This window comes from Bordetella genomosp. 10 (genome assembly GCF_002261225.1).
In the GTDB taxonomy this organism is placed as follows: domain Bacteria; phylum Pseudomonadota; class Gammaproteobacteria; order Burkholderiales; family Burkholderiaceae_B; genus Bordetella_C.
Genome location: NZ_NEVM01000005.1, coordinates 2,283,354 through 2,339,448 on the forward strand (window position 1 = coordinate 2,283,354; position 56,095 = coordinate 2,339,448).

The following is a 56,095-nucleotide window of genomic DNA, read 5'->3' on the forward strand; positions in this document are numbered from 1 at the left end:
CCACGCTGGCCGGCGCCGTCCTGCTGTGCCTGGCCGTCTGGGGCTGGAACGCGTTCGCGCCAGAAGCCTGGGTTATCCAGCCGTGGATGCTGCTGACCGTGGCCTTCGTCGCCAGCCTGGTCATGGGCGTGCCCATCGCCTTCGTGCTCGCGCTGTCCTCGCTGGTCTACTTCCTGGCCGAACCCAGCCTGCCCATGATCATCTATTCGCAGCAGGTGATGGCCGGCATGGACCACTTCGTGCTGCTGGCCATTCCCTTCTTCGTGCTGGCCGGCCTGATCATGGAAGCCAACGGCATGTCGTCGCGGCTGATCGAACTGCTGGTGCGCATGTTCGGCCGCGTGCGCGGCTCCATGAACCTGATCTCCATCCTCGCCACCGCCTTCTTCTCCGGCGTGTCCGGCTCCAAGCTGGCCGACATCGCCGCGGTCGGCGGCATCGTGGTGCCGGCCGTGCTCCGCACCAAGCAGGACGCCAACGAAACCGCCGCCGTGCTGGCCGCCTCGGCGGTGATGGCCGAAACCATACCGCCCTGCGTCAACCTCATCATCATGGGATTCGTCGCCAACATTTCCATCGGCGGCCTGTTCCTGGCCGGCCTGGTGCCGGCGGCCGTGCTCGCCACCGGGCTGTGCGCGATGGCCATCTGCTTCGGGCGCAAGATCGATCCGCGGCTGGCCTTCCCGCAGCGCATGGCGCTGCCCAAGCTGCTGGGCGGCGCGCTGATCGCGTTGGTCATGGTGGGGATGATAGGCAAGGGGGTGACCTCGGGCATCGCCACCTCCACCGAGGTCTCCGCCTTCGCCGTGGTCTACGCCCTGCTGGCCGGCGGCATCGCCTTCCGCGAATTGAACGCGCGCGCCATCGTCGCCCTGTTCGTCCGCGCCGCCTCGATGGCCGGCGGCATCCTGTTCATCATCGCCGCGGCGTCCAGCGTGGCCTTCGCCCTGACGGTGCAGCAACTGCCGACCTTTCTTTCCGGCACCCTGACCACCCTGGCCCACGACCACGGCAGCGTGGCCTTCGTGCTGGTGTCCGCCTTGCTGATGGTGATCTTCGGCGCCATCCTGGAAGGCGCGCCGGCCCTGATCATCTTCGGCCCGCTGCTCACGCCCATCGCCCAGCAGGTCGGCGTCAACCCGCTGCATTTCGGCACGGTGGTGGTGATCGCGATGGGCCTGGGGCTGTTCGCGCCGCCCTTCGGCCTGGGCCTGTTCGCCACCTGCGCCATGACCGGCACGCGGGTCGAACAGGTCGCCCGTCCCATGATCAAATACCTGGTGCTGCTGGCGATCATGCTGGTGGTGCTGATCTTCGTTCCAGCCATTTCGCTGTGGCTGCCGCGCCTGTTCAACATGGCGTAGGCGACGCCATCCTCCCATGAATCGACGCGGCGACCGCGATCTGAACCCGACGACCCTATGACGACTATCCAGGATGTGGCCGCGCTGGCCGGCGTTTCGGTGAGTTCGGTGTCCAACGTGCTCAACGGCCGCACCGAGCGGCTGGGACGCGAAACCTACCGGCGTGTCGAAGAGGCCATCCGCCAGCTCAACTACCGGCCCAACCTGGTGGCGCGCCAGCTCAAGACCGGCAACGCGCCGCTGCTCGGCCTGCTGGTGCCCTCCACCGCCAACCCGATGTTCGGCGAATTGGCGGTGCACGTGGAAAAGGCCGCCAGCGAGCGGCACGGCTATCGCGTCCTGCTGGGAAATACCCACCGCGACCCCGAACAGGAAGCGCGCATGTTCGACGACCTGCTGTCGCAGGGCGTGCGCGGCGTCATCCTGGCCTCGTCGCGCACCGACGAAGGCCACTTGAACAACGCCATCGGACGCGGGCTGGCGGTGGTCAGCTACGACCGCGGCGGCAACGGCGAGCCGGACTCGCGCATCGACCACGTCTCGCCCGACAACATGAAGGCGGCCCGCCTGGCGGTGGAGCACCTGGCCGAACAGGGCCACCGGCGGCTGGCCCTGGCGACGCCGGACGTCAAGACGATCAGCCGGACGCTCAAGCGCGCCGGCTTTCTCGACGCGGCCGCGGCGGCCGGGCTGGAGGACGAGGCGCAGGTCATCGAAGGCGCGACCAGCCCCGATTTCGGCGACTCCAGCCTGGCCGACGTCGGCTACCGCCTGGCCGGGCGCATCGCCGGCATGGCGCGGCGGCCCACCGCCATCATCACCATCAACGACATGATGGCGCTGGGCCTGATGGCCGGCCTCCAGGCGGCGGGCCTGTCGGTGCCGCGCGATATTTCCGTCGTCGGCATGGACAATCTGGTCCTGTGCGCCTACGTGAATCCGCCGCTGACCTCGGTCGACATGCCCAGCGGCGACATGGCGCGCTGCATGGTCGACATGCTGATGCAACGCCTGGCGCAACCGGATGCCCCGGCGCGCGAGGTCTTGTTCCAACCCTCGCTGGTGAAGCGCGCCTCGGTCGCGCCGCCACCGGCTGGCGCCCTGGGCGCCATCCCCCGTATCACCAGGAAGAAGAAGGCATGACCACCATTTTGCTGACCCATTCGCCGCTGGCGCGCGAGAACTACTACGGCGACGCCGCGCTACAGGCGCTGCGCGGCCTGGGCGAGGTGCGGCTGAACCCGGGCGCCGATCCCACCGATCCCGCCGATCTCGTGCGCCTGGCGCGGGGCTGCCGGATCATCGTTTCCAGCCGCGCCGCCGCCGCGCCGGCCCAGGTCTTCGAGGCCTTGCCCGACCTGGTGGCGTTCTGTCGCGTGGCGGTGGACATCCGCAATATCGACGTCGACGCCGCCAGCCGCCACGGCGTGCTGGTGACCCACGCCACGCCGGGCTTCGGCGCGTCGGTGTCGGAATGGATCGTCGGCGTCATGATCGACGCGGCGCGCGGCATCAGCCGGTCGGCCGCGGCCTACTGGCGCGGCGAGGCGCCCGCCATCGTCATGGGCCGCGAACTGCGCGGCGCCACGCTGGGCATCATCGGCCATGGCCATATCGGCGGCTACCTGGCGCCGCTGGCGCGCGCGCTCGGCATGCGCGTGACCGTCTCCGACCCCGCGCCGGCGCAGGACCCGGGCGACCTGCCGCGCCTGCCGCTGGAACAATTGCTGGCCGAGTCCGACTATGTGGTCTGCCTGGCGCCGGCCAATGCCCACACCGCCAATCTCATCGACGCGGCCGCGCTGCGCCGCATGAAGCGCGGCGCCTTCTTCATCAATGCCTCGCGCGGCGAACTGGTCGACGAGGACGCCCTGCGCCTGGCGCTGGACGAGGGCTGGATCGCCGGCTGCGCCATGGACGTGGGCCGCGCGCAGGACCAGATGCCCACGCCCGCGCTGGCCGGCCATCCGCGCGTCATCGCCACGCCGCACATCGGCGGCCTGACGCCGGCGGCCTCGGCGCACCAGGCCATGGACAGCGTGAACCAGGTCCGAGCCATCCTGCGCGGCGAAGCGCCGCCGCAGGCCGTCAATCTGGACAGCGCGACGCGCTTGCGTAGCCTGGCCGAGGAATCCCGATGAAGCAACCCGACATGAAGCAGCCCCGGCTCCAGCCGCCCGCCGGCGCCTGCGATTGCCACATCCACATCTACGAACTGCAGCGCTATCCGCTGGCGCCGACCGCCACCTTCGGGCCGCCGCAGGCCTCGTGGGACGACTATCTGCAAGTCCGCCGCGCGCTGGGCCTGGATCGCGCCGTCATCGTGCAGGCCACCGGCTACGGCTTCGACAACCGCTGCGCGCTGGAGGCGCTGCGCCTGTCGCAAGGCACGGCGCGCATGATCGCCACCCTGCGCGCCGACACGCCGATGGCGGAGCTGCGCGCGTTGCACGAAGCGGGCGTGCGCGGCGTGCGCTTCATGATGATTCCCGACAGCGGCGGCGTGATGCGCTGGGAAGATCTCGAACCCATGGCCCAGCGCATCGCCGAATTGGGCTGGGTCATCAATCTTCAACTGGATGGCCGCGAACTGCCCGTGTACGAGAAGCGGCTGGCCGCCCTGCCTTGCCAGCTCAGCCTGGACCACAACGGCAAGTACCTGACGCCGGTCGCGCCGTCGGATCCCAGCTTCCTTACGCTGTTGAGGCTGCTCGACCGCGGCCACGTCTGGGTCAAGCTGTCGGCGCCCTATGAGACCTCGCGTTCCGGGCCGCCGCGCTACGACGACGTGAGCGCGCTGGCCGGCGCCCTGGCCGCCGCGAATCCGGACCGCTGCCTGTGGGCGAGCAATTACCCGCATCCCGGCCGCGCGGACCGGCCGGACAACGCGGACATGCTGGACCTGCTGGCGCACTGGGCGCCGGCGGAGGCGGACCGGCGCAAGATCCTCGTCGACAACCCGGCGCGGCTGTACGGGTTCTGAGGGGGCGGGACATCACTGGCGGCAGGGGCGACACGAGCGTTGGCCGCTCCGGCTAAACGCTTTCTCCTTCTTATTCTGTACATATTTTGTACTTATCCTCGTCCACCTTTCCTAAAAATCTTCGGGTATTCCCTTAGAATAAACGCTTATCGCCCTGAGTTATAAATCGTCTTGTACTTTTTATGTATCACCAACAAGGCGAAGTAATGAAAATTGCGATTCTGGGTTGCGGCGAGGTCGGCCATTGCTACGCGCAGGCGTGGATGGCCGCGGGACACACCGTGAGCGCGGTCTGCGAGCTGCGGCAGGACGAGGACATGCAGGCCCGCGTCCGCTCATACGGCGCCGCGCTGCACGCCGCGCCCGGCCCCTGGTTGGCCGATGCCGACCTGGTCATGTCGGCCGTCTTCGGCCACGCCGCCCTGGGCGTCGCCGAACAGGCCCTGCCCCACCTGCGCGCCGACGCGCTGTACGCCGACTTCACCACCGCCAGCGCCGGCGACATGCGCGCGGCCGCGGCCGTCGCGGCGCGCCACGGCGTCGCGTTCGCCGACGTCGCCATCATGGGCGCCATCGTTTTGCTCGGCGCCGCCACGCCCTTGCTGTGCGCCGGCACCGGCGCCGAGGCCGTGGCGCGCTTCGCCGCTAGCAGCGGCGCGCCGGCGCGCGCCATCGCCGGCGAAGCGGGCGACGCGGTGCGCCTGAAGCTCCTGCGCAGCATCATGACCAAGGGCATGGAAAGCCTGACGGTGGAATGCCTGGTGGCCGCGGAAAGCATGGGCCTGCGCGACGCGCTCTACGAAGTGCTGTCCGACATCGACCGCACCCCCCTCACGGCCTTCATGGATTCCTTCCTGCGCTCGCACGTCCTGCACGCGCAGCGCCGCCTCGCGGAAGTGCGCGAAGCGCGCGACCAATTGACCGAGGCCGGCCTGCAACCCCTGGTGCTCAACGGCGTCGAAAGCCTGTTCGCGCGCACCTCGCAAGGCATCGAGGCCGCGCGCGCGGCGCGCGGCGGCAAGCCGCTGGACGTGCCGGATACCGTGCCCGCGCGCCTGGCGTGGCTGACCACGCTGGCGCGCCGGGAAACGCCCGCGGCATAACATGAGATGCCGGGATATACCCCATATGCGTCGCGTTCCCGGCGCGACCACAAGAACAAGCCCTTGAGAGGAAGACAATGCGATTCTTGAAAAACCTGGCCGCCGCGGCGGCGCTGACCCTTTGCGCCCTGCCCGCCCTACCCGTCCACGCGGCGGACCTGGGCGGCGCGCCCATCACCTTCATTTCCCCCTTCCCGCCCGGCGGCGGCACCGACCTGCTCACGCGCATGGTCGGCAACGCCATCGGCCAGGACACGCACTGGAACATCGTCGTCGAGAACAAGCCGGGCGCCGGCGGCAACCTGGCGCTGGACGCCACGGCGCGCGCGCGGCCGGACGGCCACACGCTGGTCATGGCGCAGACCGACAACATCGTGCTCAACCCCTGGCTCTACACCAAGCTGAGCTACGACGTGTTCAAGGACTTCCGTCCGGTGGGCCTGGCCGCCTCCTCGCCCAGCGTCTTCGTGGTGCTGCCGGACTCGCCCTACAAGAACATCGCCGACGTCGTGCAGGCCGCCAAGGCCAAGCCCGGCCAGATCTCGCTGGGCATCCCCGGCATCGGCGGCAGCGGCGACCTGATCGGCCACCTGTGGGGCAAGGCCGCCGGCATGGAGCTGATGCACGTGCCCTATCGCGGCTGGGGCCAGGCCTTTCCCGACCTGATGAGCGGCCGCATCGCCGTCTACACGGGATCGGTCGCCACCCTGCTCCCGCAGATCCGCAGCGGCAAGGTGCGCGCGCTGGCGGTGGTCGCGGCCTCGCGCTCGCCCGCCCTGCCGGACGTGCCCACCTTCGCCGAAAGCGGCTTCAAGACGATCACCCAGACGATCTGGTGGGGCCTGTTCGCCCCCGGCAAGACGCCCGACGACGTGATCGCCACCCTGAACACCGAGCTGAACCGCGCGCTGGCGCAACCCGAACTGGTGAAGAAGCTGGAAGAGGCCGGCTACAGCGTCATGAAGGGCTCTCCCGACGATCTCGCCAGGCAACTGCGGGCCGACCACGACATCTTCGGCAAGGTCGTGCAGGAAGCCGGCATTCCCAAGCAATAACCCAGGAGCCATCATGATCGGATTCGCCATACACACCCGCCAGCGCGCCGTCAGCCCCGACGCCGTGGCCCGCTTTCGCGACATCCCCGTCGCCAACGTCAGCGACTGCATGTCGCGCATGAGCGCGGGCGGCGCCCGCCTGCGCCCCATGCACGACGGCACGCCCATGGCCGGACCGGCGCTGACCGTGCGCTGCCGTCCCGGCGACAACCTGCTGGTGCACAAGGCGCTGGACCTGGCCGCGCCGGGCGACGTCATCGTGGTCGACGCGGGCGGCGACCTGACCAATGCCATCATCGGCGAAATCATGGCCGCCTACGCGGCGACGCGCGGCGTGGCCGGCATCGTGATCAACGGCGCGATCCGCGACGCCGCCACGCTGCGGCAAGGCGCGCTGCCGGTCTATGCCGCCGGCGTGACCCACCGCGGTCCCTACAAGGACGGCCCCGGCGTCATCAACGGCCCGATCGCGCTGGACGGCATGACCATCGAACCGGGCGACCTGATCCTGGGCGACGACGACGGCCTGCTCTGCGTGCCTTACGACGAGGTCGAGGAGCTGTACCAGGCCTCCAGCGCCAAGCACAAGGCGGAACTGGAGATGCTGGCGCAGATCGCCGCGGGCAAGCTGGATACGTCGTGGATCGACGCGCGTCTCGCGGCCCAGGGCTGCGCGGTGAAGTAAGGTCCGCTGGCCGCCGCGCACCGGCCGGTGCGGCAAGGTCATCGGCGTAAGGCAAGGCCCCGCCGGCGGGGATCGTGGACGCGATCAGCCCCTGGCCGGCGCCTTTCCCTTGCGCTGGCCGCGAAACAGCAGGTGGGTCGCCGACAGGTGAAAGCGCATGGCGGTCTCGGCGTGCGCCGCGTCGCCCGCCCGCAAGGCGGCGATGATGTCGCGGTGGTGCTCCACGCTGCGCAGCATGTCCTCGCGGCTGTAGAAGTAGAAGGAGCCGATGATGATGGGCAGGTCGAGCAGGCTGTCCACCAGCGAGCGCACGCGCGCCGATTGCGCCGCCGCCAGCAGGGCATGATGAAAACGGTTGTTGAGCTTCTGCACCCGGTCCACGCGGTCGGCGTCGTCCGATTCGGCGGCTTCTTTCATGCCGCGGTTGATGGCTTCCAGCTCGTCGATCTGCTCCGGGGTGGCGCGCTGCGCGGCCACGCCGGCGGCATAGGGTTCGAGCAGCAGCCGCAGCGCGAACGCCTCGTCGATATCGCGGTCCAGCCAGCCCAGCACCACCGTCCCGCGCCGGCCGTCGCGCTTGACCAGGCCGTCGGCCTCCAGGCGCTCGATGGCCTGGCGCACCGGCGTGCGGCTGACATCCAGTTCCTTCGCGATGCGTTCCTCGCGCAGCTTTTCACCGGGCAGGAAAGCGCCCGCCATCAGGCGGCGGCGTAATTCTCCATAAACCAGGTCGCGGGCGCTGGGCATCGGTGCTCGGGCAGGGCCGGAGATCGCTCTCCGGCCCGCTTGCCTGATCTGACGATCAAGGCATCGCGTACCTTACGCGCCGATCGACTCCAGCACCGCGTTCAGCGTGGCGCTGGGGCGCATGGCCTTGCTGGTCTTGCCGGTGTCGGGACGGTAGTAGCCGCCGATGTCCACCGGCTTGCCCTGCGTGGCGGCCAGTTCCTGGACGATCTTGGCTTCGTTCTCGGTCAGGGCCTTGGCCACCGGCGCGAACTTCGCCTGCAGGTCCTTGTCCTCGGTCTGCTCGGCCAGGGCCTGGGCCCAGTAGAGCGCCAGGTAGAAGTGGCTGCCGCGGTTGTCCAGGCCGCCGACCTTGCGGGCGGGCGACTTGTCGTTGTCCAGGAACTTGCCGGTGGCGGCGTCCAGGGTCTTGGCCAGCACGTTGGCCTTGGCGTTCTTGTAGGTGTTGCCCAGGTGCTCCAGCGAAGCGGCCAGGGCCATGAATTCACCCAGCGAATCCCAGCGCAGGAAGCCTTCCTCGACGAACTGCTGCACGTGCTTGGGCGCCGAACCGCCCGCGCCGGTCTCGAACAGGCCGCCGCCCGCCATCAGCGGAACGATGGACAGCATCTTGGCGCTGGTGCCCAGTTCCATGATGGGGAACAGGTCGGTCAGGTAATCGCGCAGCACGTTGCCGGTCACCGAGATGGTGTCCTTGCCGGCGCGGATGCGTTCCAGCGAGAACTTGGTAGCCTCGACCGGCGACAGGATGCGGATGTCCAGGCCCTTGGTGTCGTGGTCCTTCAGGTAGCGCTCGACCTTGGCGATGAGCTGGGCGTCGTGGGCGCGGTTCTTGTCCAGCCAGAACACGGCCGGGACGCCGGTGGCGCGGGCGCGCGAGACGGCCAGCTTGACCCAGTCCTGCACCGGGGCGTCCTTGGTCTGGCACATGCGGAAGATGTCGCCGGTTTCGACGGGCTGCTCCAGCAGCACCTTGCCGGCGCCGTCGGTGACGCGCACCACGCCGTCGGCCGGGATCTGGAAGGTCTTGTCGTGCGAACCGTATTCCTCGGCGGCCTGGGCCATCAGGCCGACGTTGGGCACGCTGCCCATGGTGACCGGATCGAAGGGACCGTTCTTCTTGCAGTCCTCGATGACGGCCTGGTAGACGCCGGCGTAGCAGCGGTCCGGAATCACGGCCTTGGTGTCGTGCAGTTGGCCGTCCGGGCCCCACATGCGGCCGGAGTCGCGGATCATGGCCGGCATGGACGCGTCGACGATGACGTCGCTGGGCACGTGCAGGTTGGTGATGCCCTTGTCCGAGTTGACCATGGCCAGTTGCGGATGGTCGGCGTACAGGGCCTTGATGTCGGCTTCGATTTCAGCCTGCTTGGCGGCCGGCAGGTCCTTCAGCTTGGCGTACAGGTCGCCGATGCCGTTGTTGGGGTCGAAACCGACCTGCTTGAGCGCGTCGGCGTGCTTGGTCAGCACGTCCTTGTAGAACACGGACACGGCGTGGCCGAAGATGATGGGGTCGGAGACCTTCATCATGGTGGCCTTCAGGTGCACCGAGAACAGCACGCCCTTGGCCTTGGCGTCGGCGACTTCCTTTTCCAGGAAGCTGCGCAGGGCCTTCTTGCTCAGCACCGAGGCGTCGATGACTTCGCCGACCTTGACCGGGGTCTTTTCCTTCAGCACCGTGGCGGCGCCGTCCTTGCCGACCAGTTCGATCTTGACGTTGCCGGCGTCGGCGATCAGGGCCGACTTTTCACTGCCGAAGAAGTCGCCGCTTTCCATGTGGGAGACGTGCGACTTGGAGTCGGCGGTCCAGGCGCCCATCTTGTGGGGATGCTTGCGGGCATAGTTCTTGACCGACAGCGGCGCGCGGCGGTCGGAGTTGCCTTCGCGCAGCACGGGATTCACGGCGCTGCCCTTGACCTTGTCGTAGCGGGCCTTGACGTCCTTGTCGGTGTCGTTCTTGACCTCGTCCGGGTAGTCCGGCAGCTTGTAGCCCTGCGCCTGCAGTTCCTTGATCGCGGCCTTCAACTGCGGGATCGAGGCGCTGATGTTGGGCAGCTTGATGATGTTGGCTTCGGGACGGGTGGCCAGTTGGCCCAGCTCGGCCAGCGCGTCCGACTGCTTCTGGGCGTCGGTCAGGTACTCGGGGAAAACGGCGACGATGCGGCCCGCCAGCGAAATATCGCGCGTCTCCAGCACGACGCCGGAGGGGCGGGTGAAGGCCTGGACGATGGGCAACAGCGAATACGTTGCCAGCGCCGGCGCTTCGTCAGTGAGGGTGTAAATGATCTTCGACGTAGTAGACATTTTTCTCGTAGCCCTGACTCGATTTAAGGGATTGCCAGAATTCTTGTGATGACGCGGAGTCGGCGGATCGATCGTTCGGAAAGCCGGGGGATCGCATCGATGGGAATCGGAAGCGGGGGACGGGCATGCCGACGGCTGCCACGGCAGGGGAACGGATACCGGCAAACCGTATCCGAGACCGCCGGGGCGGACCTGTTCGCCAGGGTCGAACCTGGACTCACACAGCGGTGTAAGAGTGTATCACCGACTTTCCCGAGGGCCGGAGGCGTTTTCCGAGCGACATGTCCATCGGTTTTCAGCCTCCGGAAAGGCGCGGCGCGCCTCGCGCGGCCGCCGCGCGCATGTCCTCCGCGCGGTGACGCGGAAGCCGCGTTCCGGCATCCCCTTGCCGCGGCCATCGGCGCATTGCCCGAACGGGCCAAATCAACTATAAATCAGCTCTAAATAGAAATCATTCTTAACAATTATCCGCCGTCCAAGCGTGTTCGCCCGGTCCAGGAGAGGCCATGCAGCCAGCCGAACTTTCCATGCAGGAGGAAGTGCGAGCCCTCTACGTCGACCATCACGGTTGGCTGTTCGGATGGCTGCGCCGGCGCCTGGGAAACGCGGCGGACGCCGCCGACCTGGCGCACGACGCCTTTGTCCGGCTGATGGCCAAGTCCGCGCCGGCGCGTTTCAGCTCGGCCGGGGAAGCGCGCGGCTACCTGCGCACGACGGCGCAGAACCTGTGCATCAATCTCTGGCATCGCCAGGAGATAGAACGCGCATGGCTGGAAACGCTGGCTGCCCGGCCCGAGGCCAGCTACCCCTCCGCCGAGCGCCAGGCCATGGTGCTGCAAGCGCTGTACGAGATCGGCGCCATGCTGCGCGCCCTGCCCGAGAAGACCGGCCAGGCCTTCGTGCTGACCGTGGCCTGCCGGATGACCGACGCGGAGGTCGCCGCCGAGCTGGGCGTATCGGACCGCACCGCGCGGCGCTACGTGGCGCAGGCGATGCTGGAATGCCTCAAGCTGCGCGCCCGCCACGCCCTGTCCGAGCCGCGGCAGGACGGGCGCGGCTGAACGTCCATGTCCGGAAATGCTCTCGCTTCGGAGTCGCGCTTTTCCCAAACGCAGGCGCCCTCGCACGCCGTCCTGGAACAAGCCGCCGAGTGGTACGCGCTGCTCTGTTCCCAACATGTGAACGACAGCGATAAAGCCCGGTGGCAGGAATGGCTGCGCGCGGCCGCCGAGCACCGCACCGCGTGGCGCTACGTGGAAGACATCGGCAGCCGCTTCGCGCCGCTCCAGGAAGCGGGCGATGCGCGGCTGGCCGCCGACGCCTTGACGCAGGCCAACACGCGGTTTCGCCGGCGCCGCCGCGCGCTGGCCGGCATCGCGGTGACGGGCGGCGCCGGCGCGCTGGCATGGCTTGCCTGGCGCAATGCGCTGCTGCCGGACGCGATACTGGCATGGGCCGCCGACTATCGCACCGGCGTCGGGGCGCAGCGGGACGTGGTCCTGAGCGACGGCACGCGGATCTGGCTGAACACGGCGAGCGCCATCGACGTGTCCTACACCGCCGACCGGCGCCTGGTCACCCTGGTGGCGGGAGAGATCTTCATCGCCACGGCCGCGGATCGCGCGCGGCCCTTCCTGGTGGACACCGCGCAAGGCCGGCTGCGCGCATTGGGCACGCGGTTCAACGTGCTGCAGGACAACGGCCAGACCCGCATGGCCGTGTACGAGGGCGCCGTCGAAATCCGCACGAAATCGACCCGGGCCGTGACCGTCATCGAGGCGGGCCGCCAGGCCGTCTTCACCCGCGACGCCGTGACGCAGACCTCGCCGGCCGACGCCGCCCGCGAGGCATGGACCAGCGGCCTGCTGGTGGCGCGCGATCTATCGCTGCGCGAAGTCGTGGCCGAACTGCGCCGTTACCGCAACGGCCATATCGGACTGGCGGACGAAATCGCCGGCCTGAAGGTGTATGGAAACTTCCCCGTGCGCGACACCGATCACGCGCTCGCCATGCTGGCCACGGCGCTTCCCATCCGCGTCCATCGGACGCTGCCGTGGTGGGTCAGCATCGAACCTCGCCGATAAGGCCTCTTCGATAAGGCCTCCTGCCGTCCGGGCTTGTCCGTGGGCCGCCTCGCCGCCCGGCAATGGCCATACCCATGTCCATGTCCATGTTCATGTCCGTGAAAAAAAATAATCATCGAGAAATCATGGCCTTGCGGCATCCCGGCGCGAAAAGCCGCAAAAACCCTGTCCGCTTTTCTGCCCTTCGCTGGTTTAACCCATCAGGAAGGGACTCCGGCTTGCCGGCCGCGCGGCGATCGCAGGGCGCAAGGCATGACGAAACGTCTTCCTTCCTCGCCATGACCACTATGTTGAAGGAATTGCCTTATGTCCCGACTTTCCCAGAGCGCCCTGGCCTGGACGGCGCCGCTGCTCGTGTTCGCGAGCGCCGCCGCATGCGCCGGCTGGGCATCCGACGCGCAAGCGCAGGCGCGTCCCGCGCCCCGTTCCGGCCCCCAGGCGAACAGCGCCCGGGATTACGACATCCCGGCGGGTCCCCTGCGCGACGCGCTGCTGCGGTTCTCGGCAGCCGCCGGCGTCTATCTCGTCGGCGCCAGCGAACAGGCCCAAGGCAAGGCCAGTCCGGGACTCAGGGGCAGGTACACCACCGACGCGGGCTTCGCCGCATTGCTCGCGGGCACGGGGCTGGAGGCCTACCGGCAGCCTGACGGCAGCTATGGACTGCGCCCGGCGCCGCCCGCGCCGGCGGCGGTGGCCACGCTGGAACCCGTCACCGTCACCGCCGGCCGGGACCATGCGCTGCCGCCGCCCTACGCGGGCGGCCAGATCGCCGCGGGCGGCCGCCTGGGTTTCCTCGGCAACAAGGACGTCATGGACACGCCGTTCAACAGCGTCACCTACACCGAGAGCCTGATCCGGGACCAGCAGGCCAAGTCGGTATCGGACGTGCTGGCGAACAATCCTTCGGTGCGCATCTTCTATCCCGACAACGACGGATCGACCGACTTCTTCATCCGCGGCAACAAGGTATCGCAGCTCGACATCGCCTACGACGGCCTGTACGGCATCGGGACGCCCGGCATCGAATCGATAGAACGCATCGACGTCCTGATCGGCGCCAACGCCCTGCTCAATGGCCTGGGGCCGATAGGCGGCGTGGGCGGGATGATCAACCAGGTGCCCAAGAACGCCCTGGAGACGCCCTTGAACCGGATTTCATTCGGCTATATCTCCACGGGCCAGTTCGGCACCACGGTCGACCTGAGCCGCCGCCTCGGCCCGGACAATCATTTCGGCATCCGCTTCACCGGCGCCTACCGCGACGGCGACATGGCGGGCGACCATCAATCCCAGAAGGTGGGAACGGCGACCCTGGCACTGGATTGGCGAGGCGAGAACGTGCGCCTGTCCACCCACTTCGGCTATCGGGAAAACGACACGCAGTCGCCGGCCCGCACCACCTACCTGCTCTCCAACGCTTTCCACATTCCCGCGCCGCCGGACGACCCGAGACGCAATTGGCAGAACGACTGGTCTTACGACAATACGCGGACGACGTTCGCGACGGCCCGCGGCGAGGTCGACATCACGCCCGACGTCACCGCCTATGCCGCGGTCGGCGGCTCGCGGTTCCGGGAGGAACAGTTGTTCTCCAACACCTTCCTGCTGGACGGCGACGGCAACATCGCGCAGCGCCAGGTGTATTGGCCGCTGTACCGCGACAGCGTCTCCGCCGAAGCCGGCGTGCGGGGCACGCTGCATACGGGCAGCGTGAAGCATGACTGGTCGGTCGCGGTATCCGGGATGCACGTGAGCAACGGCATTGCGCAGAACGTGCTGGCGACCACCTATTCCAATATCTACGACCCGGTTTTCATTTCCAAGCCCAGCATCGCCGGTCTGGCTCGCGCCGGCGACGTCCCCAAGACCGGGGAAACCTCGCTGTCCGGGATCGCCGTGGCCGATACGCTGTCCTTCGCCGGGGACAAGGTCCAGTTGACCCTGGGCGCGCGGCAGCAGAACGTGAACGCCAAGTCCTTCTCGGACACCACGGGCGAGCAGCTCACCCGCTACGACAAGAGCGCCGTCACGTATGCGGCGGGCCTGAACCTGCGGCCGACGCGGAAGCTGTCGCTGTACGCGAACTATATCGAGGGCCTCCAGCAAGGCGGCACGGTGCCCGCCGGATACGCGAACAGCGGCTCGGTCCTGCGGCCCTTCTTGTCGAAACAGTATGAGGTCGGCGCCAAGTACGACTTCGGCGGCCTGCTGGCGACCTTGAGCGCCTACCAGGTCACCACGCCGAACGGCCAGGCCGACGGGCTGGTCTATACGTCCGACGGCAAGCAGAAGACCAAGGGACTGGAGCTCAACGTCTACGGCGAAGTCACGCGCGACGTGCGCGTGCTGGGCGGCATGGCCCTGATAGACGCGCGCCAGACCCGCACCGCCAACGGCGCCAACGACGGCAAGAAAGTGAACGGGGCGTCGGACGTGCAGGTCAATCTCGGCGCCGAGTGGGACCCGGGCATCCTGCCCGGCCTGACGCTCAGCGGCCGGGGCATATACACGGGGCCTCAATATATCGACGCCGGCAACCAGCAGTCCATACCGAGCTGGATCCGCTACGACGCCGGCCTGCGCTACCAGACCACGCTCGCCGGCCGCCAGACCGTCGTCCGCTTCAACGTCGAGAACATCGCCAACAAGAGCTACTGGATAGGCGGGCAAGGCTATCTGATGCAAGGCCGCCCGCGCACCTATATGTTGTCGGTCAGCGTCGATATGTAGGAAGACGGCGCGTATGCCCGGCGGCGCTGTTGTCCCGCGTCGCCGGCGGTTGCTTCCGGCCGAACACGATACGGTTTGCCGGGCGATGTCCCCGCCGCTCACAGATCGAGCAGCAACAGGCGGCCTGAAAGGGGCGCGCTGCCCAGCGCGTCGATCGACACGCTCTGGCGTTCGGTGGTGATCGCCAGGCGTTGGCGGGGGCCTGGGGGTGAGGGGTTGGCGGGTCCGTCCGTTGCGTTTGCGGTATTGGTGGCGTTGAAGGTGTTGCCAGGATCGGTGGCATTCGTCGCATTCGTCGCATTCATTGCATTCATCGCCTGCGTCGCGCTTGCCTCGCTCACCGTCACGCACGCAAGGTCCGTGGCGCACGGCACGGGCAGGCCCACCACCCGGTCCAGTTGCCCATCCTGCGCGATCCGTATCACCGACCACCCATCGCCGAGCGCCGTCCATACCCCGCCCTGCGCGTCGAAGGCCAGGCCGCCGATGCGGCCGGAGCCGCGCGGCAAAGTCGCCAGGCGGCGCACCGCCGGGTGGCCCGGCCGCATCATCAGGATGGCGCCGGACGCGGGCGTGGCCGCATACAGGCACCCGTCGCCCGCGTTCCACGCCAGGCATTGCACGGGCTCGCCGATGCGCCATTGCACGTCCAGCGCGCCGTCGCCGCGCCGCAGGCCGATGGCCGCGCCCGCCTCCGGCAAGCCCACGGCCGCCCAGATCGCGCCCGCGTCGCCATTGCAGATGGCCAGGGGCTGGCCGGCGAGCCATCCCTCCAGCGCCGTGCTCGCGCCGTCCGGCCCGATGCGCTGGGCGCCGCGTTCGTGCAGGGCAATGACGCCGTCGCCGTCCCGCACCAGGCCCACGATGGGCGACTCCAGCATGGCGATCTCGCGATCCTCGCCGTTCGCATACAAGCGGACCGAAGGCGCCAGCGTATCGGCCCACCACAAGCGCGATCCGTCGGCCGACCACAGCGGATGCGCGCCGCGGAACGCCCACGGCCCCGGCACGGCCATCACCGCGGCCTCCGTCCCGGGCGTCGTGTCCGGTCCGAGCGCCGGCAGTTGCGCGCCGACGCGGCGCGCCGCCTCGGCCACCTCGGGCCCCAATAGCTCCAGCCGCTCGCGGGTCAGGCGGTAGGCAGGCCCGGCGACGCTGATGGCGCCGCGCACCTGCCCGCTGCCGTCCACCACGGGCGCGCCGACGCAGCGCACGCCCAGCACGATTTCCTCGTCGTCGATGGCGTAGCCGCGCGAGCGCGTGATGCGCAATTCCGCATGAAGGCGGCGGCGGTCGGTGATGGTCAAAGGCGTCATAGCCTTGAGCGTGGCGTCGCGCACGAAGCGTTCGCGCGCCTCGTCCGGCATGGCCGACAGGATGGCCTTGCCCTGGCTGGTGCAATGCACGGGCTTGCGTTCGCCCAGGGCGGCGGCCGAGCGCCGGCTGTGCGCGCCGTCGCAGCGCTCCAGCGAAATCACTTCGCGCCCGTCCAGGGCGGCGAGATAAGTCGTCTCGCCGGTGAGATCGCGCAGCAGGCGCAGCTCCATCGCGGCGGCCGCCACCAGGTCCGGCATGGCATAGGCCTGGCGCGCCATCTCGAAACAACGGAAGCCCAGGCAATACACCTTGCGCAAGGGATCGCGCCGCAGCAGGCCGCGCGCCACCAAGGTCGCCAGCAGCCGATACACAGTGGTCCGCGGCAGTCCCAGCAGCTCGGCCAGTTCGCTTTGGCCCAGGCCCTCGGGCGCGGCGCCGATCGCATCGAGCAGGTCGAGCGCTTTCTCGAGAGAACCGGTGCCTTCGCCGGGGGTGGTAACCATGGCATTTGTCCCAAATGGTGGTACTCGACCCGCCGCCTGGAGAGCCAAGAGCGAGTCAGGCGATTCTATTTGACGGCCAAGGTATCTAGGATTGGAGGTGAAATCTTTCACCGGCCAACCGGACTTTCAGTCCCATATCTTGAGACATTCCCTATGACAAACGCAGCGCCCCCCTTGAAGGTCATTCCGCAACGCGAGCCGGCGCCCTACGTGCCAGACGCCGTGCTCGACCGCCTGGCCAAGGCAACCAGCGGTTCCCTGACCACCCAGCTCTACATCAAGGGCATCCGCCAGCCGGTGCTGCATGGCCTGAAACCCCTGAACAAGAAGATCAAGCCTTTCGCCGGCCGCGCCTACACCATGCGCTTCGTGCCCGCGCGCGAGGACATCGACTGCTACGGCAACCTGACCACCACGCCCAGCGCCGACAACCTGCAATGGGTGGGCGTGGAGCAACTGGAGCCCGGCCACGTGCTGGTGATCGACAGCAACAAGGACGGCCGCGCCGCCTCCATGGGCAATATGCTCGTGACCCGCATGATGATGCGCGGCGCGCGCGGCGTGGTGACCGACGGCACGTTCCGCGACGGCACCGAGTTGAGCAATATGGACTTTCCGGTCTGGAGCACCGGCGTCACGGCCACCACCCGCCTGAGCTACCACCACGTCGCCGACCTCCAGGTGCCCATCGGCTGCGCCGGCGTGGCGATCTATCCCGGCGACGTGATCCACGGCGACGGCGACAACATCACCGTCATTCCCGCCCACATGGCCGAGGAAATGGCCGACCTGTGCGAGAAGCGCGACGACATCGAAGCGTATCTGGCGCTGCGCGTGCAGGCCGGCGAAGCGCTGTGGGGACTGTACCCGCCGAGCGACGCGACGCGCGCGCAGTACAAGCAGTGGGTGGCCGGGGGCCGGCCCGCCATCCCCGCCGCGCGTCCGGCCGGCAGCCGCTGAGGCTCGGCGAAGGAAAGACGAAAGAACCGAAGGACGAGAAGACGAGAAGACCCGATGACCACTTCCGAATACACCCCCCAATACTACGCCGCCCTGATCCGCCGTTACTTCGACGCCTGCAACGCGGCGGACTACGACGCCCTGGTCGGCTGCTTCACGCCGGACGCCGTCCACTACTTCCCCGCCGGCCTGCCCGACGTCCCCTGGCGCGGCGCCGACGCCATCGCCCGCAAATGGGTATGGTGCGTGGAAACGCTGGGATCGCAATGGACCATCGAACGCATCATCGTCAGCCACGACTCGCCCGAGGCGATGATCGAGTGGACGCACTGGAAGAACAAGAGCGGCACGGCGCTGCGCGGCGCCGAATGGTACGACTTCGATCCCGCGACGGGAAAGATCGCCGAGATACGGGCCTACTACGCCTCGCCGGCGGACAAGTCGGCCGCCATCAACGAGCTGGTGGATTTCGATTACGCCGGCCGCGGCTATCACCTCAAGAGCGCATCGGAGGCCCAGCGATGATCCGCCACGTCGTGCTGTTCCGCAAACGGGCCGACGTGGCCAAGGATGCCAAGCTGGAGGCCGCGCTGGCCGGCCGCATGACCGCGCTGGGCAGCGAAATTCCCGTGATCCGCTCGTGGCGCGTGGCGGCCAATGAACTGCAGCGTCCTATAAGCTGGGACTACGTCCTGGAAACCGAAGTCGACGATGCGACGGCCTTGGACGCATACCTGTTTCATCCCCTGCACCAGGCCTTGATTGCCGACCTGAAGCCGTATTTCGAATGGGCGGCGGTGGATTACACCGTGTGAATCGCATAGGGGCTGTCCCGGGCGCTCTCGCGGGTCAGCTCGATGGCGAATTGCAGGGCGCTGGACGGCGCCTTGGGGCGGTAAGCGATGGCCAGGTTGGCGATCGGCACCTGCCCCTTCAGCGGCAGATAGCGCACTCCTTCGGCTTGAAGCTGGCTCATGGTGGCCGGGATCACCGATACGCCCATGCCGGCCGCCACGAACGTCACGACGGACGTCAACTGAGGCACTTCGATGCCCTCGGCCGGGGTGAAGCCGGCGGCTTCGCACGCCTGCACCACGGCGTTGTACAGGCCGACGCCTACCTTGCGCGGATAGAAGAGAAACATCTCGGCGGCCAGCTCGCGCAGGTCGATCGCCTTGCGGCTCGCCAACTCATGCGTGGCGGGGACCACCGCGAGCATGGGCTCGGACAACAAGGTTTCGACCCGCACGCCAGGCAGGTCGGCGGTCGGCGCGCGCACGAACGCAAGGTCGACCGAGCCCTGGTGTACACGCTGCATGAGTCCCAAGGTGGAGTTCTCCACCAAGGACACATCCACGCCTGGATAACGCCCGCGGAAGGTACGGATCACCCGCGGCACGAAAGGGTGGATGCTGGCCGATACCGTGAACCCCATGGACAGGGCGCCCAGTTCGCCACTGGCGATACGTCGCGCGGATTCCTTGGCGCGCTCCGCCCCTTCCAGCACCAGCCTGGCCTCGATCAGGAACGCTTGGCCGGCTTCGGTCAACGCCACGCCCCGCCGATCGCGCACGAACAGTTGCGCGCCGACCTCCTGCTCCAACTGCCGTATCTGCTGGCTCAGCGGCGGCTGCCCGATGCCCAGCCGCTCCGCCGCGCGCGTGAAATGCAGCTCGGTCGCGACGGCGACGAAATACTTGAGGTGGCGCAGTTCCATATCGAAAACGTCTTACAGGGTTTTTTCCATATATTGGACAGATTCTAACCGTCCTCCTACGATCTCGCCTGGATCACGGACTGGCGTGCCACGCCGGTCCCTCCGCCATTCAAAGAACGACTTCGCGAGACAAGCCCATGCCCATCCTGCAGCGTGACAACGGCCCCAGCCTGCACTACACGGTCACCGATTTCACCGATCCCTGGACCAATGCCCCCTACCTGTTCCTGCAACACGGCTATGGCCGTCGCGGCCAGTTCTGGTATCAGTGGGTGCCGCTGCTCAGCCGCCATTTCAAGGTCGTCTGCCCCGACATGCGCGGCATGGGCCTATCGTCGGCCGACTTCGACCTGAAGACGGGCTATACGCTGGAAACGCTCAGCGACGACGTGATCGCGATCGCGGACGACCTGGGCGCGGACACCTTCCACTACTGCGGCGAATCGATCGGCGGACTGACTGGCCTGGCCGTCGCCGGCCGCTACCCCGACCGCGTGCGCACGCTGATCAACGTATCCGGCCCCGTGTTCATTTCCGACGGCGCCCGCAAGGGTTACGCCCTGGGCGAAGCATCGTGGGCGGAAGCGATCCGCGTGCTGGGCCCGCGCACCTGGCTGGACCGGACCAACGCCAGCACCCGTTTCCCGCCTGATTTCTCGCCCGGCTTCCTGCGCTGGTACACCGATACCTGCGAGAAATCCGGCACCGAAGTGCTGGCTTGCCTGGCGCAGTTCGCGCTGGACGCGGACGCCCGCCCCTACCTGCCCAAGATCGCCGCGCCCGTTCTGTGCCTGTATCCGCAGAAGGGGGCGATCGCCAACGATGAACAGCAGAATGCCTTGAAGACGCTGGTGAAGGATCTCGACCTGCGCCAGGTCGGCACCACGTTCCACATGATCCAGCACATCGTGCCGGAAGAGTGCGTGGAACTGGTGTTGGCGCATATCGCCAAGCACAGCCCTGCCGCGGCCTGAATCCCGGCCTGAATCCATAAGGGGGCGTACGAAAACGCCCTCTAAAAAATCCACACGATCCGGAGACACACGATGCGCACCTTCAAACCGGCCGTCATCGCGACGGCGCTTGCGATCGCCTGCGCCAGCCCCGCGCTGGCAGCGAACACCCCCATCACCATGTACGTGCCGTTCTCGGCCGGCGGCTCCACCGACATCCTGGCGCGCGTGATCGCCAAGGACATCGGCGAAGCGCTGGATACGTCGGTGGTCGTGGAGAACAAGCCCGGCGCCGAAGGCTTCATCGCCGCCCGCCAGCTCAAGGCCGCCAAGCCCGACGGCAATACCCTGATGCTCGTGACCACCAGCGTCTACGCCATCAACCAGGCCATCTTCACGCAAGTGCCTTACGACTCGGGCAAGGACTTCGTGACCGTGGACGTCATGGCCTCTTCCCCCAACGTCTTCCTGGCGCCCGCCAACTCCAAGTACAACTCCATCAAGGACCTGGTCGACGCCGCTCGCGCCAAGCCCGACGGCGTGTTCTACGGCACGGGCGCCACGATGCACCTGCTGAATTCCAAGTGGCTGGAAGCCCTGTCCAACACCAAGATGGCCGGCGTCAACTACAAGGGCAGCGCCGCCGTCTATCCCGACCTGATCTCCGGCCGCGTCGACTTCATGGTCGACCAGCCCCTGTCGTCGATGTCCTTCATCCAGAGCAAGCAACTGAAGGTGCTGGCCGTGACGTCCAAGCAGCGCTGGCCGCAGATGCCCGACGTGCCCACGGTTGCGGAACAAGGTTATCCCAGCTTCTCCACCACGTCGTGGTGGGCCTTGATCGCGCCGGCCGGCACGCCGCCCGAAACGGTGAAGAAGCTGCACGACGCCGTCCGTAAAGGCCTGGCCAAGCAGGACACGCAAGAGAAGATCAAGCAGATCGGCGCCGACATCAACCAGATGTCTCTGGAAGAAGCGCAAGCCTACACGGCGAGCGAGTTGCAGAAATGGAAATCGATCGCCGACTCCGCCCACGTCAAGTTGAGCAATTAGGACACGGAACGCGCCGGTGCTGAAGCTATCCGCCAATATTTCGCTGCTGTTCGGCGAACTGCCGTTTCTTGCGCGCTTCGGCGCCGCCGCCCGGGCCGGCTTCGCCGCCGTCGAAGCCATGTATCCCTATGACCAGCGCGTCGAAGACATGGCGCGCGAACTGCGGGCCCATGACCTGACGCAGTCGGTGATCAATCTGCCGCCCGGCAATGCCGCGGCGGCGGAGAAAGGCCTGGCCGCGCTGCCGGGCCGGGAGCGCGATTTCGAAGCGTCCCTGGAACTCGGACTGGAATACGCCCAGGGCCTGGGCTGCGAGCGGGTTCACCTGCTCACCGGCAACCTGCCGGCAGGCATGGCCTTGCAGGACGTGCGCGGCCTGCTCGTCCGCAACATCGAACGGGCCGTCAGGTTCTTCGAGCCGCACGGCATCGTCGTGCTGCTCGAACCCTTGAGCCTGCAGATGCTGCCGCGCTATTCGCTACCTCGCGTGGAAGACGCGATTGCCTTGATCGAGGACATCGGTTCACCTTCGCTGCGGCTGCAATTGGACCTGTATCACACGCAGATGGAACAGGGCAATCTGGCGGCGCTGATCGAACGGTACGAAGCGCATATCGACTACATCCAAGTGGCCGGCGTGCCGGGACGCCACGAACCCACCGTCGGTGAAATCAACTATGCCTATCTGCTGGACCTGCTGACGCGGCGCGGCTTCCAGGGGTGGGTGGGCTGTGAATACGTTCCGAAGGGGAGCACCGTGGACGGCTTGCTCTGGGCGCGCGACTGGGGCTTGTTGCCGCAACGTTGACGGGCAGCCACGCAAGGACAAGGACCGCAGGCGTGCCCCGCCATCTGCCTGCGACCTGGATTCACGACGAGCACGCGCGTCACGAGGTGCTCGTGGAGAATCCGGCCAGGCGGTATCGGTTCCAGCGGCCCGTCCTGCCTAGGGCTTCTTGCCGAACGCTTCGGCATCGGCGCGCCACGAGATCGCCTGCTCGCTCAACGTGAAGCCCAGGCCCGGGCGGTCCGACACATACATGCGGCCGTCCTTCAACTGCATCTGCTCGTTGAACATCGGGCCCAGCCATTCGAAATGCTCCAGCCAGGGCTCGATGGGATAGGCCGCGGCGAGATGCAGGTGGATCTCCATGGCGAAGTGCGGCGCCAGCTTGCGGCCCTTAAACGCGCCCAGCGCCATGATTTCGAGGAAGGGCGTGATGCCGCCGACGCGCGGCGCGTCCGGCTGGATGAAATCGCTGCCCTCGGCCATGATGAGCTGCGCGTGCTCGCCCGCGCTGGTCAGCATCTCGCCGGTGGCGATGGCGGTATCGAAGCGCTGCGCGAGCTGGGCGTGGCCCTCGAAATCGTAGGCGTCGAGCGGTTCCTCGATCCAGGTGAGGTCGAAGTCCTCGAAGGCACGGCAGGCGCGGGTCGCCTTCTGCCGGTCCCATTGCTGGTTCGCGTCGACCATCAAGGGGAAATCGCGGCCCAGCAGCTTGCGCACTTCGCCCACCCGCTGGATGTCGATGGCCAGGTCCGGCTGGCCCACCTTGAGCTTGATGCCGCCGATGCCGCTTTCGCGCGAGATCTGCACGTTCTTCAGCACCTGGTCCAGCGGCGTATGCAGATAGCCGCCCGAGGTGTTGTAGCACTGCACGGAATCGCGATGGGCGCCCAGCAGCTTGGCCAGCGGCAGGCCGGCGCGCTTGGCCTTCATATCCCACAATGCGATGTCGAACGGCGCGATCGCCTGCGTGGTCAGCCCGCTGCGGCCCATGGAAGCGCCGGCCCACAGCAGCTTGGTGAACAGGCGCGAGATGTCGCTGGGATCCTCGCCCAGCAGGTTGGGCGCGATCTCCTTCGCATGCGCGTACATGCCCGGCCCGCCCGCGCGCTTCGAGTAGCCGAAGCCGATGCCCTCATGCCCGTCCCGCGTGCGGATCTCGGCGAAGATGAAGGCGATCTCCGTCAACGGCTTCTGGCGTCCGGTGAGCACCTTGGCGTCGCTCACGGGCGTGGCCAGGGGCAGATAGATCAGCGACACCTTGATCCACGCGATGCGATCGCCGCTCTCGGCCGCGGTGCGCGCATTGGCGTCCGCCTTGGCATAGGACACGATGTTGGATTCGACGGCTTTCATTTGAAAATTTCCTCGAGAAAAAAATAATGGCATCTGCTCAATTACCGAGCTGGATACCCGACTTTCGCACCACGTCTTCCCAGCGAGCGATCTCCGATTGGACGAATTTGGTATAGGGCACGGAACCTTGCGCCACCACGACGAAACCGGTGGCTTCCAGCTTCGCCTTGGCCGCGGGATCGGCAAAGCCGCGCACCATTGCCGTTTCCAGCTTCTTCACGACGGCGTCGGGGGTTCCCTTGGGCGCCGACAGCCCTGTCCACGACACGGCGGTAAATCCCGGATAGCCCGACTCGGCGACCGTCGGAACGTCCGGGTACAGCGGGTTGCGCTCGGCGCTGGTAACGGCCAGGGCGCGCAGGTTTCCCGACTTGACGTGAGGCAGCGCGGCGTCCTGGTTCGTGAACATGCCGTTGATCTGGCCGGACAGCACATCCGTCAGCGCCGGCGCGCCGCCCTTGTAGGGAATGCCCACCATGTCGAGTCCGGCCACCTGCTTCAGATATTCCGTCGTCAGGTGTCCCGACGATGCGTTCACCTGACCATAGTCGAACTTGCCGGGATGCGCCTTGACCCAGGCAATGAACTCCTTGAAGGTCTTGGCCGGGAAGGAAGGATTCACGACGAGCACGTTAGGCCCCGCCGCCAACTGCGAGATATGAACGAAATCCTTGTTGGAGTCGTAAGGCGGCGCCGGCTTGAACGCGTGGATGATGGCGTTGCTGCCTATGCCGGACAACAGCAACGTGTAGCCGTCCGGCGCGGAACGCGCCACCTGGTCGGACCCGATTGCGCCGCCCGCCCCACCCTTGTTTTCCACCACGAAAGGCTGCTTCAATTGTCGCCCGAGCACCTCGGCGATCAAGCGCCCCATCAGGTCGCTGGTGCCGCCGGCAGGAAAGGGCACGATGATTTTCACGGCGTGCGAAGGATAATCGTCCTGTGCCGCGGCGCTGTTGGCCAACCCCAGGAGACTCGCGCACAGGCCGAACGCGAGTAGTCGGTATCGTCGTTTCATGTTGTCTCCTCCGCGGCCGAAACCGCTTGTTTTGTAGGTGTTCCGCGTAGAATGCGGGAAGCATTTCCATTGTCGATAACAGGCGGGATTTGGCAACGCGGGACCACGGGAAACCCGCCCACCAGTCCCACGATTTGGAATTCGACGCCACCCATTCCTGGCCGATGCACGACAGTCGCCAACGCAGATCGGAGCAACACATGAAGAACCCGCCCGCCCGTGTGCAAATGGCGGACGTCGCCCGCGCCGCGGGCGTGGCCCGGGTGACCGTCTCCCGCGTCATAAGCGCGCCCGCCACCGTGGCGCCGAAAACCCGCGCGGCGGTCGAAGCCGCCATCGCCAGGCTGGGCTTCGTGCCCAACCTGAATGCGGGCACATTGGCATCGCGGCGCTCCAATATCGTGGGCGCCCTGGTTCCGACGTTGTCCAACTCGTGGTTCGCCGACACCATGGACGGTTTGGCCGCCACGCTCTCGAACGCCGGATATCAATTGCTGCTGGGCCAGACCCGCTACGACGAAGAAGAAGCGCGGCGATTGGTAAGCGCATTCATCGGCCGCCGCGTGGATGCCATCGTGCTGACGGGCACACGCCATGGTTCCGCCATCGAGACGATGCTCGCGCGCGCCGGCATTCCGGTTATCGAATGCTGGGACCTGACCGATACGCCGATAGACACGGTGGTCGGCTTTTCCAACACGGACGCGGGCGCGGCGGTGGCGCGCCATCTCGTTGCCCGGGGTTGCCGCAACCTGGGTTTCATCGGCGCCGACGAGGACCGCTCGAACCAGCGCCTGCAAGGTTTCCGGGAAACGGCACTGGCGCTGTCGGGCAAGGATGTCGCCGTTCATCGCGTCGCCCCGCCGTCCAGCATCGATGACGGCGCGCGCGGCGCCGCCCTCCTGATGTCGCGCCAGCCGCGACTGGATGGCGTCTTTTGCAGCAACGACACGCTGGCATTGGGCGCGCTGCTCGCCGCCCGGCGCGAGGGCTGGCCTGTGCCGGCGCGCATGGCCGTGGTGGGGTTCTCGGACTTGCCGGTGGCCGCGGCCAGCGTGCCCGCGCTGACGACGGTGCGTATCGACTCGCGCGCCCTGGGCGTACGCGTCGGCGAACTGCTCGCGCAGCGGCTGCGCGGCGCGGTGCCCGATGACAAGCGTATCCACGATTTGGGATTCTCGCTCATCGTCCGCGAGAGCGCGTGAATCGAGGCGGCGCCGGCCGGAGAGTCCAGGCCCACCGCGCGGCGCATGGCCGCCATCAGAAAATATCCGGCTCGCCGGCGCTTTCGCCGGCCTGGGTCAACAGGAAATCCATATCGCAACCGTCGTCGGCCTGCAGGATATGTTCGATGAACATCCTGCCGTAGCCGCGCGCGTAACGCGCCGGCGGCGGCGACCATCGCGCCCGCCGACGCGCCAGCTCCGACTCATCGACGTCGAGATGTATCGTGCGCGAGGGCACGTCCACCGCCACCATGTCGCCGGTCCGCGCCAAGGCCAGCGTACCGCCCACATAGGCCTCGGGCGCCACGTGCAGCACGCAGGCGCCATAGCTGGTGCCGCTCATGCGCGCATCGCTGATGCGCAGCATGTCGCGCACACCCTGCCGCACCAGTTTCAGGGGCAAGGGAATCATGCCCCATTCCGGCATGCCGGGGCCGCCCTTCGGGCCCGCGTTGCGCAGGATGATGACGTGGTCTTCGGTGACGTCGGCCTCCGGATCGTCGATCATCTTCTTGAGGCTGGGATAATCGTCGAAGACCATGGCCGGCCCTCGATGGCGCAGGAATTTTTCGCTCATCGCGCCGGGCTTGATGACGCATCCCCCCGGCGCCAGGTTGCCCCGCAGCACGGCCAGCGAGCCTTCGCGGTAGACGGGTCGTTCCGGCGTGCGTATCACGTCGTCGTCATGGACCTTGGCATCTTCGATATTCCTACCCAGCGACTGGCCGCTTACCGTCATGGCGTCCAGGCGCAGATGCCGCGTCAGGCGCGTCATCAACGCAGGCAGGCCGCCCGCATAGTAGAAGTCCTCCATCAAATACCGGCTATCGCCGTTGGGACGAATGTTGGCGATGACCGGCACATCGCGGCTGATGCGATCGAAGTCATCCAGCCCGACGTCCTTCAGGCCCGCCCGCCGCGCCAATGCGATGACGTGGATGATGGCGTTGGTGGAGCATCCCATGGCCATGGCGACGACGATGGCGTTGAGGAAGGCGTCGCGGGTCAGGATGGCCGACGGCCGCAGGTCATCGTGCACCATTTGCACGATGCGCCGCCCCGCCTGCGTCGACATGCGCTGATGGCCCGCGTCCACCGCGGGTATGCTCGAGGCGCCGGGCAGCGCCATGCCCAGCGCCTCGGCGATGCCGGTCATGGTGCTGGCCGTGCCCATCGTCATGCAGGTTCCCGGTCCCCGCGCGATGCCGCTGACGATGCCTTCCCACTGCGTCTCGGTAATCCTGCCGGCGCGCCGCTCATCCCAGAACTTGAACGCGTCGGATCCGGATCCCAGCGTCTGCCCTTGCGAATTGCCGCGCAACATGGGACCGGCCGGCAGGAATATCGTCGGCAGATCCGCGCTGATCGCCCCCAGCAGCATGGCGGGCGTGGTCTTGTCGCAACCGCCCATCAAGACCACGGCGTCGACCGGATAGCAGCGGATCATCTCCTCGACTTCCATCGCCATCATGTTGCGATAAAGCAGGGCGGACGGCTTGACGATGGCGTCGTTCAAGGACAGTGTCGGCATTTCGAGTGGGAATCCCCCCATCTGCAGCACGCCGCGCTTGACGTCGTCGACCCGCTGGCGGAAATGCATATGGCAGGGGTTGAACTCCGACCAGCTATTCATGATCGCGACGATGGGCTTGCCGTCCCAATCGCCGCGGTCGTAACCCATCTGCATGAAACGGCTACGGTGATTGAAAGAACGAAAATCGTCGTTAGCCAGCCAGCGCTGGCTGCGCAGCTTGAGCAGCCTGGTCATCGGTGTTGTCTCCTGGTGCGTTGGCGGATCCGGGCGCGCCGGGTCAGCCCGCGGGCGTCGACCATGCGCCGGCGGCCTGCAGCAGGCCGCGGGTATAGCCGAGCGCGAACGACATGAAGCGTTCGCGTCCCGCGTCGATATCGGAAACGGGCACATGGTCTGGACACAGCGGTCCGGCATAGCCGCCGCGCTGGTAGGCTTTGACGGCCTCGTACATATCGACGTCGCCCTCGTCCGGAAAGACTTCCTCGAAGTCCAGATAGCCGCCGCGGATATTCCTGAAATGGACCATGAAAATGCGGCCTGTCCTGGCGAACTCCTCGATCACCGCGGTCATATGCCTGCCCGGACGCTCGAACATCTCGGCGACCGTCCCCTGGCAGAAATTCAGGCCATGGTTTCTGCTAGGCGAGAGCGCGAGGAAGCGGCGCAGGCCGTCCACGGAGCCCACGACATGCTCGATGCCATTGAGCCCGCCCACGGGGTAGGCCGGGTCATGAGGATGGCAGGCCAGGCGCACGCCGGCCCGGTCCGCGGCCGTCACCAGGCCCTCGACGAGGAATTCGATGGCGTCCCATCCCGCCTGCACGCTGACGGGAGGCACCGCGCGCGCCATCTTCTGGCCGCAGAGCATGGCCGAGGCCGAACCGCCCTCTTCCTGGTTGCTGGGGTAGCCCACCCCCCAGTAGGAATGCCTGCGGTCGTCTTCCGGTGAATAGTCGGCATGGACGAATCCCGAATTCCGCGCGCCTCCCCGCCCCGGCTTCAGAGCCGTGCGAGTAATGCCCACCATCTGCACGTTGTATTTCAGGCAGGTAATGCCGGCCTCGGCCGCTCGCTGGATATTCCTCGCCAGCGTGTCGCGCTGTCGCCTTGCCCCTTCCAGGTCGACCAGCGAATCCAGCAGGATGGAGCCGACATCCAATGCGAAGACGTCCAGTTTCATCCCATGGCTCTCCACCCATCTGCGATAGGCGGCCAGTTTGCCGGCATCCCACTCGCTGACGCCGCCCTGCGCAGAAACGAGCTCGGTCCCCCGGTTGTCGAGCACGACATGCTCTACCCCCAACTGCGCGGAAAGGCGCAAACGGCGCTCATCGGGGTTGAGAAGTTGCTCGCTGATGTACATGAAAGATCCCGCCTGCCGGTGTAGAGCCAACCTGGCAGGCAGGCGGCGCATGAAATGGACACGTGTCCATTCTTGAATGCCGGCTAAGCCGAATCAAGCAGCGGGATGCATCGGGACTGCTTATTTCAGGGGCCAGTCCCAAATGGCGGGACACTTCATCAACGAACGGGAGACTAGGCGGACGGCGGCAGGTTTCCCCGGCCTTGCCCCAGGCGCAGCTTCAGCAAGTCGAGATACACGTCGAGCGATCGTTGCACCCCGGTGTTCGGATCAGCGCGGACATGAAACGCGAAGACCCGCCAGACGCAAAAAAGCCGGCTGTGCGCCGGCTTTTTCTCTTCGGAATCCTGGTGGGCGGTACTGGTTTCGAACCAGTGACCCCTGCCGTGTGAAGGCAGTGCTCTACCACTGAGCTAACCGCCCGAAGTGAGACAGCGACTATAGCACGGGTTTTTACATGCTTGCAAGCGCCGATGAAAAATCGCGACACGATCGTCAGGTGGCGCCGTGTCTGGAAACATCTGTCAGGGCGCCGCTTCCGCGGCCGGGGGCAGCGGTTCGTAGGTGCGCCAGACGCAGGCGCCGCCCGCCGACTTGTCCAGCACCAGCAGATATTCCTGGTGCTCGGCCATTTCCTCGGGGCTCGCGGTCAGCACCGGCAAGCCGGAGGCGTCGAAGCGGGGCAGGATCTCGCCGCCCGACTGGGACCCGCTGCCGTCGTCTTCCACTTCGATCAGCAAGGCGTCCTGGCCGCGCGTCATCGCCAGCCAGACTTCGCCCAGCAATTGCGCGTCGAGCAAGGCGCCGTGCAGGGTCCGGTGGGCGTTGGAGATGCCGTAGAAGTCGCACAGCGCATCCAGCGAGTTGCGCTTGCCCGGACGGCGCTGGCGCGCCTCCATCAGCGAGTCGGTGATCTTGGCGCAATACTCCGCCATGGCGGGCTTGCCCAGGCGGGCCATTTCCGCATTGACGAACTTGGTGTCGAACGCCGCGTTGTGAATGATGATCTCGGCGCCCCGCATGAATTCCATCAATTCATCGGCGATTTCCGCGAAGCGCGGCTTGTCCGACAGGAACTCCGTGGTCAGGCCGTGCACCGCCAGCGCCTCGGGATCGCTGTCGCGGTCCGGGTTCAGGTACACGTGCATGTTGCGGCCCGTGACCGTGCGGTTGAGGATTTCGACACAACCGATTTCGACGATGCGATGGCCCTGGGCGGGATCCAGTCCGGTGGTTTCAGTATCGAAAATGATCTGGCGCATGGGTGCAATGAGGTCGGCGGAAAAACGGCAAGGCGACAGTTTACGCCAGGCCCGCGCCGGCGGCGCGGCGCCCGCTCAATGCGCGTCGGAATGCCGCGTCAGGTCCTTGCGCCGGGCCTCGTCCACGCCGCGATTGGCCAGCAGGTCCGCCATTTCGTTGCCCGGATCCCCCGCGTGCCCGCGCACCCAGCGCCAGGTCACCTCATGGCGCTGCACCTGCTCGTCCAGCAGGCGCCACAGGTCGGCGTTCTTCACGGGCTTTTTCTCGGCGGTGACCCAGCCGCGCCGCTTCCAGTTGGCCAGCCATTCCGTCATGCCCTTCATCACGTACTGCGAGTCGGTATGGATGGTGACGTTGCAGGCCTTGTTGAGCACGCCCAGGCCCTCGATGACGGCCATCAATTCCATGCGGTTGTTGGTGGTGGACATCTCGCCGCCGTGCATGGTTTTTTCATGCGTGCCCGCGCGCAGCAGCACGCCCCACCCGCCGGGTCCGGGATTGCCCTTGCAGGCGCCGTCGGTCCAGATTTCCACTTTGGGGTGAGCGTCGTCAGTAGCCAAAACGATGTATTCCAGTCAGTTCGAGAAAAGATAGCCGCGCATGATACGCGGCGACAACCCGCCATCAAAGATCGCCGACGCGGTGATTCGCCACCACCGACGCCGCCGCGGGCGCCTTGCGCTTGCGCTTCCAGGCCGGACCGATCAGGCGCATGCTGGCCACCCGCTTGATGGCCGACACGACGTAGACGGCCCCGCAGACGGCCCACCAGCGGTCGCCCGCCGACTCCATGAATTTCCAGCGGTCCAGCCAGACGTCGGTGCGGCAGGCCGGCGCATAGCAGCCGAAGCGCCCGCGATCGACCTCGAAGGACAGCAGCTTGAGCCAGTCCTTCACCCGCGCCAGCGAGACCTGGGCCGACGGCGCGTGCGGCAGCCACGGCTCCATGCCGGGCATGCGATTGCGCGCGCCCCACAGGCTCCAGGGATTGAAGCCCGAGATCACCACCCGCCCCTCGGGCATCAGAACCCGCTCCACCTCGCGCAGCACCTCGTGCGGCGCCTCGGTGCACTCGAAGGCATGGGGCAGGATCAGCAGGTCGATGCTGCCGGACTCGAACGGCAGCGCATGCGGATCGGCCACCGTGCAGGCCTGCCAGCGCGCCGCCACCTCGGGCTCGGGCATCACCTCGCCCACGTAGGCCTTGAAGGGCATGCGGTTGGCGCGCAGCAGATCCAGCTCGGCCAGCCCCACCTGCAAGGCGTTGTAGCCGAAGACGTCGGCCACCACCGCATCGAACTGAGCCTGCTCCCAGCGCAGCGCGTACTGGCCCGGTGGTGTTTCGAACCACTCGGCCAGTTCTACAATCGGCGCAATTTCTTCTGCCACGCTTTGGATTCCTTAGATCATGCAAGCTACCCACGCCCCCGCTGGCGTCGGTGCCCAGGGTCCCGCCATCCTGCCGGTGCCGGCATTCTCCGACAACTACATCTGGCTGCTGCGCAACCAGGGCCTCGCCGCCGTGGTGGACCCGGGCGACGCCGCCCCCGTTTTCGCCGCGCTGGAAAAACAGCGCGAGGCCGGCGCGCCCCTGCAACTGCGCGCCATTCTACTCACGCATCATCACGCCGACCATGTGGGCGGCGTCCTGGAATTGTCGCGTGCAACCGGGGCGCCCGTGTACGGTCCCGCCCTCGAAACCTTGCCGCACTGCGACTTTCCGCTACAGGAAGGCGACCGGGTCCGGCTGCCGGAACTGGACCTGGACCTGGGCGTGCTCGACGTCCCAGGCCACACCGCCGGCCACATCGCCTACTGGGGTCGGGCGGCGGGCAGCGCCCAGGCCCTGTTCTGTGGCGACACCCTGTTCGCGGGCGGCTGTGGGCGCCTGTTCGAGGGAACCCCGGCGCAAATGTACGCATCCCTGGAAAAATTAGTAACATTACCGCCTGAAACACAAGTTTTCTGCGCTCACGAGTACACTCTTGGCAACTTGCGCTGGGCACTGGCAGTAGAACCCGCCAACCGCACCCTGCAACAGTGGTATCAGCGGGCCCGGCAACTGCGCGAACAAGGTCTTCCCACCCTGCCCTCCTCGATAGGCCAGGAGCGGGACACCAATCCTTTCCTGCGCACGCAGCAAGTTGACGTTGCCAAGGCTGCCGCAGTTCAGGCTGGGCGTTCACTAACCTCGCCGGTCGAAGTATTTGCCGTACTTCGGGAATGGAAGAATAACTTCAAGTGATCTGACTGATGAAATTGCTCCGACTGATTGTTCCCTTGCTGGTGGCCTTGCTGGCAGGATGCGCGGGAACAGCGCCGAAACAGAATTTCTCTGACGCCGATTCCAAGCAGCCCGGATATCCCAATCGTTATGTCGCCGCGGTGACTTCGCGCACCGTCGACCTGACCCACCCTCCCCGCGACGTGTGGGACCGCATCCGCCGCGGCTTCGCCATCCCGAATCTGAATACGCCGCTGACGGAGCAATGGACCGAGTATTACGCCTCCCATCCTGAAGCCATGCAGCGCATGGCCGAGCGCGCCGGCAAGTATCTCTATTACGTCACCGAGGAAATCAACGAACGCGGCCTGCCCACCGAGCTGGCGCTGCTGCCCTTCGTCGAAAGCGCCTACAACCCGACCGCGCTATCGCGCTCGCAAGCCTCGGGCCTGTGGCAGTTCGTGCCCGCGACCGGCCAGCATTTCAACCTGAAGCAGGACTGGTGGCGCGACGAACGGCGCGACCCCATCGCGTCGACCAACGCGGCGCTCGACTACCTGGAGTCGCTGTTCGAGATGCAGGGCGACTGGTACCTGGCGCTGGCCTCGTACAACTGGGGCGAGGGCTCGGTGCAGCGCGCCATGGCCAAGAACGCGGCCGCGGGCCTGCCGACCGACTACCTGTCGCTGCAGTTGCCCGAAGAGACCCGCAACTACGTGCCCAAGCTGCAGGCCATCAAGAACATCATCGCCGACCCGGCGAAATACGCGGTGGTGCTGCCGCCGGTGAGCAACCAGCCCTATTTCGCCACGGTGCAGAAGAACCAGGACATGGACGTGGAGGTCGCCGCCCGCTTGGCCGAAATGCCGCTGGACGAGTTCAAGGCCCTGAATCCCTCCTTCAACCGCCCGCTGATTCGCGGCGAGCACGCGCCGACGCTGATCCTGCCGGCCGACCGCGTGGCCATCTTCAACGCCAACATCGACGCCTACAAGGGCCAGTTGTCGAGCTGGAAGGTCTACAGCGCGCGCCGCGGCGAGTCGTATGCCTCCATCGCCAAGCGCTTCGGCGTGTCCGAATCGACGCTGCGCCAGGTCAACGAGATCCCCCACCGGCAGAAGGCCGCCGTGGCGCAGAACCTGCTGGTGCCGGGCAATACCGGCGGCGTGCAGGTGGCTTCCCTCGATATGTCGAGCGGCGCCGAACGCGCCGAGTTCAAGCCGGCGGTGGCGCAACGGCAGGGCCGCCTGGCCTCGGTCAAGCCCAATGCCGTCAAGCCCAACGTCCGCCAGCACAAGGTGCGCAACGGCGATACGCTGTTCTCGCTGGCGCGCCAGTACGGCACGTCGGTGGACGCCTTGCGGGCGCTGAACAATCTGCGCGGCAACAACCTGAAGGTGGGCAGCACGCTGCGCGTGCCGGGCACCAACGTCCGGGGCTGACGCCGCGTCCGGCGCTTTTCCAGGGCAACACGGCCCGATCCGCCTACGGCGGATCGGGCCGTGTGCATTGCGGGCCGCCCCCCGGCCATGCGGCCGGCGGGCGCGGCGAGGAAATCCATCAGGTATTTCGCATGTCCGATGCGCGCGACAGCGACAAATCTGATTCGCGGGATCGCGGCGATTCCGGATACTGCGCGGGCCATTTCGACAGGAGCCCCATGCCATGCCCACCTCGCACAAACATTCCTTCCTCTGCGGCTGCGACACCACGCAGCACGTTGCGCATGCCGAGCCCGCCCGGCCCGCCCGCCGCCGTTTCGTGGGCCTGTCCCTGGCCGTCAGCGCCGCGGGCGGGCTGGGGCTGGGTGCGATGCACGCGCAAGTCCATGCGAACGCCATGCCGGCGCCGCTGCCCGCCGGCACGCCGGATGAAGCGCTGGCGAAGCTGATGGCCGGCAATGCCCGCTATCTCAAGCTCGAGCTCACCTCGTTCCAACAGGACTACGAGGTGCTGCGCACGCATACCAGCGAAAGCCAGTCCCCGTTCGCCGCGATATTGGCCTGCTCCGATTCGCGCGTCCCGGTCGAATTGATTTTCGACCAGTCCATCGGGCGCATCTTCACCGTCCGCGTGGCGGGCAATGTCGCCGCCTCGCCGGTCATCGCCAGCCTCGAATATGCGGTGGAGGCCTTGAAGGTCAGGGCGCTGATGGTGCTGGGCCATAGCCAATGCGGCGCCGTTAAGGCGGCCATCGCCAACAAGGACGTGCCCGGGCAGGTCACGGCCTTGTATCCCTACATGCGCCCGGCCCTCGTCAACAGCCCCACGCCGGAATACCGGGCCGTGGTCATGCAGAACGCCATCGAGCAGGCCAAGGTGCTGAGCGCATCGTCGCCCGTGATTTCCCACCGGATCAGGACGGGAGAACTGAAGGTCCGCGCGGCGATCTATGACGTGGAAACCGGAAAGGTGGAATTGCTGTAGCGGCCCCGGGCGGCAAAGCGGCGCGGTGGCCCGGTGCGCATGCATCGCCTATTGCAGATGCAAATGCGCGCGCTTCAGGTCCTCGATGAAGGCCTGCACGATAGGGCCGCGCTGGCTGCGCTTGCGCGTGACGACGTGGAAGGTCACCTCGTAGCTGAGCATTTTGGTATTGAGCGGCGCCAGCAATCCGCGCCGGATGTACGATGCCGCGAACTGCTGCGGCAGATAACCCAGATGGTGGCCGGACAAGATCAGGAGCGAAACGGCCTCCATGTTGTCGGCCTGGGCGGTCACCTTGCTCGGCGTGGTCGAGTGCTGGGCCTCGGGCGTCGGGTAGGTGCGCCAGACCCATTCGTGATCCACGACTTCGGCGGGATCGAGCCGCCCCGCCCGCTCGTAAAGCGGATGCCCGCGCCCGCAGCAGGCGATCTGCCGCTCGATGAATAGCGGCGTGTATTCGAGCGTCGGCACGCGGTGCCAGAAATACCCGACCGCGACCTGATCGAGGACAAGTACACCGCCTTCGAGGCCGTGGACACGCTGCACAAGGTGCTGCCGGCCATGGCTGGAATGATCCGGACGCTGCAGGTCGACGTCACGCGCCATCGGCATGACCAGGCTCACCACCCTGCGCCGTATCGTGCTGCCGCAGGCCCTGCGCGTCATCGTCCCGCCCGTCGGCAACGAGATCATTGAACTGCTGTTGGTGTCCACGGTCTGGTACCTGGCGGTGGTGTCGGTGTTTTCCATCGGCCAGCATTTCCTCGAAAAGGCCCTGGCCCGCAGCCAGGGGCGGCGCGCGCGCCCTGCCAATGCAGAAACCCTGCAGGAGGCCTGAATCATGGCCGACATGGTCCTCGCACAAGACGTGCAGAAATACTATGGCGCTTTCCACGCCCTGAAGGGCATCAGCTTGCAAGTGACCGCCGGCGAAGTCGTCTGTCTCATCGGCCCCTCGGGATCGGGCAAAAGCACGTTCCTGCGCTGCCTCAACCAGCTCGAGCGCATCGATGGCGGCGCCATCTGGATCGCCGGCGAACTCGCCGGCTACCGGCGCCACGGCGATACGGTGCGGGAAATGAGCGACGCGGAAATCTCGCGCCAGCGCCTGGCCAGCGGCATGGTGTTCCAGCGCTTCAATCTGTTCGGCCACCAGACGGCCTTGCAGAATGTCATGGAAGGCCCCGTCGTCGTACAGCGCCGCCCGCGCGCCGAAGTGCGCGAGGAAGCCATGGCCCTGCTGGCCCGCGTCGGCCTGGCCGACAAGCATGGCAACTACCCCACGGAGCTCTCCGGCGGCCAGCAGCAGCGCGTGGCGATCGCCCGCGCGCTGGCCATGAAGCCCAAGCTGATGCTGTTCGACGAGCCCACGTCGGCGCTGGACCCCGAATTGGTGGGCGAAGTGCTCAACGTGATGCGCGACCTCGCGGGAAGCGGCATGACCATGATCGTCGTCACCCACGAACTGGGCTTCGCGCGCGAGGTGGCAAACCGCGTGGTCTTCATGGATCGCGGCGCCCTGGTCGAAGCGGGCACGCCCGCCCAGGTGCTGGGCCACCCGAGCCATCCCCGCACCCAGGAATTCATCAACGCGGTACTGGCCTAGCACGCAGGCCCGTGCCCTCACATAAAAACATCGCAAGGAGAATCCGTCATGAAAGCCCTGATCGCCGCCCTGCCCGTCGTCCTGGCCTGCGCCGCGCCGTCGGCCGCCCCGGCCGTCTCGTCCGCGGGCCTGCCCGCCCGCATCGAGCAGGCCGGCAAGCTCGTCATCGCCACCCAGCCCAACTATCCGCCCATCGCCTATAAAGACCTGGCCACCGGCAAATACACGGGCCTGGACATCGAACTGGGCACGGCCATCGCCAAGCAGCTCGGCCTGGCCGTCGAATGGCAGGAAACGTCCTTCGTCCAGGCTTTCAGCTCGCTGGCCACCGGCCGGGTCGACCTGGCGATGATAGGCATCGTCGATACCCCCGAACGCCAGAAGACGGTCGATTTCGTCGACTATATGCAAAGCGGCCCGCAATTCTTCACCGTGCAGGCCAATGCGGCCAAATACCCCGACCTGCCCTCGCTCTGCGGCGCGAGGGTGGGCGCCAGCCGCAGCACCAACTGGCCCGGCCTGATCGCCGGATGGAGCACGGCCAATTGCGTCGCGAACGGCAAACCGCCCATCGTGGTGAGGGGCACCGAGGGCTCGGTCGACGCCCGCACCCAGTTGAAGAGCGGCCGTATCGACGCGGCCGTCCAGGGGTACGAAACCATGCCCTATTTCCAGGAACTGGAGCCCCGCACCTACGCGATGATCGGCCAGCCCATCGCCAACCAGCCTATCGGCATCCCGGTTTCAAAGCGCGAGCCGCAACTGCGCGACGCCGTGCTGCGGGCGCTCGAAGCCCTGCAGGCCGACGGGACCTACGACAGGATACTCGCCAAGTACAAGCTCCAGGCAACCGCGGCGCGGCCCGGGCTGAACCAGGGGAAGTGATGGACAATCTGCTCGATGTCAGCGCCGCGGAGTGGGAGGTGCGCTGCGAATTGGCCGCGCTTTATCGCCTGCTCGCGCATTTCCTGGGCAGCACGCTGCGCGTGCCGGGCACCAACGTCCGGGGCCGTCACCCGCCATCCCGCCCATTCCGCGCGAGATAGACCTCGGGGAAGCCGCCGGACATCTCCGCCTGCGCCTCGACGAAGTAGTCGAACACCAGCGCGCCGCCCTGCTCCGCCAGCAGCGGCCCCACGAAAGCCTTGAATTCCTCGTGCCGCGGGTCGAAGCAGCCCGGATCGCGCACGATGGGCTTGCCGACGTAGTAATTGCGGTCGCCGCCGGATTTGAAGGTCACGACGAAGCCTTGCTCGTAGCCCTGGCTGGCGCCTTCCAGGCTGTTCTGGCGGCCGGAGGTGATGGAGAGGATATAGGGCGAGCCCGAGTCCCGGCGCGGCGACTCGCGCAGCGCCAGGAAGCGGCGCTGCGCCTCCCGTTTCTGCCGCGCCGGGACCTCGGGCTTGTACTTGAAGAGCACGATGTGCAGCAGCAGGCCGGGTTGATAGGCCTCGCCGGTGAAAACGGCGTCGGGCGGCCGCGACGGGGGGGACGTGCAGGAAGCGGCGGCCGCCGTGATCGTGGCCGCAGGCAGCGCAGTCAGGGGCAGGCGTCCGAACAGGGAAGCGAGGGAACCGGCGCCCCCTTTCAGCAAGAGGCGTCTCATATCGTACATGGGGGAAGCTCCAGGATGACCGGACCGGTCGCCCGCCGTTATACCGATCCATGCGGCGCGCCGGCCATCAGATATATCCCGCGCGCCGGACCGACAACGCCCTGCCCCATCCCCGCCGCCGCCGACGGGCCGCCGGACATATCCTAAAATGGCGGTTTTCCAGATCCGTCATCAAGGACCAATCATGGGTTTTCTCGCCGGTAAACGCATTCTCATCACGGGCGTCCTCTCCAACCGTTCGATCGCCTACGGCATCGCGCGGGCCTGCCATCGCGAAGGCGCCGAACTGGCCTTCACCTATGTCGGCGAGCGCTTCAAGGACCGCGTGAGCGAGTTCGCCGCCGAATTCGGCAGCAAGATCGTGCTGGAATGCGACGTGGCCGAAGACGCGCAGATCGCCTCGACCTTCGAGAACCTGGCGCAGCATTGGGACGGCCTGGACGGCCTGGTGCACTCCATCGGCTTCGCGCCGCGCGAGGCGATCGCCGGCGACTTCCTGGAAGGCCTGTCGCGCGAGGGCTTCCGCATCGCCCACGACATCTCCGCCTATAGCTTCGCCGCCATGGCCAAGGCCGCGCTGCCGCTGATGAAGGACCGCAACGGCTCGGTGCTGACGCTGACCTACCTGGGCGCCGAGCGCGTGGTTCCGAACTACAACACCATGGGCCTGGCCAAGGCTTCGCTTGAAGCCAGCGTGCGCTACCTGGCGACGTCGCTGGGCCCGCTGGGCATCCGCGCCAACGGCATTTCCGCCGGCCCCATCAAGACCCTGGCCGCCAGCGGCATCAAGGATTTCTCCTCGATCCTGAAGTTCGTCGAGGCCAATGCGCCGCTGCGCCGCAACGTCAGCATCGACGACGTCGGCAACGTCGCCGCCTTCATGCTGTCGGACCTCGCCAACGGCGTGACGGGCGAGATCACCCACGTCGACGCGGGCTTCTCCACGATCGTGCCGGGCATGGAATAAGCCGCGAGCGGGGCCACCCGCGATGCGAATGAGAACAAGGGCCGCGTCATGCGGCCCTTGTCATTGGACTCGACACTGGCCGCCAGCCATCAGGCCGGCGCGAGCTCCGTCGACACCTGGACCTCGGTCTTCGTCATCAGCTTGTGGATGGGGCAGCGGCCGGCGACGTCCAGCAGTTCCTGGCGCTGTTCGTCGGTGAGGTCGCCGTTGAGCGTCAGCACGGCCTTCAGGCGGTAGACGCCCTTTCTCTCCTCCGAATCGTCGCGCTGGACGTCGACGTCGATCGACATCAGCGGGATGCCCTTGCGCCGCGCGTACAGCGTGACGGTCAGCGCCTTGCATCCGCCCAGCGCGGTATCGAAGAGATCATGCGGATCCGGGCCGTCGCCTTCCGGCGGCGGCATGTCGATGGGCAGGTCGTGGTCGTTGGCCGTGGCGGTGAATTGCAGGCCCTGCAAGGCATTCTGGCGGATACGTATGGTCATCGCGGCTCCCATGTGGACGGTGGCGGCCGCGGAGGGCGCGGCCGCGGGCAGGCTTGCGTGTGCTTCCGCCCCCATCATACCGGCATGCCGCGCGCTCCACGGACGCGCCTGCGCCGTCAATCGGCGTGCAACCCCATGCTCGCGGTCAGCGTGGAGAAGCGGTCGATATCGCTGTCGATCAGGGCCTGGAAGGCCTGCGGCGAACTGCGCGTGGGGCTGAAGCCGAGCTGGCGCAGGTCGCGCTGCACGTCCTCGCGCCGCATGATGGCGGACACGGCCGCGTTCAGGCGCGCGATGATGGGCGCGGGCGTGGCGGCGGGCGCCAGCAGGCCGTGCCACTGGTCCAGCGTGTAGCCGGGAAAGCCCTGCTCCGCCACGGTGGGCACGTCCGGCATCAACTCCGAGCGGCGCGGCGAGGTGACCGCCAGCGCGCGCAGGCGGCCGGAAGCCAGGAAGGGCGCGGCGCTGGACGCGGTGACGATGCCCATGCCGACCTGGTTCGACAGCACGTCCGTCAAGGCCGGCCCGCAGCCCCGATACGGCACGTGCTGCAAGGCGCGCCCGCTGGCCCGCCGCAGCATTTCCCCGGCCAGGTGCTGGGGCGTGCCGTTGCCGCAAGAGGCGAAGGCCAGTTGCGGCACGGCGGCGGGCGGCGCGGCGGGGTCCTGCCGGCCGGCGCTCTCCAGGGCCTGCGCCAGCGTATGCAGCGGCGAGGACGCCGGCACCACCAGCACCGACGGCACGAAGGCGACGTTGATCACGGCGCGCAGGTCGTGCTTGGGCGAGAACGGCAGGTTGCGATAGACGCCGGGGTTGATGGCGTAGGAGCTGTTGACCATCAGCAGCGTATAGCCGTCCGGCGCGGCCTCGGCGACGGCGCGCGCGCCCAGGTTGCCGCTGGCGCCCGGGCGGTTCTCGACGATGACGGACTGGCCCAGCTCGCGCTGCAATTCGGCGCCCAGGCGGCGCGCCAGCAGGTCGGTGCCGCCGCCCGGCGGAAAGGTGACCAGGATGGTGATCGGGCGCTTGGGAAAGCTCGCCGCGACGGCCGCGGCAGCCGCGGCGCCGTCCGCCGGCTCGGCCACGCCCAGCCGCAGGGCGGCCAGCGACAGGCCCAGGGCCGCGATGGCGAAGGCGCCGGCGGCGCGCAGGCGATTGCGGACCCTGCGCGACGGGCCGCTTTCCGTGCGATCCGGTTCGATGGACATGATGGTCTTCCTCGTGTCGTGTCCCAGAGGTTCGTGCCTGAAATGAAATCGATGGACGCTAGACGTCCAATCCGATATCCAGGACGCGCGCGCTGTGCGTGATCCAGCCGACGGCGATCAGGTCGACGCCCGTGGCCGCCACGTCCGGCGCGGTCTCCGGGGTGATGCGGCCGGACGCCTCGGTGACCGCGCGGCCCCGGCACATGGCGACGGCCTGGCGCAGTTCGTCCAGGCTCATGTTGTCCAGCAGCACGACCTCGACGCCCAGGGACAGGGCCTCTTCCAGTTGCGCCAGGGTGTCGACCTCCAGTTCGATGCGCACCATGTGCCCCACCGCCGCCCGGGCGCGCTCGATGGCGTTGCGCACGCCGCCGGCCAGGGCCACGTGGTTGTCCTTGATCAGGACGGCGTCGTCCAGGCCGTGGCGATGGTTGCTGCCGCCGCCCACCCGCACGGCGTACTTCTGCACGGCGCGCAGGCCGGGCATGGTCTTGCGGGTGCAGGTGACGCGCGCGCCATGGGGGCGGATGGCGTCGGCGATGCCGGCGGTGGCGGTCGCCACGCCGCTGAGGTGGCAGAGGAAATTCAGCGCGGTGCGTTCCGCGGTGAGGATGCCGCGCGCGGGCCCGCGCAGCGTGGCGATATGGCTGCCCGCCTGCAAGCGCGCGCCGTCGCGCAGGACCGGCTGGAAGTCGATGCGCGCGTCGGTCAGCCGCAGCGCCAGGCGCACCAGGTCCAGGCCCGCGAGCACGCCCGGCTGGCGCGCCATGAGGCGCAGATGGGCCTGGGCGTCGGCCGGCACGATGGCGTCGGTGGTGATGTCGCCGGCGCGCCCCAGGTCTTCCAGCAGCGTGGCGCGGACGAGCGGCTCCAGCATGACGTCGGGCAAGGGCGGGACGGTGCGGGGAAGAGAAGCGGAATCCAGGACGGAGGCGGCGTTCATGATATTTATGCTCAGATAGAGTATTAAGAATCCGAAAAAAAGCGCGGCGGTCGAAAAGTAAGGATGACGAGCGGGGAAAGCGGCGAAGGCCCCGTTTCCGGGCCGGCTATTACGGGTCGATATGCCTGCCGGTGCGTGAACCGAAGAGAGCCCGGGAAGACAACCGCCCCTGTGTGTTCATGTCTCGATAGGGTTGGCGAATTTATGCTTTTTTTGAGCATAAGTCTGGTGTCATCGTTTTGTCAACGGCGGCGGGCCGGGTTGCCGTCCGGCGTGGCTGTCAAAAAGGGGGCGACACCGCGATCATGAGCGCGATAGTCGCGCTCCCCGGCCTCAAACCGGATGCAGTTCGCGCGCCAGCGGCAGCTTGCTGCCGGAGATCGCGCGTTCCAGCAGGACGTCCTGGCGGAAACGGAAAAGCTTGGCGGGGCGGCCGGCGGCGCCGCTGGCCATGGCGCCCGTCTCCTCGACCAGGTCCTGCTGTTCGATGAGGCGGCGGAAGTTCTGCTTGTGCAGGCCGCGTCCCGCCAGCGCTTCGACGGCCTGCTGCAATTGCAGCAGGGTGAATTCGGCGGGCATCAGCTCGAAGACCACCGGCCGGTACTTGATCTTGGCGCGCAGGCGCGCGATGCCGGTGGCGAGGATGCGCCGATGGTCGTGCCGCATGGGCGTGCCCGGCAAGGGCGCGGCGGGCGGCAGCGGCGGCAGGCCGGCCACGCCGTGCGCCTCGGGCACCAGGCCCACTTCGTACAGCAGCTCGTAGCGCTGCAGCACCATGTCCTCGTTCCAGGCGGCGCCGTGCAGGCCGAAGCTGATCGCCGCGCGGTCGGCGCGCCGCTGGCGCATGGCGGCGTCCTCGGCCAGGTCCACCCAGGCGGCCAGGCGCGGCTCGACGATCTCCGCCATCGAGGCGCCGGGCCCCTGCCGGCGGTCCTCCCACGGGAAGTAGCGGTACCAGCTCTGCCAGCCCACGCTGGCGACGCCGGTTTCCGCCGGTTCGCGCGTCAGGCCCAGGTAGCTGACCGAGATGACTTGCGCGCCGCCCTGGCCCGAGCGGTCGCGGTCGGCGAAGGTGTATAGCTGCTCGACATAGCCCAGGGGGTGGTGGGTCTGGGTTTCCACCCACGCGCGCAGGCCCGCCTGCAAGGAGCGGTGATTCGACTCGAAGGGCCCCGCCGGCAGCGCGCGCGCGTCCTCGGTGGTCAGCACGCGGGGCTGGCCATCGGTTACCGCGGCGAGCACGGCGACGAGTTCGGCGGCAACGGGATTTTCCATCGGCGGATACAGGTACGAGCTGGCCGCGCCAGCGTGCCGGAATTATACGGGGCCGGATATGCCCGACGCTCCCAAGCGGAAAAGCCGGGTGCAAGCTTGATGCCCATCCCGGGCGTCGCGGAGCCGGCTCCGCCGGTCCGCCAACGCCGCCCCCTCGAGGGGGCCCGCGAAGCGGGTACGGGGTGGGCTTCCCTTGGCGGCCCGGCGGCAAAAAATTCCCTTGAACATTTTCGCGATGAACGCATCTACATGTTTTATAGCGCCACTCAATCGACGCTTGCGTGCCGATGGCCTCCTGCCCTGGCATGCCCAAGATGTTGTAGGTGAAATCATGCAGAACCCGAAGCTTTCCTTCCCTGCCCGTCAACAGGAACCGGTGGTCGATACCCTGCTTTCCTCCATTGCCGTCGCGTCGCTGTCCCTGTTCGGCGTGGCGCAAGCCGCCGAGCTCGATAGCGCCAGGCATTCAGCGGCCAGTCATCAGGCCGCCGCGGTCGCCCCTTCCGAGACCGACGCGCCGACGCCGCCCGCGTGGACGGCGCTGGACTACCGCAGCAATGCAGGGTAAAGACGACGCAGGGTGAAGACGGCACGCTGCGCGGCGTGCCCTGCCCACTGTTCCGGCTCCTGGAACGCAGTTAACGAGCGGTCCCTCTTTTTCCGTGCCGCCCCCTCGGCGAAGATGATGGATTCGCGGCCGCGTCCGGCGGCCGCCTCCGATTCTTTTCCAGCGAGGTGGATTACATGGAATACCGACACTTGGGCGCGTCCGGCTTCACGGTGCCCGTACTCAGTTTCGGAACCGGCACGTTCGGCGGCAAGGGCGAATTCTTCCAGGCCTGGGGCAGCACCGACGTCGCCGAAGCGCGCCGCCTGATCGATATCTGCCTGGAAGCCGGCGTGACGATGTTCGACACGGCCGACATCTATTCGCGCGGCGCCTCCGAGGAAGTCCTGGGCCAGGCGATCAAGGGCCGCCGCGACCAGGTCATCCTGTCGACCAAGGCGACCTTCCGCTTCGACGACACGCCGAACAACGTGGGATCCTCGCGCTTTCACCTGATACGCGCGGTCGAGGACGCGCTCAAGCGCCTGGGCACGGACTACATCGACCTGTTCCAGTTCCACGGCTTCGACGCCAAGACGCCGGTGGAAGAAGTGCTGTCGACGCTGGACACCCTGGTGCGCGCCGGCAAGATCCGCTACACGGGCGTGTCCAACTTCTCCGGCTGGCACTTGATGAAGTCGCTGGCGGCGGCCGACCGCTACGGTTATCCGCGCTACGTGGCCAACCAGACCTATTACTCGCTGATCGGCCGCGACTATGAATGGGAACTGATGCCGCTGGGCCTGGACCAGGGCGTGGGCGCGGTGGTGTGGAGTCCGCTGGGCTGGGGCCGCCTGACGGGCAAGATCCGCCGCGGCCAGCCGCTGCCGGCCACCAGCCGTCTGCACAAGACGGCCGACATGGGCCCGCAGGTGCCCGACGAACGCCTCTACCGCGTCGTCGACGCGCTGGACGAGATCGCCCAGGAAACCGGCAAGACCGTGCCGCAGATCGCGCTGAACTGGCTGCTGCAACGGCCCACGGTCAGCACCGTGCTGATCGGCGCGCGCGACGAAACCCAGTTGCGGGCGAACCTGGGCGCGGTGGGCTGGAACCTGAGCGCCGAACAGGTGGCGAAGCTGGATGCCGCCAGCAAGGTGGAACGCGCCTATCCCTACTGGCACCAGGCCGGCTTCGCCGAGCGCAATCCTTTCCCGACGGAATAAGGCGCGGCGCCATCAGGCGGGCAGCAGGTCCTCGATAAGAATCGGCAGCTCCCGCTTGCGCACGCCGGTGGCGTGGTAAACGGCATTGCCGATGGCCGCCGCCGTGCCCGCCAGGCCGATTTCGCCGACGCCGCGCGCGCCCAGCTCGTTGAGCACGGGATCGGGATAATCGAGAAAGGTCACGTCGATCTCCGGGCTGTCGGCATGCGTGGCCATGACGTAGTCGGCCAGGTTGCGGTTCACCGGCGCGCCGGTGGCCGGATCGTAGATCGTGTGCTCGAACAGCGCCATGCCCACGCCCATGACCACCGCGCCTTCGATCTGGTTGCGGGCCGCGCGCGGATTGAGCATGCGGCCCGCGTCGATCACCGTGACCACGCGGCTCACGCGCAGGCGGGCGATTTCGGGCCACCACATCACCTCGGCGAAATGCGCGCCGTAGGAGTTGATGGACCATTTCTCCTTCAGGGGATCGCCGCTGAAGCCGCCCTCCGCGGCATTGGCGTCGGCCGTGACCGCGCTCAGGCCCGCGGCGGCGACGATCTCGCCATAGGGCACGCCCGCCGCCGCATCGGCATCCTTCGGATGGACGCGGCCCGCGCTGAAGGCCAGCGTCTCCGGCTTGCGGCCGGCATAGGCCTTGGTCTTGGCGGCCGTCTTGAGCAATCGCTTGACGGCCGCGCGGGTGGCCTGCAGCACGGCGGGGATGACCGAGGCCGTCACCGTGGAGCCGCCCGATATGGGCCCGTCCGGCAGCGATGTGTCGCCCAGCACGACCTCGATGCGATCCAGGGGTATGCCGGTCGCCTCGCTGACCAGTTGCGCCATGACGGTGTAGGTGCCCGTGCCCAGGTCCTGCGTGGCGCAGGCCACCCGCGCCGTCCCGTCGGCGCGCAGCGCCACGCTGGCCTGGGCGGGCTGGCGCGCGCCCAGCCAGGAACAGGAGGCCATGCCCCAACCGAGGATGGCGCCGTCGCGCCGCATCGAGCCGACGGCCGGATCGCGCCGCGACCAGCCGAAGCGCTCGGCGCCCACGCGCACGCTTTCCACCAGGTGGCGCGAAGAAAACGGCAGGCCGTTGCCCTCGTCGTGATCCGGCTCGTTGCGCAGGCGCAGTTCCACCGGGTCCATGTCCAGGGCCAGCGCCAACTCGTCCATGGCGGATTCCAGCGCATAAAGCCCCGGCACCGCGCCCGGTCCTCGCATCGAGGTGGGCGTCCCCACGTGCCGCCGCGCCAGGCCCGAGGTGACGCGCAGGTTGGCCGTGCTGTACATGTGCGGCGTCGCCTCCGCGCAATTCTCCTGGTAATCGTCGAGGATGGACGTATGGTTCAGGTAGTCCTGCCGCAAGGACAGCAGCCTGCCGTCGCGGTCGGCGCCCAGGCGCATGCGCTGCTGCGTGCGCGGCCGGTGCCCCACGCTCTGGAACATCATGGGACGCGACAGCACCAGCTTGACCGGCAAGCCCAGTTGGCGCGCGGCGCAGGCCGCCAGCGCCGAATGCGGCCAGGGCCATAGCTTGCCGCCGAAGCCGGAGCCCAGGAAGCGCGTGATCACGCGCACCTTGTCCTTGCTGGTCCCCAGCATCTGCGTCATCACGGCCTTGTGGTTGACCACGGCTTGCGAGGTCTCGTACAGGGTATAGGCCTCGCCGTCCCACACGGCGACGGTGGCGTGCAGCTCGATGGGATTGTGGGTTTCCACCGGCGTGGCGTAGGTCTGGTCGATGCGCACCGGCGCGGCCTCGTAGGCGGCGGCCGCGTCGCCCCGTTCGCTTTCGACCTTGGGCGCATCCTTGCTGTCCAGATGCGGATCGACGTCCGGCGCCGACGCGGCATAGCGCGCCTGGACGGCGGCCGCCGCCGCGCTGGCCTGCTCGAAGGTATCGGCCACCACCAGGGCCACGTACTGCCCGTAATAGCGGATCTCGTCGTCGGCGAAGGGCGGACGGCTCTCGTCCACCATGGCGCCCTGCATGCGGTACACGGGGCCGATATTGCCGCGATGCAGGACCAGGCGCACGCCCGGCATCGCCTCGGCGCGCGCCGTGTCCAGCGCCTCGATACGGCCATGGGCCACGGTGCTGCACACGGGCACGGCATAACGCATGCCGGGAAAATGGAAATCGGCGGTGTACTTCGCCTCGCCGCTGACCTTCAGGGGCCCGTCGACGCGGCTGACCGCCTTGCCGATGACGGCGAAACCGGCCGCCGCCGGCGGCTGGCGTGTGGGTTGCTCTGCAACGGTGGACATAACAGCCTCTCCTTATCCTCGTGGGGCGGCGGACGCGGCAGGCGCCGCCGCCTGCCGCAAGGCATGCGCCAGGCAGCGCCGCGCCAGTTCGACCTTGAAACCATTCCCGGACCGGGGCCGGGCATCGCGCAGCGCGGCATCGGCGGCCGCGCGGAAAACCTCCTCGCCGGCCGTCTCTCCCCGCAGCGCCGCCTCGGCCTCCGGCGCGCGCCAGGGCCGGGCGCCGACGCCGCCCAGCGCCACGCGCGCGTGGTCGATGCGCCCGTCGCCGTCGATGCCCAGCACGACGGCGGCCGAGGCCAGGGCGAACTCGTAGGAGGCGCGATCGCGCAGCTTCAGGTAGACCGAGCGGCTGCCCGGCCGTGGCGGCGGCAGCGTGACGTGCGTCACCAGCTCGCCCGGCCGCAGCACCGTCTCGCGCTGCGGCGTGTCGCCCGGCAGGCAAAAGAACTCGCCGATGGGCACCGTGCGCGCGCCCTCTCCGCCCTCGATCTCGATGCCGGCTTCCAGCGCCATCAAGGCGACGTTCATATCGGACGGATTGCTGGCGATGCAGTGCGCGCTGGTCCCCAGGACGGCCAGGTTGCGGTGATATCCCTGGATGGCCGGACAGCCGCTGCCGGGAACGCGCTTGTTGCACGGCGAGACCGGATCGCGGAAGTAAACGCAGCGCGTGCGCTGCAGCAGGTTGCCGCCGGTCGTCGCCATATTGCGCAACTGCGCGGAAGCGCCGGCCAGCAAGGCCTGCGACAGCACGGCGTAATCGCGTTCGACCGTGGGATGGCGCGCCAGGTCGGCGTTGCGCACCAGCGCGCCGATGCGCAGCCCGCCGCCATCCGTGGACTCGACGCCGGCCAGCGGCAGCCGGTTGATGTCGACCACGTACTCGGGCTGTTCGACGTCCAGTTTCATCAGGTCGACCAGGGTGGTGCCGCCCGCCAGGAAACGCACCCGCGCGCCCGGCCCGGGCATCGCCGCGCCGCCGCCGGCCCGCACCGCGTCCGCGACGTCGGCGGCCCGCAGGAATTGAAAGGTCTGCATGGCCGTCTCCTCACGCCTTGCGGCGCACGTCCTGGATGGCGGCGACGATGTTGCCGTAGGCGCCGCAGCGGCAGATGTTGCCGCTCATCGCCTCCCGCACCTCGGCGTCGTCCGGGCCCCAGGGTTCTTCCAGCAGCGCCACCGCCGACATGATCTGGCCCGAGGTGCAATAGCCGCACTGGTAGCCGTCATGCTCGACGAAAGCCTGCTGCATCGGGTGCAGGCAATCCGGCCCGCCCAGCCCTTCGATGGTGGTGATCGCGTCGCCTTCGTGGGCAATCGCCAGCGCCAGGCAGGCGTTCACGCGGCGGCCGTTGACATGGACCGTACAGGCCCCGCACTGTCCGTGATCGCAGCCCTTCTTGGTGCCGGTCAGGCGCACGTGGTCGCGCAACGCGTCCAGGAGGGTCGTGCGCGGGTCCAGCGCCAGGTCGTGCGGCACGCCGTTGATGAGTAACTTCGTCGATACGAGGCCGGGCGCTTCCTGCGGCGCGTCCGGCGAGAGGGGACAGGGGGCATCGGCAGCCATGGAAATCTCCTGGGAATGAGGGAACCGTGCGGACACATTCGCCACGCGACGGCAAGCCGCATGCCAGGAAAGCCGGCCGCGCCCAGAGGGCGGCCGCGCTGGCGCAGGTTCGCGGCCCATGCCGGCAACATGTCCCCGTCGACTGGGTCCCCGGCGCAATTTCCCCTTGTCCCGGCGCGAACAGAGGCTGCCCAAGGCGCTGTCCGCGGCCGTCAAATCGGGATTTGTACACAACTTTCGTTTACGATTATTAGCAACATTTCTGTTAAGGTTCGATTGAAATAATTATTTAAGTTCACTACTATTCCCTACATCGCCCGTAGTAGCCCGTTGCGCCGAGTAGTCCTGCGATCAGCGCCTGCAGCGTGGCCCTGTCGCGCTGTTCCCTGCCTCCGCGCCGCGCCAGATCACCATGCGAATCCAAGCACTCCTCTGCAGGTTGGCGTTCCTACTGTCGGCGCTCTTATGCACCGCGACGGCATGGGCGGGCGACCTGCGCTTGAGCGCCTCCCCGCATCGGCCCATCGACCTGGCCCCCTACATCGACGTCTATGACGATATGTCGGGCCGCCTGCGGCTATCCGACGTCCTGGCCATGACGCATTCGTCCCCGGCCATCTTCCAGCGCGCCAACCGCCACTTGCAGCCACAGCCCGCGCAGGCCACGCGCTGGCTGGCGCTGACCATCCACAACGACTCCGGCGTCTCCCAGCGGCTCTCGCTGATCCCCGCCTCCACCGACACGGACGAGGTGGAAGTCAACATGGAGCTCGGCGGCGCCTGGACGCGGGAACGCTCCGGCAGCGCCATCCCGCTGAGCGCGCACACCGACGGCGGCGGCCGCAACGGCAAGCAGTTCGTCCTCCCGCCCGGGGCCCGGGCGCGCGTCTACATCAGCGTGCGAAATGCCCTGCCCGACACCGTCATGCCGGTGCTCGAATCGGCCGAACGCCATGCGCGGACCAAGTCGATCGCGCTGGCCTGGGATGCCGCGCTGATCGGCGGCCTGGCGGCCCTGGCCTGGTGCGCCGTCCTGATAGGCTGCATCACGCAACGCCTGCCCTATGTCTACCTGGGTATGCTGGCCGCCACGGAAGCGCTGTACGAAGCGGCCGTGCGCGGCGAGGCCCAGGCCATGTTCTGGCCCGACGCGGCCGGCTGGGGCAGCCGCGCCGAACTGGTGCTGGGCAGCATCGGCATGGTGCTGTTCGTCCTGTTCCTGCGCAGCGTGGCGCGGCGCGACCCGCTGCTGGCCGGCGGCATGCTGGCGGTGGACATGGTGCTGGCCCTGCTGGCCGGCCTGCTGGCGGCGTCGTGGACCATGGACCTGTATACGGTTTCGGTGCTGCTGACCGCCATCGGCGCGGTGGTGGGCGCCGGCCTGCTGGGCGTACTGCCCTTCCTGCCGCGCCGCGCCTTGCCCATGGCGCGCCTGTTCGGCGCCGCCGCCACCTTGCTGCTGTGCCACACGCTGCTGCATACGGCCAGCCTGCGCGGCCTGCAATCCCATCTGGCGCCCTACCCCGAACTCGGGGCCAATGCGATATCGGCCGTGCTGCTGCTGGCGCTGGCGTCGACCCTGGCCATGCTCGCCGCATGGTCGAACCGGCTGTCCCGGCGCGACCGCGAGTCCATGGACATGGGACCGCGCGACCGCGCCAAGGTGCGCATGCAGGTGCAGATGCAGACCGCCGCGCTGGACCAGGCGTTGCAGCAGGCCACGCAGAAGAGCCGGCAGCAGGATCAGTTGCTGGGCTATATCAGCCACGACCTGCGCGCGCCGTTGGCCACCATCGCGAACTATATGCGCCTGGTGCGGGACGCCGCGACGCCGGAACAGCAATCCCACCTGGACGTCATCGAACGCAGCCTGCACCATCAATTCCAGCTTGTCGACGAAGTGCTCGCCTTTGCCCGCGGCCAGACCCAGCCGCTGGAGCTGGTGCCGGCGCCGGCGTCGCCGACCCAGTTGCTGAGCGAGGTCATCGGCCACGCGGTGGCCTTCTGCGCCCCCAAGCGCAACGCCTTCCATTTCCTGCCGCCGGCCAGCCTGCCCGGCAGCGTGATGATCGACGCGGGCAGGCTGCGGCAGGTGCTGTTGAACCTGCTGGACAACGCGGCCAAGTTCACCCGCGACGGCCGGGTATCGCTATGCGTCACCTCGCTGCGGCGCAACGATCGCTGGATACTGGAGTTCATGGTCGCCGACAACGGTCCCGGCGTTCCCCTGGAGCGCCAGGCGGAACTCTTCAGCGCCTTCAAGCAGTTGCGCAGCGAACACGGCGGCGTCGGCCTGGGCCTGTTCATCGCCGACCACATCGTGCGCGGCATGGGCAGCAGCCTGACCTTGTCCAGCGTGCCCGGCGACGGCGCGCGCTTCAGCTTCAGCATCGACGTGCCGGGCGTGGACCAGACCCTGGTCTCCATGTCGCCGGTCAGCGTGGCGCCGCCGACCCGTTTCCTCGAAACCGCCTTGACGCTGCCGCCGCTGGCGGCGCGACAGTCGCTGGCGCGGCTGGCGCGCGACGGCGAGGTCAGCGAATTGCGCGGGTGGCTGCGGCGGGCGCGCGCCAGCCATCCGGAATGCGAGGCCTTCATCCAGCGCGTGGACGCCGCGTTGGAGGAACTGGACCTGTCCACCATCGAACGCCTGGCGGCCGCGTCCCACGACGCGTCGTCCGCGAATGCCAGGAGCCTGCGGCCCACCGGCACTTAGCGCGGACAGCGTCAACGGCCGGCCAGGCCCTGGATCTCCCGGCCTATCGCCGACAAGGCCACGGTGCGCTCCACGGCGCCGCGCTTGATGGCCTCCTTGGGCATGCCGAAGACCACGCAGCTTTCCTCGTCCTGCGCCAGCGTGCGGGCGCCGGCCGTGCGCATTTCGAGCAGGCCGGCCGCGCCGTCGTCGCCCATGCCGGTCATGATGATGCCCAGGGCGTTGGCGCCGGCATGGCGGGCGACCGAGCGGAACAGCACGTCGACCGACGGGCGATGGCGATTGACCAGCGGACCGTCCAGCACGTCCACGTAGTATTGCGCGCCGCTGCGCTTGAGCACCATGTGCCGCCCGCCGGGCGCGATCAGCGCGCAACCGGGCATCACGCGGTCGTTCGGCTGCGCTTCCTTGACGCTGATGCGGCATATGCCGTCCAGCCGCGCGGCGAAGGCCGCGGTGAACTTCTCCGGCATGTGCTGCACGATGACCAGGCCGGGGCACACCCGCGGCAGGCCGGTCAGCACTTCCTCCAGCGCCTGCGTGCCGCCGGTGGAGGTGCCGATGGCGACGACCCGCTCGGTGGTCTGCGCCATGGCGCGCGCCTGTTGCGGCGGCAGCACGGCATCGGCGCTGAGCTTGGGCGGCGGCGGCGCCGGCACGGGCACCCCCGGACGCGCGCGCGCCCGCGCCGCGCCGCGCACCGTGGCGATCAGTTCGCTGGCCGCCTCGACCAGGAATTGCCGCAGGCCCAGCTTGGGCTTGGTGACGATGGCCACGGCGCCCGCCGCCAGCGCGTCGATCGACGTGCGCGCCCCTTTCTCGGTCAGCGTCGAACAGATCACCACCGGCGTGGGACGCTCCTGCATGAGCAGCCGCAGGAAGGTCAGGCCATCCATGCGCGGCATCTCGATGTCGAGCACGATGACGTCTGGCCAGGCTTGCCCCGCCTGTCTCAGGCGCTCGATGGCGAGCAGCGGATCGGCCACCGCGTGGCTGACGGCGAGGTCGGGCGCTTCGTTCAGCACGCCCGCCAGCACCTGCCGCACCACGGCGGAATCGTCGATGACCATGACGTTGATGATAGACATGACTGGGTCCTACATCGTCGCGCGTGCCGGCGCCAGGGGCGAGACCTGCCTCACCCAGACGTCGCCGGTTGCGATATTGAAAATGACTTGCCGGTGGCCGCTGCCGAACAGATGCTCGGAACGCACCGAGATGCCGCGCTGCCGCAGCAGCTTGCGCGCGGCCTCGCCGTTGCGGCGGCCGATATCCCCCACGTGGGGGTGCCGCCTGCCGGGGAACATATTGCCGCCGCCGAAGATCTTGGCCTCGCACTCGCGCACGCGGATGCCTTTCTGCTCCAGCTCCTGCAGCATGAGCTGCACCACTTCCGCCCCGTAGCGGCCGTCCAGCGGCGCATTGCCGTGCCGCGGCCGCGAGGCCAGCAGGAAATGCGACATCGCCCCCTCGCGGCGGCGCGGATGCCACAGGGTGATGGACACGCAGGAGCCGAGGATGGTGCGCACCCGGAATTCGGCGTCGCCGACGAAGTAGTCGCCCGGTTGCAGGAATACGTCGATGCGCGGCTCCTCCACCGGCGGCGCGACGGCGCCGGCGACGGGAGGGCGCGGCACGCGCCAGGCGAGGGGTCGTTCCAGCATGCTCAGGCCTTGCGATAGACGGACGGCATCATCGGCGCCACCGCGGCGTCGAAACCGTGCAGGCTTTCCGAATGGCCCACGAACAAGAGGCCCCCGCGCTTGAGCCGGGACAGGACGCGCTCGACCACCTGGCGCTTGGTCTCGCCGTTGAAGTAGATCATCACGTTGCGCAGGAAGACCGCGTCGAACAGCCCCAGTTCCGGCAGCGCGGCGTTCAGGTTGGCGTGGTCGAAGCGCACGTTCCGGCGCAAGGCGCGGTCGACCAGGAAGGTCCCGGCCTGCGGGCCCAGTCCCTTCAGGCAATAGCGCTTCAGCATGGCCGGCGGGATCTGCCGTCCGCGCTGTTCCGGATAATGCCCGGTGCGCGCGCGCGCCAGCACGCGCATGCTGATGTCGGTGCCGACCACTTCGAAAGGCCGCCCTTGCAGGCAGTCGTCCAGCACCATGGCGATGGTGTAGGCCTCCTCGCCGGTGGAACTGGCGGCGCTCCAGACGCGGTAAGGCAGCGTCGGGCGCGGCCGCTGTCCTTTTTCCTGCCCGCCATCATCGCGCGCCTCGCGCGCCAGCACCTCGAAGTGGCGCGGCTCGCGGAAGAAATAGGTTTCGTTGGTGGTCAGCAGGTCGATCGCCAACTGGGTTTCCTGCGCTTCCCCGTCGCGCCGCAGCAAGGAGAAATAGGCCCCGTAGCTGTCCAGGCGGCGCGCCTCCAGCCGCTTGGCCAAACGGCCGCAGACCAGCGCCTTCTTGGCCGGCGACAGGCTGATTCCGGCGGCCTCGAAGATGAAGCGCTGGAAATTGGCGAACTCCTGGTCGGAAATGGCGTACATGCGGGACACGATGGGTGGGCTTGGAAGTAGGTGGCTTGGAGGTGGGTGGGAAAAAGCGTGGAAAAACAGGACGGGCGCTCAGGATGCGGCGGCGTCGCCGCCATCGCGCGCGCCGCGCCACAGGCCCTCGCGCAGGCCGTCGACCCGGTGCCGGTGCTGCTTCAGCCAGCCGGGCACGGCGCTGCCGGCCATGGGACGGGCGATGAAATATCCCTGCCCCACCATGCAGCCCAGTTCGCGCAGCAACTGCCAGTCCTCTTCGTTCTCGATGCCCTCGGCGGTCGACACCAGTCCCATCTGCTGCGCCATGTCGATGGCCGCCTTGAGGATCACGCGCAGATTCTTGCGCTTGATGGCGCCGTGCACGAAGCTGCGGTCTATCTTCAATTCGGTGAAGGGAATGCGCGCCAGTTGCTGCATGGACGAGAAGCCGGTGCCGTAGTCGTCGATGGACAAGCCGAAGCCGCGCAAGCGCAGCCGCGCCAGCAGCCCCCGCGCGTGGCCGCCCGGATCGACCAGCGAGCTTTCGGTGATTTCGAAACTCACCTGTTCCGTCGGCACGTGAAAGCGGTGCACCACGGCCATGATGTCGCGCGCCAGCCCCGGCCAATCCAGCAGCAGCGGCGAGAGATTGATCGACAGCGTCAGGCGCAGGCCGCGGCTGTTCCAACTGGCGGCCTGGGTCAGGGCCTGCTCCATCACCGTGAAGGTCAGCGGCTGGATCAGGCCATACTGCTCCGCCAAGGGAATGAAGCGCGCCGGCGACACCTCGCCCAACTGGGGATGGCGCCAGCGGGCCAGCGCCTCCACGCCGCGCACCAGGCCGGTATTCATGTCGACCTTGGGCTGGTACTCCACGTGGATCTGGCCCTGGGCCAGGGCCGCCTCCAGCATCTCGGGCGGAATCGGCGCCGCCTCGCCGGCCAGGACGCCGCGGCGCGGACGCGCCAGTACGCCGTGCGCGTCCAGCGCATGGCTCAGGGCTTCCCGCGTGACGGGCTTCTCCAGGCCGGCCAGCACGTTGAAGCCCATGTCCAGGGCGATGGCGACCACGGAATCGATCATCGCGCTTTCGCGGCCGGAGGCGATGACCAGGTCGGCCTGGACGTTGCGGATGCGCAGTTGCTCGATCAGTTCGACGCCGTCCATGCCGCGCATTTCGATGTCGACCACGATGACCTGGGGCAAGGGCCGCGCGGCGTCGAGCACGGCCAGCGCTTCCTCGCCGTCGCGGGCCTCGTGGACGGAGGCGATGCCCAGCTCGCGGCACAGCGCCACCGTATGGCGGCGCTGGGACGGACTGTCCTCGACCACGAGGATGGAGCGCAGCGTAGGCAACATGCTCTCGGCCCGATCAACCCGCCGTCGTCGACGGATCGCGCGGCAGCAGGGACTGGGCCTGGTGCGCGCCGCCCGGCAGGGCGGCGGCCTCGGCCAGCGTCGCGGCGTCGGGCAAGGCCTCCAGGGCCAATATCCGCCCCACCGCCAGCAGGATGACGAAGCGGCCGCGCACCTTGCCCACGCCGGCGATGAAATCGCTGCGCACGCCGGCGCCGAACAGGGGCGGCGGCTCGATGTCGGCGGCGGCGATATCCAGCACCTCGCTGACCGTGTCCACCACGACGCCCGCCACCTGGCGGCCGCCCTCGGGCTCGTCGACCTCGACGATGACGATGCACGTGCGCTTGGTCACGGGCGCCGCCGCGCGGCCGAAGCGCGCCTGCAGGTCGATGACCGGCACCACGGCGCCGCGCAGGTTGATCACGCCGCGGATGGAGGGCGGCATCATCGGCACCACGGTCAGGTCGTGGTACTCGATGATTTCCTTGATCGACAGGATGCCGATGGCGAACATTTCGCCGCCCAGCATGAAGGTCAGGTATTGCGATGACTCCGCCGGTGACGCCGGCGTGCCCGCCAGGGACAGCTCATTCATGACAGCCCTCCGCGATCAATAGCGGCCGAACTGCGACTCGTCCGGCACGTCGACGCCGGCAAACGCCAGCGTGGCGCCGGCATCGGCCTCCAGCGCGTCGCGCGCCGGCTTCGGCGCCGCGCCGCGCTTGACCGCCGTCGCCGCCTTGTGGCGCGCCTGGGGCGCGCCGGCGGCCCGACCGCTGAGCTTGAAGAAGGCCATGGCCTGCTGCAGTTGTTCGGCCTGCGAGCTCATTTCCTCGGCGGTCGCCGCCAGTTCCTCGGAACTGGAGGCGTTCTGCTGCGTGGTCTGGCTCAATTGGCCGACCGCCGCGTTGATCTGGCTCACGCCGGAGGACTGTTCCTCGGACGCCGCCGTGATCTCCTGCACCAGGTCGGAGGTCTTGCGGATGTTCGGCACCATCTGCTCCAGCAGGCGGCCGGCGCGCTCGGCCAGGTCCACGCTGGAACCGGCGACGTCGCCGATCTCCTGCGCCGCCACCTGGCTGCGCTCGGCCAGCTT

52 protein-coding genes, 1 tRNA gene and 2 pseudogenes (2 of these 55 only partly in view) are annotated in these 56,095 nt (G+C 67.7%); 28 read left to right on the forward strand and 27 right to left on the reverse strand.

Annotated elements, in window-relative coordinates; genetic code table 11:
* The 7 genes from CAL29_RS26345 to CAL29_RS26375 all read left to right on the forward strand — a co-directional run.
* Positions 1-1,364, forward strand: the 3' portion of a protein-coding gene (locus CAL29_RS26345; protein ID WP_373559815.1) for a TRAP transporter large permease. It extends 565 nt beyond the left edge of the window; 1,364 of the gene's 1,929 nt are visible here — the last part of the coding sequence; its start codon lies off the left edge, out of view; it ends in the stop codon at positions 1,362-1,364.
* A gap of 57 nt (positions 1,365-1,421) precedes the next feature.
* Positions 1,422-2,507 carry a LacI family DNA-binding transcriptional regulator gene (locus CAL29_RS26350; RefSeq protein WP_094855860.1) on the forward strand — a complete coding sequence of 362 codons (1,086 nt, stop codon included), beginning with the start codon at positions 1,422-1,424 and terminating at the stop codon, positions 2,505-2,507.
* Positions 2,504-3,505: an NAD(P)-dependent oxidoreductase gene (locus tag CAL29_RS26355; RefSeq protein WP_094855861.1), complete on the forward strand. Its 1,002-nt coding sequence runs from the start codon at positions 2,504-2,506 to the stop codon at positions 3,503-3,505. The genes CAL29_RS26350 and CAL29_RS26355 overlap by 4 nt, the downstream gene beginning before the upstream one ends.
* Positions 3,502-4,347, forward strand: coding sequence for an amidohydrolase family protein (locus CAL29_RS26360; protein ID WP_256977757.1), 846 nt, complete (start codon positions 3,502-3,504; stop codon positions 4,345-4,347). The genes CAL29_RS26355 and CAL29_RS26360 overlap by 4 nt, the downstream gene beginning before the upstream one ends.
* A gap of 206 nt (positions 4,348-4,553) precedes the next feature.
* Positions 4,554-5,450 (forward strand): NAD(P)-dependent oxidoreductase, encoded by an 897-nt coding sequence (locus CAL29_RS26365; RefSeq protein ID WP_094855862.1) that lies wholly within the window; start codon positions 4,554-4,556, stop codon positions 5,448-5,450.
* A 77-nt stretch (positions 5,451-5,527) separates the two neighbouring features.
* On the forward strand, positions 5,528-6,505 hold the full coding sequence (locus CAL29_RS26370) for a Bug family tripartite tricarboxylate transporter substrate binding protein (protein WP_094855863.1): 978 nt from the start codon (positions 5,528-5,530) through the stop codon (positions 6,503-6,505).
* A 13-nt stretch (positions 6,506-6,518) separates the two neighbouring features.
* Positions 6,519-7,190 (forward strand): RraA family protein, encoded by a 672-nt coding sequence (locus CAL29_RS26375; protein ID WP_094855864.1) that lies wholly within the window; start codon positions 6,519-6,521, stop codon positions 7,188-7,190.
* Positions 7,191-7,274: 84 nt separating this feature from the next.
* On the opposite strand, the gene CAL29_RS26380 is transcribed toward CAL29_RS26375, so the two are convergent.
* Together CAL29_RS26380 and CAL29_RS26385 are read right to left on the reverse strand one after the other, a co-directional pair.
* Positions 7,275-7,937, reverse strand: coding sequence for a GntR family transcriptional regulator (locus tag CAL29_RS26380; protein ID WP_094855865.1), 663 nt, complete (start codon positions 7,935-7,937; stop codon positions 7,275-7,277).
* A 72-nt stretch (positions 7,938-8,009) separates the two neighbouring features.
* Entirely contained in the window at positions 8,010-10,241 is a 2,232-nt protein-coding gene (locus CAL29_RS26385) for an NADP-dependent isocitrate dehydrogenase (RefSeq protein WP_094855866.1), read from the reverse strand.
* 506 nt (positions 10,242-10,747) lie between these two features.
* Here CAL29_RS26385 and CAL29_RS26390 point away from each other — a divergent pair.
* From CAL29_RS26390 to CAL29_RS26400, 3 genes are all read left to right on the forward strand, one after another.
* Positions 10,748-11,302, forward strand: a complete 555-nt coding sequence (locus tag CAL29_RS26390) for a sigma-70 family RNA polymerase sigma factor (RefSeq protein ID WP_218831898.1) — start codon at positions 10,748-10,750, stop codon at positions 11,300-11,302.
* A 6-nt stretch (positions 11,303-11,308) separates the two neighbouring features.
* Entirely contained in the window at positions 11,309-12,325 is a 1,017-nt protein-coding gene (locus CAL29_RS26395; protein ID WP_094855867.1) for a FecR domain-containing protein, read from the forward strand.
* Positions 12,326-12,631: 306 nt separating this feature from the next.
* On the forward strand, positions 12,632-15,055 hold the full coding sequence (locus tag CAL29_RS26400) for a TonB-dependent receptor (protein WP_094855868.1): 2,424 nt from the start codon (positions 12,632-12,634) through the stop codon (positions 15,053-15,055).
* A gap of 98 nt (positions 15,056-15,153) precedes the next feature.
* On the opposite strand, the gene CAL29_RS26405 is transcribed toward CAL29_RS26400, so the two are convergent.
* Entirely contained in the window at positions 15,154-16,875 is a 1,722-nt protein-coding gene (locus CAL29_RS26405) for an IclR family transcriptional regulator domain-containing protein (RefSeq protein WP_094855869.1), read from the reverse strand.
* Between the two features lie 153 nt (positions 16,876-17,028).
* On the opposite strand from CAL29_RS26405, the gene CAL29_RS26410 reads away from it, so the two are divergent.
* The 3 genes from CAL29_RS26410 to CAL29_RS26420 are packed head-to-tail and all read left to right on the forward strand — an operon-like array spanning position 17,029 to position 18,650.
* Positions 17,029-17,835: a ribonuclease activity regulator RraA gene (locus CAL29_RS26410; RefSeq protein WP_094855870.1), complete on the forward strand. Its 807-nt coding sequence runs from the start codon at positions 17,029-17,031 to the stop codon at positions 17,833-17,835.
* 54 nt (positions 17,836-17,889) lie between these two features.
* Positions 17,890-18,360: a nuclear transport factor 2 family protein gene (locus tag CAL29_RS26415; RefSeq protein ID WP_094855871.1), complete on the forward strand. Its 471-nt coding sequence runs from the start codon at positions 17,890-17,892 to the stop codon at positions 18,358-18,360.
* A complete protein-coding gene (locus CAL29_RS26420) occupies positions 18,357-18,650 on the forward strand; it encodes a Dabb family protein (protein WP_094855872.1) in 294 nt (97 codons plus the stop codon). Before CAL29_RS26415 ends, CAL29_RS26420 begins: the two co-directional genes overlap by 4 nt.
* Here the strand turns inward: CAL29_RS26420 and CAL29_RS26425 are convergent.
* Positions 18,638-19,552, reverse strand: coding sequence for a LysR family transcriptional regulator (locus CAL29_RS26425; RefSeq protein WP_094855873.1), 915 nt, complete (start codon positions 19,550-19,552; stop codon positions 18,638-18,640). The two genes, CAL29_RS26420 and CAL29_RS26425, sit on opposite strands and share 13 nt — an antisense overlap.
* A gap of 137 nt (positions 19,553-19,689) precedes the next feature.
* On the opposite strand from CAL29_RS26425, the gene CAL29_RS26430 reads away from it, so the two are divergent.
* The 3 genes from CAL29_RS26430 to CAL29_RS26440 all read left to right on the forward strand — a co-directional run bounded on the left by CAL29_RS26430 (position 19,690) and on the right by CAL29_RS26440 (position 22,366).
* Entirely contained in the window at positions 19,690-20,526 is an 837-nt protein-coding gene (locus CAL29_RS26430; RefSeq protein ID WP_094855874.1) for an alpha/beta fold hydrolase, read from the forward strand.
* Positions 20,527-20,598: 72 nt separating this feature from the next.
* The gene (locus CAL29_RS26435; protein WP_094855875.1) at positions 20,599-21,558 is read left to right on the forward strand and encodes a Bug family tripartite tricarboxylate transporter substrate binding protein; all 960 of its coding nucleotides are present in this window, start codon (positions 20,599-20,601) and stop codon (positions 21,556-21,558) included.
* A 16-nt stretch (positions 21,559-21,574) separates the two neighbouring features.
* Positions 21,575-22,366: a hydroxypyruvate isomerase family protein gene (locus CAL29_RS26440; RefSeq protein WP_094855876.1), complete on the forward strand. Its 792-nt coding sequence runs from the start codon at positions 21,575-21,577 to the stop codon at positions 22,364-22,366.
* Positions 22,367-22,504: 138 nt separating this feature from the next.
* Here CAL29_RS26440 and CAL29_RS26445 read toward each other — a convergent pair whose 3' ends face one another.
* A complete protein-coding gene (locus tag CAL29_RS26445; RefSeq protein WP_094855877.1) occupies positions 22,505-23,701 on the reverse strand; it encodes an L-talarate/galactarate dehydratase in 1,197 nt (398 codons plus the stop codon).
* Between the two features lie 37 nt (positions 23,702-23,738).
* Positions 23,739-24,719, reverse strand: a complete 981-nt coding sequence (locus CAL29_RS26450; RefSeq protein ID WP_094855878.1) for a Bug family tripartite tricarboxylate transporter substrate binding protein — start codon at positions 24,717-24,719, stop codon at positions 23,739-23,741.
* 200 nt (positions 24,720-24,919) lie between these two features.
* Here CAL29_RS26450 and CAL29_RS26455 point away from each other — a divergent pair, with 200 nt between their 5' ends.
* On the forward strand, positions 24,920-25,924 hold the full coding sequence (locus tag CAL29_RS26455) for a LacI family DNA-binding transcriptional regulator (RefSeq protein ID WP_179284194.1): 1,005 nt from the start codon (positions 24,920-24,922) through the stop codon (positions 25,922-25,924).
* 55 nt (positions 25,925-25,979) lie between these two features.
* On the opposite strand, the gene araD is transcribed toward CAL29_RS26455, so the two are convergent.
* The 6 genes from araD to CAL29_RS26485 form a co-directional block, all read right to left on the reverse strand.
* The gene (gene araD / locus CAL29_RS26460; RefSeq protein ID WP_094855880.1) at positions 25,980-27,713 is read right to left on the reverse strand and encodes an L-arabinonate dehydratase; all 1,734 of its coding nucleotides are present in this window, start codon (positions 27,711-27,713) and stop codon (positions 25,980-25,982) included.
* 43 nt (positions 27,714-27,756) lie between these two features.
* Positions 27,757-28,842 (reverse strand): mannonate dehydratase, encoded by a 1,086-nt coding sequence (locus tag CAL29_RS26465; RefSeq protein WP_094855881.1) that lies wholly within the window; start codon positions 28,840-28,842, stop codon positions 27,757-27,759.
* A gap of 348 nt (positions 28,843-29,190) precedes the next feature.
* Positions 29,191-29,265: transfer RNA gene (locus CAL29_RS26470), tRNA-Val, on the reverse strand.
* A gap of 101 nt (positions 29,266-29,366) precedes the next feature.
* A complete protein-coding gene (gene dnaQ, locus CAL29_RS26475; RefSeq protein WP_094855882.1) occupies positions 29,367-30,104 on the reverse strand; it encodes a DNA polymerase III subunit epsilon in 738 nt (245 codons plus the stop codon).
* Positions 30,105-30,179: 75 nt separating this feature from the next.
* Positions 30,180-30,665, reverse strand: a complete 486-nt coding sequence (rnhA, locus tag CAL29_RS26480) for a ribonuclease HI (RefSeq protein WP_094855883.1) — start codon at positions 30,663-30,665, stop codon at positions 30,180-30,182.
* A gap of 64 nt (positions 30,666-30,729) precedes the next feature.
* Positions 30,730-31,494, reverse strand: coding sequence for a class I SAM-dependent methyltransferase (locus tag CAL29_RS26485; RefSeq protein WP_094855884.1), 765 nt, complete (start codon positions 31,492-31,494; stop codon positions 30,730-30,732).
* Positions 31,495-31,513: 19 nt separating this feature from the next.
* Here CAL29_RS26485 and gloB point away from each other — a divergent pair, with 19 nt between their 5' ends.
* From gloB to CAL29_RS26500, 3 genes are all read left to right on the forward strand, one after another.
* Entirely contained in the window at positions 31,514-32,350 is an 837-nt protein-coding gene (gene gloB, locus CAL29_RS26490; RefSeq protein WP_094855885.1) for a hydroxyacylglutathione hydrolase, read from the forward strand.
* 8 nt (positions 32,351-32,358) lie between these two features.
* Entirely contained in the window at positions 32,359-33,771 is a 1,413-nt protein-coding gene (locus tag CAL29_RS26495) for a transglycosylase SLT domain-containing protein (protein WP_094855886.1), read from the forward strand.
* Positions 33,772-33,994: 223 nt separating this feature from the next.
* Complete coding sequence (locus CAL29_RS26500) at positions 33,995-34,756, forward strand: carbonic anhydrase (RefSeq protein ID WP_094855887.1); 762 nt, start codon at positions 33,995-33,997, stop codon at positions 34,754-34,756.
* Between the two features lie 48 nt (positions 34,757-34,804).
* Here CAL29_RS26500 and CAL29_RS26505 read toward each other — a convergent pair.
* A pseudogene (locus tag CAL29_RS26505) lies at positions 34,805-35,257 on the reverse strand (substrate-binding domain-containing protein); the annotation flags it as partial.
* A 94-nt stretch (positions 35,258-35,351) separates the two neighbouring features.
* Between CAL29_RS26505 and CAL29_RS31905 the strand changes: the two are divergent.
* The 4 genes and pseudogenes from CAL29_RS31905 to CAL29_RS31745 all read left to right on the forward strand — a co-directional run.
* Positions 35,352-35,594, forward strand: a pseudogene (locus CAL29_RS31905) (amino acid ABC transporter permease); the annotation flags it as partial.
* 3 nt (positions 35,595-35,597) lie between these two features.
* A complete protein-coding gene (locus tag CAL29_RS26510; protein WP_094855888.1) occupies positions 35,598-36,362 on the forward strand; it encodes an amino acid ABC transporter ATP-binding protein in 765 nt (254 codons plus the stop codon).
* Between the two features lie 48 nt (positions 36,363-36,410).
* Positions 36,411-37,247 carry an ABC transporter substrate-binding protein gene (locus CAL29_RS26515; RefSeq protein WP_094855889.1) on the forward strand — a complete coding sequence of 279 codons (837 nt, stop codon included), beginning with the start codon at positions 36,411-36,413 and terminating at the stop codon, positions 37,245-37,247.
* Positions 37,247-37,408, forward strand: coding sequence for a hypothetical protein (locus CAL29_RS31745; RefSeq protein WP_179284195.1), 162 nt, complete (start codon positions 37,247-37,249; stop codon positions 37,406-37,408). Before CAL29_RS26515 ends, CAL29_RS31745 begins: the two co-directional genes overlap by 1 nt.
* Here CAL29_RS31745 and CAL29_RS26520 read toward each other — a convergent pair.
* A complete protein-coding gene (locus CAL29_RS26520) occupies positions 37,375-37,977 on the reverse strand; it encodes a Dabb family protein (protein ID WP_094855890.1) in 603 nt (200 codons plus the stop codon). The two genes, CAL29_RS31745 and CAL29_RS26520, sit on opposite strands and share 34 nt — an antisense overlap.
* Positions 37,978-38,161: 184 nt before the next feature.
* Here CAL29_RS26520 and fabI point away from each other — a divergent pair, with 184 nt between their 5' ends.
* Entirely contained in the window at positions 38,162-38,944 is a 783-nt protein-coding gene (gene fabI, locus CAL29_RS26525; RefSeq protein WP_094855891.1) for an enoyl-ACP reductase FabI, read from the forward strand.
* An 89-nt stretch (positions 38,945-39,033) separates the two neighbouring features.
* Here the strand turns inward: fabI and CAL29_RS26530 are convergent, their stop codons facing one another.
* From CAL29_RS26530 to CAL29_RS26545, 4 genes are all read right to left on the reverse strand, one after another.
* Positions 39,034-39,429 carry an OsmC family protein gene (locus CAL29_RS26530; protein ID WP_094856932.1) on the reverse strand — a complete coding sequence of 132 codons (396 nt, stop codon included), beginning with the start codon at positions 39,427-39,429 and terminating at the stop codon, positions 39,034-39,036.
* A 116-nt stretch (positions 39,430-39,545) separates the two neighbouring features.
* Positions 39,546-40,637, reverse strand: a complete 1,092-nt coding sequence (locus CAL29_RS26535; protein ID WP_094855892.1) for a tripartite tricarboxylate transporter substrate binding protein — start codon at positions 40,635-40,637, stop codon at positions 39,546-39,548.
* A gap of 58 nt (positions 40,638-40,695) precedes the next feature.
* Positions 40,696-41,595 (reverse strand): carboxylating nicotinate-nucleotide diphosphorylase, encoded by a 900-nt coding sequence (gene nadC, locus CAL29_RS26540; RefSeq protein WP_094855893.1) that lies wholly within the window; start codon positions 41,593-41,595, stop codon positions 40,696-40,698.
* Positions 41,596-41,913: 318 nt separating this feature from the next.
* Positions 41,914-42,855, reverse strand: coding sequence for an NUDIX hydrolase (locus CAL29_RS26545; RefSeq protein WP_094855894.1), 942 nt, complete (start codon positions 42,853-42,855; stop codon positions 41,914-41,916).
* 331 nt (positions 42,856-43,186) lie between these two features.
* On the opposite strand from CAL29_RS26545, the gene CAL29_RS26550 reads away from it, so the two are divergent.
* Positions 43,187-43,423: a hypothetical protein gene (locus CAL29_RS26550; protein WP_143277748.1), complete on the forward strand. Its 237-nt coding sequence runs from the start codon at positions 43,187-43,189 to the stop codon at positions 43,421-43,423.
* Positions 43,424-43,599: 176 nt separating this feature from the next.
* Complete coding sequence (locus CAL29_RS26555) at positions 43,600-44,628, forward strand: aldo/keto reductase (protein WP_094855896.1); 1,029 nt, start codon at positions 43,600-43,602, stop codon at positions 44,626-44,628.
* 12 nt (positions 44,629-44,640) lie between these two features.
* Here CAL29_RS26555 and CAL29_RS26560 read toward each other — a convergent pair whose 3' ends face one another.
* The 3 genes from CAL29_RS26560 to CAL29_RS26570 are packed head-to-tail and all read right to left on the reverse strand — an operon-like array spanning position 44,641 to position 48,451.
* Entirely contained in the window at positions 44,641-46,881 is a 2,241-nt protein-coding gene (locus tag CAL29_RS26560) for a xanthine dehydrogenase family protein molybdopterin-binding subunit (RefSeq protein WP_094855897.1), read from the reverse strand.
* A 12-nt stretch (positions 46,882-46,893) separates the two neighbouring features.
* Positions 46,894-47,922: an FAD binding domain-containing protein gene (locus tag CAL29_RS26565; RefSeq protein ID WP_094855898.1), complete on the reverse strand. Its 1,029-nt coding sequence runs from the start codon at positions 47,920-47,922 to the stop codon at positions 46,894-46,896.
* A gap of 10 nt (positions 47,923-47,932) precedes the next feature.
* Positions 47,933-48,451, reverse strand: coding sequence for a (2Fe-2S)-binding protein (locus tag CAL29_RS26570; protein ID WP_094855899.1), 519 nt, complete (start codon positions 48,449-48,451; stop codon positions 47,933-47,935).
* A 499-nt stretch (positions 48,452-48,950) separates the two neighbouring features.
* On the opposite strand from CAL29_RS26570, the gene CAL29_RS26575 reads away from it, so the two are divergent.
* Positions 48,951-51,167, forward strand: coding sequence for a sensor histidine kinase (locus CAL29_RS26575; RefSeq protein WP_179284196.1), 2,217 nt, complete (start codon positions 48,951-48,953; stop codon positions 51,165-51,167).
* Positions 51,168-51,178: 11 nt separating this feature from the next.
* On the opposite strand, the gene CAL29_RS26580 is transcribed toward CAL29_RS26575, so the two are convergent.
* The 6 genes from CAL29_RS26580 to CAL29_RS26605 form a co-directional block, all read right to left on the reverse strand.
* Positions 51,179-52,255, reverse strand: coding sequence for a protein-glutamate methylesterase/protein-glutamine glutaminase (locus tag CAL29_RS26580; protein WP_094855901.1), 1,077 nt, complete (start codon positions 52,253-52,255; stop codon positions 51,179-51,181).
* Between the two features lie 9 nt (positions 52,256-52,264).
* Entirely contained in the window at positions 52,265-52,831 is a 567-nt protein-coding gene (locus tag CAL29_RS26585) for a chemotaxis protein CheD (protein WP_179284197.1), read from the reverse strand.
* Positions 52,832-52,833: 2 nt separating this feature from the next.
* The gene (locus CAL29_RS26590) at positions 52,834-53,658 is read right to left on the reverse strand and encodes a CheR family methyltransferase (protein ID WP_094855902.1); all 825 of its coding nucleotides are present in this window, start codon (positions 53,656-53,658) and stop codon (positions 52,834-52,836) included.
* Between the two features lie 78 nt (positions 53,659-53,736).
* A complete protein-coding gene (locus tag CAL29_RS26595; protein WP_094855903.1) occupies positions 53,737-54,999 on the reverse strand; it encodes an EAL domain-containing response regulator in 1,263 nt (420 codons plus the stop codon).
* A 13-nt stretch (positions 55,000-55,012) separates the two neighbouring features.
* Positions 55,013-55,594, reverse strand: a complete 582-nt coding sequence (locus CAL29_RS26600) for a chemotaxis protein CheW (RefSeq protein ID WP_094855904.1) — start codon at positions 55,592-55,594, stop codon at positions 55,013-55,015.
* 15 nt (positions 55,595-55,609) lie between these two features.
* Positions 55,610-56,095, reverse strand: partial view of a methyl-accepting chemotaxis protein gene (locus CAL29_RS26605; RefSeq protein ID WP_094855905.1) — the 3' end only. The gene runs 1,182 nt beyond the window's last position; the window shows 486 of its 1,668 coding nt (coding positions 1,183-1,668); its start codon lies beyond the right edge, outside the window; its stop codon occupies positions 55,610-55,612.

Excerpts from the sequence above, each read along its gene's own strand:
- CAL29_RS26350 (WP_094855860.1), top strand. The coding sequence starts at position 1,422 with ATGACGACTATCCAGGATGTGGCCGCGCTGGCCGGCGTTTCGGTGAGT.
- CAL29_RS26355 (WP_094855861.1), top strand. The coding sequence starts at position 2,504 with ATGACCACCATTTTGCTGACCCATTCGCCGCTGGCGCGCGAGAACTAC.
- CAL29_RS26360 (WP_256977757.1), top strand. The coding sequence starts at position 3,502 with ATGAAGCAACCCGACATGAAGCAGCCCCGGCTCCAGCCGCCCGCCGGC.
- CAL29_RS26365 (WP_094855862.1), top strand. The coding sequence starts at position 4,554 with ATGAAAATTGCGATTCTGGGTTGCGGCGAGGTCGGCCATTGCTACGCG.
- CAL29_RS26370 (WP_094855863.1), top strand. The coding sequence starts at position 5,528 with ATGCGATTCTTGAAAAACCTGGCCGCCGCGGCGGCGCTGACCCTTTGC.
- CAL29_RS26375 (WP_094855864.1), top strand. The coding sequence starts at position 6,519 with ATGATCGGATTCGCCATACACACCCGCCAGCGCGCCGTCAGCCCCGAC.
- CAL29_RS26380 (WP_094855865.1), bottom strand. The coding sequence starts at position 7,937 with ATGCCCAGCGCCCGCGACCTGGTTTATGGAGAATTACGCCGCCGCCTG.
- CAL29_RS26385 (WP_094855866.1), bottom strand. The coding sequence starts at position 10,241 with ATGTCTACTACGTCGAAGATCATTTACACCCTCACTGACGAAGCGCCG.
- CAL29_RS26390 (WP_218831898.1), top strand. The coding sequence starts at position 10,748 with ATGCAGCCAGCCGAACTTTCCATGCAGGAGGAAGTGCGAGCCCTCTAC.
- CAL29_RS26395 (WP_094855867.1), top strand. The coding sequence starts at position 11,309 with ATGTCCGGAAATGCTCTCGCTTCGGAGTCGCGCTTTTCCCAAACGCAG.
- CAL29_RS26400 (WP_094855868.1), top strand. The coding sequence starts at position 12,632 with ATGTCCCGACTTTCCCAGAGCGCCCTGGCCTGGACGGCGCCGCTGCTC.
- CAL29_RS26405 (WP_094855869.1), bottom strand. The coding sequence starts at position 16,875 with ATGGTTACCACCCCCGGCGAAGGCACCGGTTCTCTCGAGAAAGCGCTC.
- CAL29_RS26410 (WP_094855870.1), top strand. The coding sequence starts at position 17,029 with ATGACAAACGCAGCGCCCCCCTTGAAGGTCATTCCGCAACGCGAGCCG.
- CAL29_RS26415 (WP_094855871.1), top strand. The coding sequence starts at position 17,890 with ATGACCACTTCCGAATACACCCCCCAATACTACGCCGCCCTGATCCGC.
- CAL29_RS26420 (WP_094855872.1), top strand. The coding sequence starts at position 18,357 with ATGATCCGCCACGTCGTGCTGTTCCGCAAACGGGCCGACGTGGCCAAG.
- CAL29_RS26425 (WP_094855873.1), bottom strand. The coding sequence starts at position 19,552 with ATGGAACTGCGCCACCTCAAGTATTTCGTCGCCGTCGCGACCGAGCTG.
- CAL29_RS26430 (WP_094855874.1), top strand. The coding sequence starts at position 19,690 with ATGCCCATCCTGCAGCGTGACAACGGCCCCAGCCTGCACTACACGGTC.
- CAL29_RS26435 (WP_094855875.1), top strand. The coding sequence starts at position 20,599 with ATGCGCACCTTCAAACCGGCCGTCATCGCGACGGCGCTTGCGATCGCC.
- CAL29_RS26445 (WP_094855877.1), bottom strand. The coding sequence starts at position 23,701 with ATGAAAGCCGTCGAATCCAACATCGTGTCCTATGCCAAGGCGGACGCC.
- CAL29_RS26450 (WP_094855878.1), bottom strand. The coding sequence starts at position 24,719 with ATGAAACGACGATACCGACTACTCGCGTTCGGCCTGTGCGCGAGTCTC.
- CAL29_RS26455 (WP_179284194.1), top strand. The coding sequence starts at position 24,920 with ATGAAGAACCCGCCCGCCCGTGTGCAAATGGCGGACGTCGCCCGCGCC.
- araD (WP_094855880.1), bottom strand. The coding sequence starts at position 27,713 with ATGACCAGGCTGCTCAAGCTGCGCAGCCAGCGCTGGCTGGCTAACGAC.
- CAL29_RS26465 (WP_094855881.1), bottom strand. The coding sequence starts at position 28,842 with ATGTACATCAGCGAGCAACTTCTCAACCCCGATGAGCGCCGTTTGCGC.
- dnaQ (WP_094855882.1), bottom strand. The coding sequence starts at position 30,104 with ATGCGCCAGATCATTTTCGATACTGAAACCACCGGACTGGATCCCGCC.
- gloB (WP_094855885.1), top strand. The coding sequence starts at position 31,514 with ATGCAAGCTACCCACGCCCCCGCTGGCGTCGGTGCCCAGGGTCCCGCC.
- CAL29_RS26495 (WP_094855886.1), top strand. The coding sequence starts at position 32,359 with ATGAAATTGCTCCGACTGATTGTTCCCTTGCTGGTGGCCTTGCTGGCA.
- CAL29_RS26500 (WP_094855887.1), top strand. The coding sequence starts at position 33,995 with ATGCCCACCTCGCACAAACATTCCTTCCTCTGCGGCTGCGACACCACG.
- CAL29_RS26510 (WP_094855888.1), top strand. The coding sequence starts at position 35,598 with ATGGCCGACATGGTCCTCGCACAAGACGTGCAGAAATACTATGGCGCT.
- CAL29_RS26515 (WP_094855889.1), top strand. The coding sequence starts at position 36,411 with ATGAAAGCCCTGATCGCCGCCCTGCCCGTCGTCCTGGCCTGCGCCGCG.
- CAL29_RS31745 (WP_179284195.1), top strand. The coding sequence starts at position 37,247 with ATGGACAATCTGCTCGATGTCAGCGCCGCGGAGTGGGAGGTGCGCTGC.
- CAL29_RS26520 (WP_094855890.1), bottom strand. The coding sequence starts at position 37,977 with ATGTACGATATGAGACGCCTCTTGCTGAAAGGGGGCGCCGGTTCCCTC.
- fabI (WP_094855891.1), top strand. The coding sequence starts at position 38,162 with ATGGGTTTTCTCGCCGGTAAACGCATTCTCATCACGGGCGTCCTCTCC.
- CAL29_RS26530 (WP_094856932.1), bottom strand. The coding sequence starts at position 39,429 with ATGACCATACGTATCCGCCAGAATGCCTTGCAGGGCCTGCAATTCACC.
- CAL29_RS26535 (WP_094855892.1), bottom strand. The coding sequence starts at position 40,637 with ATGTCCATCGAACCGGATCGCACGGAAAGCGGCCCGTCGCGCAGGGTC.
- CAL29_RS26545 (WP_094855894.1), bottom strand. The coding sequence starts at position 42,855 with ATGGAAAATCCCGTTGCCGCCGAACTCGTCGCCGTGCTCGCCGCGGTA.
- CAL29_RS26550 (WP_143277748.1), top strand. The coding sequence starts at position 43,187 with ATGCAGAACCCGAAGCTTTCCTTCCCTGCCCGTCAACAGGAACCGGTG.
- CAL29_RS26555 (WP_094855896.1), top strand. The coding sequence starts at position 43,600 with ATGGAATACCGACACTTGGGCGCGTCCGGCTTCACGGTGCCCGTACTC.
- CAL29_RS26560 (WP_094855897.1), bottom strand. The coding sequence starts at position 46,881 with ATGTCCACCGTTGCAGAGCAACCCACACGCCAGCCGCCGGCGGCGGCC.
- CAL29_RS26565 (WP_094855898.1), bottom strand. The coding sequence starts at position 47,922 with ATGCAGACCTTTCAATTCCTGCGGGCCGCCGACGTCGCGGACGCGGTG.
- CAL29_RS26570 (WP_094855899.1), bottom strand. The coding sequence starts at position 48,451 with ATGGCTGCCGATGCCCCCTGTCCCCTCTCGCCGGACGCGCCGCAGGAA.
- CAL29_RS26580 (WP_094855901.1), bottom strand. The coding sequence starts at position 52,255 with ATGTCTATCATCAACGTCATGGTCATCGACGATTCCGCCGTGGTGCGG.
- CAL29_RS26585 (WP_179284197.1), bottom strand. The coding sequence starts at position 52,831 with ATGCTGGAACGACCCCTCGCCTGGCGCGTGCCGCGCCCTCCCGTCGCC.
- CAL29_RS26590 (WP_094855902.1), bottom strand. The coding sequence starts at position 53,658 with ATGTACGCCATTTCCGACCAGGAGTTCGCCAATTTCCAGCGCTTCATC.
- CAL29_RS26595 (WP_094855903.1), bottom strand. The coding sequence starts at position 54,999 with ATGTTGCCTACGCTGCGCTCCATCCTCGTGGTCGAGGACAGTCCGTCC.
- CAL29_RS26600 (WP_094855904.1), bottom strand. The coding sequence starts at position 55,594 with ATGAATGAGCTGTCCCTGGCGGGCACGCCGGCGTCACCGGCGGAGTCA.